This window comes from Pseudomonas sp. CGJS7 (assembly GCF_036961695.1).
Genome location: NZ_JBAMDI010000050.1, coordinates 1 through 57,671, shown reverse-complemented (window position 1 = coordinate 57,671; position 57,671 = coordinate 1). Strand labels below are relative to the sequence as shown.

The 57,671-nt window shown below is 66.5% G+C and carries 34 protein-coding genes and 1 pseudogene (1 of these 35 running past the window's edge); 15 read left to right on the top strand and 20 right to left on the bottom strand.

The genetic code is table 11. The features are described from left to right. The 8 genes from V7787_RS26710 to V7787_RS26675 form a co-directional block, all read right to left on the bottom strand. Positions 1 to 1,582, bottom strand: partial view of a S8 family serine peptidase gene (locus tag V7787_RS26710; protein WP_336090252.1) — the 5' portion only. It extends 245 nt beyond the left edge of the window; 1,582 of the gene's 1,827 nt are visible here — the first part of the coding sequence; its start codon is at positions 1,580 to 1,582; its stop codon lies beyond the left edge, outside the window. 96 nt (positions 1,583 to 1,678) lie between these two features. Continuing rightward, positions 1,679 to 2,215: a fimbrial protein gene (locus V7787_RS26705; protein WP_336090250.1), complete on the bottom strand. Its 537-nt coding sequence runs from the start codon at positions 2,213 to 2,215 to the stop codon at positions 1,679 to 1,681. Positions 2,216 to 2,907: 692 nt separating this feature from the next. Beyond that, positions 2,908 to 5,301 carry an efflux RND transporter permease subunit gene (locus V7787_RS26700; RefSeq protein ID WP_336090248.1) on the bottom strand — a complete coding sequence of 798 codons (2,394 nt, stop codon included), beginning with the start codon at positions 5,299 to 5,301 and terminating at the stop codon, positions 2,908 to 2,910. Positions 5,302 to 5,348: 47 nt separating this feature from the next. Then, positions 5,349 to 6,548 carry a hypothetical protein gene (locus V7787_RS26695; protein ID WP_336090246.1) on the bottom strand — a complete coding sequence of 400 codons (1,200 nt, stop codon included), beginning with the start codon at positions 6,546 to 6,548 and terminating at the stop codon, positions 5,349 to 5,351. Next, complete coding sequence (locus tag V7787_RS26690; protein ID WP_336090245.1) at positions 6,545 to 7,384, bottom strand: outer membrane lipoprotein-sorting protein; 840 nt, start codon at positions 7,382 to 7,384, stop codon at positions 6,545 to 6,547. The genes V7787_RS26695 and V7787_RS26690 overlap by 4 nt, the downstream gene beginning before the upstream one ends. A 91-nt stretch (positions 7,385 to 7,475) precedes the next feature. Further along, positions 7,476 to 8,786, bottom strand: a complete 1,311-nt coding sequence (locus V7787_RS26685; RefSeq protein WP_336090244.1) for an aminotransferase class I/II-fold pyridoxal phosphate-dependent enzyme — start codon at positions 8,784 to 8,786, stop codon at positions 7,476 to 7,478. A gap of 34 nt (positions 8,787 to 8,820) precedes the next feature. Continuing rightward, on the bottom strand, positions 8,821 to 14,967 hold the full coding sequence (locus tag V7787_RS26680; RefSeq protein ID WP_336090243.1) for an SDR family NAD(P)-dependent oxidoreductase: 6,147 nt from the start codon (positions 14,965 to 14,967) through the stop codon (positions 8,821 to 8,823). Between the two features lie 878 nt (positions 14,968 to 15,845). Continuing rightward, a complete protein-coding gene (locus tag V7787_RS26675) occupies positions 15,846 to 16,133 on the bottom strand; it encodes a hypothetical protein (protein ID WP_336090241.1) in 288 nt (95 codons plus the stop codon). Between the two features lie 109 nt (positions 16,134 to 16,242). Here V7787_RS26675 and V7787_RS26670 point away from each other — a divergent pair, with 109 nt between their 5' ends. Beyond that, positions 16,243 to 18,066, top strand: coding sequence for a M4 family metallopeptidase (locus V7787_RS26670; protein WP_336090240.1), 1,824 nt, complete (start codon positions 16,243 to 16,245; stop codon positions 18,064 to 18,066). A 421-nt stretch (positions 18,067 to 18,487) separates the two neighbouring features. Here the strand turns inward: V7787_RS26670 and V7787_RS26665 are convergent, their stop codons facing one another. From V7787_RS26665 to V7787_RS53150, 8 genes and pseudogenes are all read right to left on the bottom strand, one after another. Then, positions 18,488 to 18,874, bottom strand: a complete 387-nt coding sequence (locus V7787_RS26665; RefSeq protein WP_336090239.1) for a hypothetical protein — start codon at positions 18,872 to 18,874, stop codon at positions 18,488 to 18,490. Between the two features lie 32 nt (positions 18,875 to 18,906). Continuing rightward, the gene (locus tag V7787_RS26660) at positions 18,907 to 19,284 is read right to left on the bottom strand and encodes a hypothetical protein (RefSeq protein ID WP_336090237.1); all 378 of its coding nucleotides are present in this window, start codon (positions 19,282 to 19,284) and stop codon (positions 18,907 to 18,909) included. 598 nt (positions 19,285 to 19,882) lie between these two features. Continuing rightward, the gene (locus tag V7787_RS26655; RefSeq protein WP_336090235.1) at positions 19,883 to 20,353 is read right to left on the bottom strand and encodes a DUF4019 domain-containing protein; all 471 of its coding nucleotides are present in this window, start codon (positions 20,351 to 20,353) and stop codon (positions 19,883 to 19,885) included. Positions 20,354 to 20,428: 75 nt separating this feature from the next. Next, positions 20,429 to 21,262, bottom strand: coding sequence for an OmpA family protein (locus V7787_RS26650; protein ID WP_336090232.1), 834 nt, complete (start codon positions 21,260 to 21,262; stop codon positions 20,429 to 20,431). Between the two features lie 78 nt (positions 21,263 to 21,340). After that, a complete protein-coding gene (locus tag V7787_RS26645; RefSeq protein ID WP_336090229.1) occupies positions 21,341 to 23,056 on the bottom strand; it encodes a YadA family autotransporter adhesin in 1,716 nt (571 codons plus the stop codon). Positions 23,057 to 24,087: 1,031 nt separating this feature from the next. Beyond that, positions 24,088 to 24,510 carry a transposase gene (locus V7787_RS26640; RefSeq protein WP_336090226.1) on the bottom strand — a complete coding sequence of 141 codons (423 nt, stop codon included), beginning with the start codon at positions 24,508 to 24,510 and terminating at the stop codon, positions 24,088 to 24,090. 145 nt (positions 24,511 to 24,655) lie between these two features. Then, positions 24,656 to 32,722, bottom strand: a complete 8,067-nt coding sequence (locus V7787_RS26635; protein WP_336090276.1) for a hypothetical protein — start codon at positions 32,720 to 32,722, stop codon at positions 24,656 to 24,658. 48 nt (positions 32,723 to 32,770) lie between these two features. Continuing rightward, positions 32,771 to 33,307 (bottom strand): annotated as a pseudogene (locus tag V7787_RS53150) (ESPR-type extended signal peptide-containing protein); the annotation flags it as partial. A gap of 703 nt (positions 33,308 to 34,010) precedes the next feature. On the opposite strand from V7787_RS53150, the gene V7787_RS26630 reads away from it, so the two are divergent. Both V7787_RS26630 and V7787_RS26625 read left to right on the top strand, forming a co-directional pair. Then, a complete protein-coding gene (locus tag V7787_RS26630; protein ID WP_336090223.1) occupies positions 34,011 to 34,412 on the top strand; it encodes a hypothetical protein in 402 nt (133 codons plus the stop codon). 148 nt (positions 34,413 to 34,560) lie between these two features. Continuing rightward, on the top strand, positions 34,561 to 35,463 hold the full coding sequence (locus tag V7787_RS26625) for a hypothetical protein (RefSeq protein ID WP_336090221.1): 903 nt from the start codon (positions 34,561 to 34,563) through the stop codon (positions 35,461 to 35,463). A 26-nt stretch (positions 35,464 to 35,489) separates the two neighbouring features. On the opposite strand, the gene V7787_RS26620 is transcribed toward V7787_RS26625, so the two are convergent. Beyond that, the gene (locus V7787_RS26620; RefSeq protein WP_336090219.1) at positions 35,490 to 38,426 is read right to left on the bottom strand and encodes a winged helix-turn-helix domain-containing protein; all 2,937 of its coding nucleotides are present in this window, start codon (positions 38,424 to 38,426) and stop codon (positions 35,490 to 35,492) included. A gap of 962 nt (positions 38,427 to 39,388) precedes the next feature. On the opposite strand from V7787_RS26620, the gene V7787_RS26615 reads away from it, so the two are divergent. The 11 genes from V7787_RS26615 (at position 39,389) to V7787_RS26565 (ending at position 51,553) form a co-directional block, all read left to right on the top strand. Beyond that, complete coding sequence (locus V7787_RS26615) at positions 39,389 to 40,210, top strand: TetR/AcrR family transcriptional regulator (protein WP_336090217.1); 822 nt, start codon at positions 39,389 to 39,391, stop codon at positions 40,208 to 40,210. Between the two features lie 205 nt (positions 40,211 to 40,415). Continuing rightward, the gene (locus tag V7787_RS26610; protein WP_336090215.1) at positions 40,416 to 40,991 is read left to right on the top strand and encodes an RNA polymerase sigma factor; all 576 of its coding nucleotides are present in this window, start codon (positions 40,416 to 40,418) and stop codon (positions 40,989 to 40,991) included. A gap of 139 nt (positions 40,992 to 41,130) precedes the next feature. Beyond that, entirely contained in the window at positions 41,131 to 42,207 is a 1,077-nt protein-coding gene (locus tag V7787_RS26605) for a FecR family protein (RefSeq protein ID WP_336090212.1), read from the top strand. Positions 42,208 to 42,230: 23 nt separating this feature from the next. Next, positions 42,231 to 42,449 carry a hypothetical protein gene (locus tag V7787_RS26600; RefSeq protein ID WP_336090210.1) on the top strand — a complete coding sequence of 73 codons (219 nt, stop codon included), beginning with the start codon at positions 42,231 to 42,233 and terminating at the stop codon, positions 42,447 to 42,449. Positions 42,450 to 42,577: 128 nt separating this feature from the next. Next, positions 42,578 to 46,027: a TonB-dependent receptor domain-containing protein gene (locus V7787_RS26595; protein WP_336090208.1), complete on the top strand. Its 3,450-nt coding sequence runs from the start codon at positions 42,578 to 42,580 to the stop codon at positions 46,025 to 46,027. Positions 46,028 to 46,204: 177 nt separating this feature from the next. Next, a complete protein-coding gene (locus V7787_RS26590) occupies positions 46,205 to 46,780 on the top strand; it encodes a hypothetical protein (RefSeq protein WP_336090206.1) in 576 nt (191 codons plus the stop codon). A gap of 303 nt (positions 46,781 to 47,083) precedes the next feature. After that, the gene (locus tag V7787_RS26585) at positions 47,084 to 47,998 is read left to right on the top strand and encodes a hypothetical protein (protein WP_336090204.1); all 915 of its coding nucleotides are present in this window, start codon (positions 47,084 to 47,086) and stop codon (positions 47,996 to 47,998) included. A 340-nt stretch (positions 47,999 to 48,338) separates the two neighbouring features. Beyond that, the gene (locus V7787_RS26580; protein WP_336090201.1) at positions 48,339 to 49,100 is read left to right on the top strand and encodes a hypothetical protein; all 762 of its coding nucleotides are present in this window, start codon (positions 48,339 to 48,341) and stop codon (positions 49,098 to 49,100) included. 30 nt (positions 49,101 to 49,130) lie between these two features. Next, positions 49,131 to 50,096 carry a hypothetical protein gene (locus V7787_RS26575; protein ID WP_336090199.1) on the top strand — a complete coding sequence of 322 codons (966 nt, stop codon included), beginning with the start codon at positions 49,131 to 49,133 and terminating at the stop codon, positions 50,094 to 50,096. Between the two features lie 160 nt (positions 50,097 to 50,256). Beyond that, positions 50,257 to 51,069 (top strand): SDR family NAD(P)-dependent oxidoreductase, encoded by an 813-nt coding sequence (locus tag V7787_RS26570; RefSeq protein ID WP_336090198.1) that lies wholly within the window; start codon positions 50,257 to 50,259, stop codon positions 51,067 to 51,069. Between the two features lie 79 nt (positions 51,070 to 51,148). After that, on the top strand, positions 51,149 to 51,553 hold the full coding sequence (locus V7787_RS26565) for an MmcQ/YjbR family DNA-binding protein (RefSeq protein ID WP_336090196.1): 405 nt from the start codon (positions 51,149 to 51,151) through the stop codon (positions 51,551 to 51,553). 5 nt (positions 51,554 to 51,558) lie between these two features. Here the strand turns inward: V7787_RS26565 and V7787_RS26560 are convergent, their stop codons facing one another. Further along, positions 51,559 to 52,455 carry an NAD(P)-dependent oxidoreductase gene (locus tag V7787_RS26560; RefSeq protein ID WP_336090195.1) on the bottom strand — a complete coding sequence of 299 codons (897 nt, stop codon included), beginning with the start codon at positions 52,453 to 52,455 and terminating at the stop codon, positions 51,559 to 51,561. Positions 52,456 to 52,650: 195 nt separating this feature from the next. Here V7787_RS26560 and V7787_RS26555 point away from each other — a divergent pair, with 195 nt between their 5' ends. After that, complete coding sequence (locus tag V7787_RS26555; RefSeq protein WP_336090194.1) at positions 52,651 to 53,424, top strand: trans-aconitate 2-methyltransferase; 774 nt, start codon at positions 52,651 to 52,653, stop codon at positions 53,422 to 53,424. A 49-nt stretch (positions 53,425 to 53,473) separates the two neighbouring features. On the opposite strand, the gene V7787_RS26550 is transcribed toward V7787_RS26555, so the two are convergent. Together V7787_RS26550 and V7787_RS26545 are read right to left on the bottom strand one after the other, a co-directional pair. Further along, positions 53,474 to 56,548 (bottom strand): TonB-dependent receptor, encoded by a 3,075-nt coding sequence (locus V7787_RS26550; RefSeq protein WP_336090193.1) that lies wholly within the window; start codon positions 56,546 to 56,548, stop codon positions 53,474 to 53,476. Positions 56,549 to 56,938: 390 nt separating this feature from the next. Then, on the bottom strand, positions 56,939 to 57,671 hold a 733-nt coding region (locus tag V7787_RS26545), incomplete at its 5' end, for a FecR family protein (protein ID WP_336090190.1).

The following is a 57,671-nucleotide window of genomic DNA, read 5'->3' as shown; positions in this document are numbered from 1 at the left end:
AAGACTTTTGACCCACTGCGGGCGCCGCGACGACGTAGTCGGTTGTCAGACCGATCTGCACGCTTTCGACCCTGCCGATGCCTGCGACCGGCAGGCTCAGGCGCGCCGGCGCTGCAGCGTTGCCGATCGCCGAGGTCTGCGCCGCGGTGCGCTGCCAGCCGCTGTCGACCAGCGGCGCCAACGACTTGAAGCCGGTGGCCCGGGTTACCGCCGCGGTGGCGTCGACCAAGCCGTAGCCATACCAATTGCTGAAGAAGTAACCGGCGCCGTTGCGCGTCCAACCCGGTACCAGCACGGTGCCGTCGGCGGCGGTGGCCGCGGGCTGATCCGGATGCACGCGGCGCGCGGTCGTGGCCAGGATGTACTTGACGTCGCGATAGGTCAGCTTGGGATTGGCCTGCAGCATCAGCGCGACCACGCCGCTCACCGTCGGCGTCGCCGCGGAGGTGCCGTTCATTTGACCGGTGTAGTTGCAGGTAGCGTCGATCGCCGAGCCTGAGGTGGCCAGGCGATTGCTCGTCAGCGCGTTGGTGTTCATGCCGAGCGCGCAGCCAGCCAGGTCGGTGCTGACGATCGCCGGGTCGAACTGCTCAGGCCCCAGCAACGCATCGATGCGCGCCGCCGGAATTCCGCCGTCGAGCAAGGATTGCCGCTGGAAGCCCGACTCGCCGCCCAAGCCCGACACCCACAGCGCCGAGCCGGGCGTGGAGTAGCTGGCGCGACGCCCGGCCGCGTTTACCGCGGCGATGGTCATCACGTTGAACAGATTGTTGCGCGGGTCCAGGAATGCCTGCATGCAACCGACGTTGCGCTGCTTGGTCTCGTCGGTACAGGCCGCCGAATCCTTGTTGATCGAACTGAAGTCATTGCCGGCGGCTTTGATATAGATCGTACCCAGACCGTTGCGCGTGGCCGTCATCGGCCGCTCCCACGCGGCGACCTCGTTCTCCGAAAACGCCTCCGGCCATGCCGACATACCGCCCCAACTGTTGTTGGAGACCTGCACGTCCTTGGACTCCACGCCATCCCACCAGGCGTAGCGGACGTTGTCGTAGGTGGCCTCTGCGTGGCTCTCTTCGCCGGCCGCATTGACGTCCGTGGTGACCAGAAAGTTGAAGCCGCGCAGCTTGACGCCCGGCGCCACGCCGCGCACGCCGACGCCGTTCCAACCGACCGCGCCGATGATGCCGCTGACCGCGGTGCCGTGGCCGTCCTTACCGAAACTGTTGGGGCCGGTGTCGTGCTCGCCGCGAGTGGCGGTGACGAAGAAATTCTTGGATCCGTTCGGGACCACGTTGGCGGCCAGATCCGGATGATCGATCTCGAGCCCGTCGTCGAGCACTCCGATAACCACGTCCTTGCCGCGGATGTTGTAGTCGTGCAGGTCGTCGATGCCCAGGTCGACGGCGAAAGCGGGCCGGGTATCGGCCAGCACGCTCTGGCCGTAGTTCATCAGATGCCACTGATAGCGATACAGCGGATCGCCCAGTTGCGCCTGCGCCTGCGCCTGCGCGGCTCCAGACGATAGAACGGCCAGGGTGGCCAGGCACAACGCCGTCTTCCTGTTCCAATGTTGTCGCATACCGCAACTCCTCGGGTTGTTTCGAACATGCCGCGCCCGTCGCGGCTGGAGCGCAGCTCCAGCCGTCGTGGGTAGCGCACGGGTTGGAGGGGGGGATTACTGGTAGATCAGGGTGAAAGTGACGCTGCTGTTGGCCGCGCCGGCGGTGGCGGCGCCGGTGGCGACGTACTGCGCGTAGTAGCGCAACGCGGCGCCGCCGTTTTCCACCGCGACCGACTGGGTGTTCTGCAGTCCCAGCGGATTGCCGAGCAACACTTGCGAGTGATCGGCATTGAGCAGTTGCAACTCGACGTTGCCGGCGTTGCCGGTAGCGCCCTGCAAGCTCAGGTTGTTGCTGCTGGTGTTGACGGTCGGACCCGGCTCGAAGTAGGTCTGGACCTGGGCGGTGGTGGCATCGCAATCGGCGACGCGGATGACGAAGGGCGTGCGTCCGGCGGTCTGGCCAGCGCTGGCGAGCGCGGACACCGCGACCGCAGGCAATTTGACCCGGATGTCGGCGGGCGTGGGCCCGTTGGTGAGCACACAAGTCGGCGCGATCACCGATCCTTCAATGCGGACGGTGCCGTCGCTGGCCAACGCCGCCGCGGGCGCGATCGCCGACGACATCAAAATCAGAGCGAGAAAACGCTTCATTTCGACTTTTCCTCATAAGTGACGCCTGGAAACCATGCAAGAAAGCGCCCAATCGACGTCCACGCGACTACAGGCGCGGATCGACATCCGAACCGAAGCCGCGAGAGTGATTGAAAGTGCTTGCGCGACGCTTAGGTCGACTGACCGCTTGATGCATGGCACATGCCATAGATAAACGCACCGGGCATCACGCCCCCTACCAATGCGGCGACCTGTTGCGGTCAGCAACCCAAACGGAAACCAGGTAGGGATATTCAACTTCTTCGCGTTGTCGTCGCCGCGTTCTTTTTGAGAACGCCCCTGATCCAAAGCGCTGGGAGGCGATGGCCATCGGCATTGGGAAAACGACCGAAACAAGCGCCGCACATCGGACTCGGCCGCGCGCATTCCAAACGATACTGGACGAGGTTTTTCGCCGCCGGTTCAAGGCCGAAGGCCAAGCGGCCTGGTATGGACCAGGCGGTCGCTGCAAGCCAAGGCGCAGGAGCCAAACCATCGCGCCTGATAGTTTTTCTTGGCCGGCGCCCAGCGAACGACGGCGTTTACACGCTCACCTCCGCCCAAACGCACTGACCGCGGGACGTCCATGTCCCAACCACGCGATGGTTCCCACTGCATTGAGCGGCCGCAGCTTGGGCATCGGATCGAACGATGCCCAATGGCAGCGCAGCAAACAGCGCGCAAGCCTTTCGCTAAGCCCTTACAACCTCTGCCTCCGGCAATGCCGGCTCGCGCTTGCCGCCACCGAAGCTGAGCAAAATCGAAGGAATGAAAAGAAGGTCGAACAACACCGCGATCAAAATCGTCACCGAGGCCATCAAGCCCATCCAGGCGTTGATCTGGAATCCGGAGAACGCCAGGCAGGCGAAGCCGGCCGCCAGCGCCAGGGTCATCGCGATCATGCCCGGGCCGACGATCTCGAACGCACCGCGCACCGCCGCTTGCGCCGACAAGCCGTCCTCTCGCCGCAAGCGCGAGTAGGTGGTGAGCATGTGGATGGTGTCGTCGACCACCACGCCGAAGGTCACCGACGCCACCGTCGCCACCGCCATGCCCACTTCGCCGTTGACCAGCGCCCACGCGCCCAAGGTCGCCAGCGACGGCACGAAATTGGCGATGGTGCCGATGATGCTCAGGCCGAGCGAGCGGAACGCGATCAGGAAGATCAGCCACACCACCAGCACGCCGCTGAACACGCCCTTGAGCATTTCCTGGATGTTGCGGTTGCCGATGTGGGCGAACAGCAGCGAGGTGCCGGTGCCGCGCGCCGAGGCGGCGATCAGCGGGGTGTTCTGCTCGGCCCAGACCTGCGCGCGCGCCTGCAGGTCGGCCATCGCCGCGGTCGATATGTCGTCGAGATTGACCGACAGGCGGCTGGCGCGCTTGTCGGCGGTGAGCTGGTTCTTCAGATCGGTGCCGAACGGCAGCGACATTTCGTACAGCGCCAGATACTGGGCCGAGGTGTCGCGCGAATCGGGCAGCCTGTACTGCGATTGATCGCCGCCGTTCATGGCCCGGTTGATGGTCTTCATGATGTCGGGCAGGCCGTGCACGTGGGTCACGCCGGGCTGGGTGCGCAGCCATTGGGCGAAGCGGTCGACCTGCTGCAGGTAGTCGTCGCGGGCGATGCCGTCGGCTTCGCCGGAATCCAGCGAGAACTCCAGGGTGTAGAAGCCGCCGAGCTCCTGGTTGAGCCGGTCGGTGGCCTGACGGAAGCTGTAGCTGTCGTCGAAGTAGCGCACGTAGCGGTCGTCCAGGCGGTTGGTGAAGGCGAACGCGCTCAGCGTCGCCGCCACCGCGACCACCGCCACCAGCACCTGCCGCGGACGCTTCATCACCATGCCGGCGACGCGAATGCTCAGGGTCTCGGCCGGCAAGGCCTTGGCCGGGCCCTTCCACGGCAGCACGCACAGCAGCGCCGGCAGGAAGGTCACGGTCAGCGCCCAGGTCAGCACCGAACCCAGGGCGACGATGATGCCCAGGTGCGCGAACGGCGGCACCGCGCTGAACACCAGCGACAGGAAGCCGATCGAGGTGGTGATGGTGGTCAGGGTGACCGGCCACCAGCATTCGGTCAGCACCTCGCGCACCGCGTCGCGCCGGCTCAGGCCTTCGCGGCGCAGGCGCATCATGCCCGAGCACAGGTGGATGCAGTCGCAGCAGGCGATGGTCAGGATGATGTTGGGCGCGATCACGCTCGGCGAGGACAGCGGCACGCCGAGCAAGGCGGCGGTGCCCAGCGCGCTCACCGTGCCCAGCGCGATCACGCACAAGGTCGCCAGCGCGCCGGCGGCCGAACGCAGCACGAACACGATGATGCCCAGCAGCACCAGCACCATCGCCGGCAGCAGCACCGAACTGTCGAAGGTGCTGGCCTCGACGAAGGCGTGATCGAGCGCGATCGAGCCCGACAGGCCGATCTCAAGATCCGGGTGACGCTTGGCGAAGTCTTCGACCAATTGCTTGCCGGCGGTCATCGCCGTCATCGTCTGATCCGACACGGTCTTGGGATCGAAGCGGAAATTCACCGCCACCAACCCCAGACGCGCGTCGCTGGCCAGCATCCGCCCGACCAGCAGCGGTTCCTTCAAGGCCTCGCCTTTAAGCCGCGCGGCGTCCTGATCGGTGAGCCGGTCGCCCGAGCGCGCGAGCTGGTCGATTTCGATATCGTCGCCGACCGCCAGGGCGCGCTGGAAATTGGTCAGCGAGTCCACGCGTTTGACGTCGGGCAATTTCCACGCCGCGTCGGTGAGCTCGTTGATCGCGGCCAGGCGCTTGGCGGTGAACAGATCGCCCTCGCGCGCGCCGATCACGAACACCAAGGTGTCGTCGCGGCCGTAGGTGGCCTCGAACTTGTCCAGCGCCACCAGGTCCGGATTGGTTTCGGCGAAGAACACCCGGCTGTCGCTGCGGAAGGTCAGCTGGGCCATGCCGGCGCTGAGCGCGGCGGCGGCCAGCACCGAGGCCAGCAACACCCACCAGGGGTGACTGGTGACCCAGGCCGCGTAGGCATGCAACAACGCGCGCATGCGGCCGGCCGGCGGGCGCCGCGAAGGGTCGTGACTGGCTGCGGAGTGGCTGCTCATCCTTGCGATCTCGTAATGGGGTTGGGGTGGTCGGTCTTGATGCGCGGTCAGAAGTACCAGGCGAAACCGATCTTCAAATGGGTGTCGCGTTCGAAACCGCGCAAGGCTTGGTCGCGTTGCGCGTCGAAGGCCTTGATCAACGACAGCGACAGCACCGCATCGCCGAGCACGCGCCGCTGGGCGCGCACATCGAGCAGATTGGAATGGCGCTGCAAATCGTAGGTGCTGCGCAGTTCCAGCACGGTGTCGTGGGCGTCGTTGCAGGTGTAGCGCGCGCCGAGGAACACATCGCGCTGGAACGGGGTCAGCGGCGCGGCGGCGTTGCGGGTGTCGGCGTAGTACTCGGCGTACAGGGCCAGATCACCGGCGCCGCCGGCGAACTTGCTGAAGCCGGTTTCCATGCCGATGCCGCCGCCCCAGAAATCGTCGGTGCCGCCTTGCTGCCGGATCACTTCGGCCTTGAACACGCTGTCGCCGGCCACGTACTGCGCTTCCAGCCCGGTCTGGCCGATGCGTTCGTACACCGCGCGGAAGCCGCGCAGGCCTTCGCCGCCGAGCAGCGGCTGCAGCACCGGTTCGCGCGCGGGCCCGGCGTATTGCGAAAGCGCCAGATCCAGCGAACCGAGACGGAACTTCGCCCGCATCGCCAGACCCGGCGCCCAGCGCCCGCGCTCGAAGGTCTCCTCAAGGATCGGCGCCGGCAAGGCGCGCAGACGATCCTCGCCTTCGCCATAGCGGCGGCCGCGCGCATAGGTGGTGGCATAGAACGACAGCAGCGTGTTCTCAAGCTGCAAATTGGCGACCGCGCCGGGCTGGCCCAGTTTGACGTCGCCCTGGAAATCCTCGGCCAGATCGCGCTGGTTGATGATGTCGACCGGGTTCCAGGCCTCCAGCACACCCCAGGTTTCGGCCAGCACGCCGAGCTTCCATTCGGTCTTGCCGCTGTCCCAGCGCACCGTCGCCTGGCGCACGTCGCCGCGCGCCTCGTGCGAGCCGCGCGGCGCCAGACGCCCGAACAGATCCAGATCCAGCCGCGCGCCGCCCTCGGTTTGCCCCGATGCGTTGAGGCTCACGTAAGCCGACCCCTGGGTGCGCTCGCGATCCTGATCGGCCAGCGCCGGCGCATCGGCGTACACCCGCGCCTCGCCGCCGACCGAACCGCGCAGGCTCGCGGCCTGCGCGACGGACGTCAGCGACAGCATCGCCGCGCAGGCCAGCCAAACGGCCGGCGTCGGCGCCTGCCTCATCGCGACCAGGACTCCATGCGCGCGTCGGTCAAGTCGCCGGCCTTCAAACCGGTCTTGAAGCGGTACTTGTCCCAGGAAATTTCCGACACCGCCTTGTCGAGCAGATTGGTCATAACGATGCGGGTCGGGCGCCAGAACTTGCCGTCGAACTTCTGGTAACCGTGGAAGTCCAGGCGCTTGAGCTCACGCCCGCTCTTGTCGAAATAGACGATGCGCACCGGCTGCCAGATCCGCGGATCGATGGTCTCGACCAGCTTGGAATAGCCCGAGTACTCGTACTTGGGCAGATTGGCGATGGTGTGGCAGGTCGTCTTGGGCTCGCCGCAGGGTTCGTCGCGGACGAACTCGTAGTCGTAGTTGGCCAGTTCCCAGGTCGCGATGTCCTCGTAGGAGAACTCCGAACCAGCGAACGAGCCGGTCTTGTCGCGCGCGGCCAGACGCTTGACCCGCTTGGCCGCGGGCAGATAGATCCACTGGTCGTCGGGCGCACCGGCGTTGGTGAAGGTCAGCGAGACGAAGCCGGCCAGATCGCGCGGCTGCGAAAACACCACCAGACGCTTGTCGCCGCCGTCGCGCACTTCCAGCGTGTTCATCTCGAAACTGCGCTCGGCGGTGGCGCCGCCGGGACGGCGCAGGGTCATGCGGCCGTTGACCACGTAGTCGGCGAAGCCGGCGTCGTTGCGATCAACCGTGCCGGCGATTTCGCGACCGCGCTTGATCTGCTCGGAGACCGGCGCGGCCGCGGCGGGCTTGCCGGCGTCGGCGGCGAGCGCCGGCTGGGCCGAGGCCAAAACGGCGAGCGCGATCAGCGCGGCCGCGTTGAGCGTCCTTTTCATGTGGGTTCCTTTATCTAAGGGGAGACAAAATCGATTACCGAAATTCAAGCGGCCCGGCCGCAACGGGTCGGGCCGCACCGTTCGCGCACGCTCAGGCCGCATCGGCGGCGACATTCGCCGCGAGCAGGTCCAGGGTGTGCTCGAACATCGCCTCGTTGTGCTCGGCGCTGATGAAGCAACGCAGACGCGCGGCGTCGCGCGGCACCACCGGGTGCATCACCGCATGCGCGACCACTCCGTTCTCCAACAGCATCGACATCAGCTGCAGGGCGCTCTCGTCCTGAATCATCAACGGCACGATCGGCACGCCGGCCAGGCAGGTGCGCGCATCCAGGCCGCGTTCCAGGGCCATTTCGCGGAAACGCCGCGCGTTGTGTTGCAGGCGCACCACCCGCTCGGGCTCGGCCCGGGCCAGCCGCACCGCAGCCAGCGCGGCGGCGGTGTTGGCCGGGCTGATGCCGGTGCTGTAGAGCAACAGGCCGGGGCAGAAGTGATGCAGCAGTTCGATCAACTCGCGCTTGCCGGCCAGGAAGCCGCCGCAGCTGGCGAAGCTCTTGGACAAGGTGCCGACGATCAGATCGATTTCGCCGGTGTCGATACCGAAGTGCTCGCACACCCCGCGTCCGGTGGCGCCGACGGTGCCGCAGGAATGGGCCTCATCGACCATCAGCCAGGCGCCGTGCCGGTTCTTGATCTCGACCGCGCGCGGCAGGTCGATCAGATCGCCGTCCATGCTGTAGGCGCCCTCGACCAGGATCAGGGCGCGCCGGTACTGGCCGCGGTTCTCCTTAAGCAGACGGTCCAGCGCGTCCATGTCGTTGTGCGGGAACGCGATCCGCCGCGCGCCCGACATCACCGCGCCCATCACCCCGCTGTTGTGCATGTATTCGTCGTGCAGGATCAGATCGCGGCGGTCGAGCAGATAGCCCACCGCCGAGACGTTGGCGCTGTAACCGCCGACGCCGACGCTGACCGCCTCGAAGCCGGTGAACTCGGCCAGCTCGGCTTCCAGTTGCGCGTGCAGCTCGATCTCGCCGCCGACCATGCGCGCCGCGCCGGCGTGGCAGCCGTAGCGGTCGATCGCATCGTGCACGGCGTGCTTGACCCGCACGTCGTGCGACAGGCCCAGGTAGTTGTAGTTCGAATAGGTCACGTAATCCTGGCCGCCGATGCGCAGGCTGCCGGTGACCTCGCCGCTGCGCGGCAGGAAGTACGGATTACGCAGGCCGCTGCCTTCGTGGTACAGCGAGCGCAGGCGTTGCAGCAAGGCGTGTTCGGGGTAGTCGGCGACGCTCGGCGGCAGCAGGTTCTGCGCCGCCGGCGCGACCGGCGCGTTGTTGGCGATGCCCGAGCGGACTTTGCCGAGCAGCGCGTCCAGTGCGGCTTTGGAAGTAGTGGACATTGAGGTCGTCCTTGGCGGGTGGGAGGTCGGAAGGTCAGGCCGCTTGCAGCGCGGCGCCGGCGGCGGCGAATTTGCCGCGGATGTCGGCCAGGGCGCGATCGGCCAGCTTGGCGATGGTGGCCGCGCCGAGCAGTTCGATCACCGAGTAGCTGACGCCGAGTTTCTGATCGAGCCGGATCTGGATTTCGGTCGACATCAGCGAATCCACGCCGAACGAGTCGAACGATTGCTCCGGCTTGAGCCGGTCGGCGCTGGTCTTGAGCCCGGCCGCCACGACTTCGGCGATCAGCTCCTGCAGGATCGGCCGCGCTTCGCCGTCGTCCAGACCGGCCAGCGCGGTATGCAGCTGTTCGACCAGCGAGGCGTCGCCGGCTTGCGCGGCGCGGCTGGCCGCGACCAGTTCGACGAAGGCCGGCGAGGCGCCGCCGACGCTTTCGTAGGCGGCCCACTTCTCCCAGGCGATCTGTTCGGAAATCGCGATCTGCGCCAGTTGCTTGGTCAGCGCGCGGCCCAGGCCGCGCAAGGCGATCTGCACGTCCAGCGGGGTCAGACCGATCTGGCTCAGGTGCTGGCCGATGCGGGCATCGCCTTCGAGCATGCCGACACCGGCGATCGCGCCGAAGTTGACGCTCAACGCCGGCAGCCCTTGCGAGCGCCGCAGCTGCGCCAGACCGTCGAGGAAGCCGTTGGCCGCGCAGTAATTGGCCTGACGGCTGTTGCCGACCAGATTGGCGATCGAGGAGAACAGCACGAACTGCTCCAGCGGCGCGCCGACCTTTTGCGCCGCCTCGTGCAGCGCCCAGGCGCCGCCGGCCTTCGGCCGCAGCACGCGTTGCACGTGCACCGGGGTCATCTCGCCGAGCAGATAGTCTTCCAGCACACCGGCCGCGTGATAGATCCCCAGCAGCGGCGCCTTGGGCTTGTGCAGCTCGCGGACCAGTTGCAGCACCGCCTGCGGCACGGCGATGTTGATCGCGTGCGCGCTGGCTTCGGCGCCGAGCGCGCGCAGTTCTTCGATCAGTTCGGCCGCGCCCGGGGTGTCGGCGCCGCGGCGGCCGACCAGGGCGATGCGGCCGGCGCCGTTGCGCGCCAGCCAGCGCGCGACCTCGCGGCCCAGGCCGCCGAAGCCGCCGGTCAACAGGTAAGTACCGTCGCGGCGCAGTCGCGGCAGGTCGGAGGCATCGGCGTCGAACTCGCGCGCGTCCTCGGCGATTTCCAGGGTGGTCCAGTCGCTGCCGAATTCGGCCGCGGCGTCGCTGCCGACGCGCAGCAGGTCGGCGAAACCGATGCTCGTGTCCAGGCCAGGCGACGCTTCGCCCTCGGCCAGCACTTCGCGCAGCGTCCGGCGATACGAGTCGCTGGCGTGCAGGCTGTCGAGATCGTTGCGCAGGCGGACCAGACGGTCGCAGTGCTCGGGCAGGGCGAACGGCGCGGTGTCGTGACCGAGTTCGATCAGCTGCCCGCCCTTGGCCAGGGCGAAGAAGCCGACCTGGCGGCTCCACTGCGACAACGGCACGGCGATCAAATCGTAACCGCGGCAATGCGCCACGCGCTCCCAATCCGACAAGTCCGCGGCCACCCGCGCCACGTCGACGCCGACGGCGCTGAAACGGCGCGCCAGGGCATCGCCGAATGCGCCGTGCGCGATCAGCGCGCGCTGGCCCGGCTGCGGGCCGCAGGTCGCAACGATCGCCGCCGCGCGCGCTTCCACCGGCGCGATCAGCGCCGAACGTGTGTGCGGCTGGGTGACGGCTTCCAGCACGCTCTCGGCCTCGCTCACCACCAACGCGTTCGACAAGCGGCGCGGCACCAGGCCGGCGACGCGGTCGCCGACGGCGAAGCGCTTGGCCTCGCGCCCGGCGCGCACGACGGTGCCGATCACCCCGACCGGGTCGGATTCATGGCCCAGTTGCAGGCCCAGACGCTCCACCCGCAACTCGTAGGCGTCCTCGGCCAGCGCCGGCTGCGGCAGCAGCTGCGCGGTGTAAGCGAAGGCCTGAAGGCTCAGTTCCACCGCCGGCGAGTCGGCGCCGCCGGCCGGCAGGCGCTGCGGCCGTTGCAGCAGACCGCTTTGCAGCATCGCCGCCGCGTAGCGCGCATCGTCGCGCAAGGCGATTTCGTCGATGATTTGATCGGCCAGGGCTTCGTCGAAGACCTGTTGCGCCAGCGCATCGGCGGCGCCGGCGGCGATGTCGATGGTGGCTGCGTCCAGCGAGGCGTACTCGTTGCGGACCACGCGGATAAAACCGGCGACCGCGGTCTGCGCGGGGGCGACGCGTTCGTCCTCGCCCAGGCGTTGCGCGTCGCGGGTCACCACGCGGAGCGAGAGCTGCCGCGATTGCGCCGCGAGCGCCTGCACCGCCAGCAGCATCTCGGCGATTTCGTCTTCGCCGGTGACGTCCATGTCGGCGCCGCGGCCGGCCCAGGCCAGGCCGAGCACGTGCGAGACCTCGTGCAGGCGCGGATGTTCGGCCAGCTCGCTCCAGGCGCAGCGATCCACCGCCACCTCCTGCTGCGCGGCGATCTTTTCCAACGCCTGCGCCAGCGCATCCTTGGGATGAGCGACGATCAACAGGCGCTGGACCGCGGCGCGCGCGGCGACGCGTTCGCCGAGCGGATTCCAGACCCGCTGGTAGTCGCCGGCCGGGAAACCGTCGGCCTTGCCGCGGCCGTGCAGCGAACGGCAGACCAGCCCTTCGATCCGCGCCAGCGGCGTGCCGGCGCGGTCGCTGAGTTCGAAATCGCAAACGATCTGCGCCGCGCTGCGTTCGCTGATGCGCGTACGGCAGACGATGGTCTCCGGCAGCGGCGCATACACTTCCAGCGCTTTCAGCGACACCGGCAGATACGCGCCTTCGCTGGCGTGCATCAGGGTCAGCGCGGTCTGGAAGCAGCCGTCGAGCAGCGAGGGATGCAGGATGTAAGCCTCGGCGCCCTCGCCTGCGATCTGCGGCCGGGTCAGTTCGGCTTCGGCGACGCCGACGGCGCGGTCGCGGCGCAAGGCCACGATCGGACGGAACGCCGGGCCGTACTGCAAGGACAGCTCGCCGAGATCGGCGTACAGCGCCTGCGGGTCGATGGTTTCGACCGCTTCGCCTTGCGGCGCCTGGATCGTCGCCACCACCGAGCGGCCGCTGTACGGGTGGATCGACGCCTCGGTGTGCAACAGCGAGCTGCCCTGCTCGCCGGCATCGCGCGAATACAGGCCGGCGCGGTGGGTGGTCGGGTCGAAGCGCACGTCCAGACGCAGGGCGCGCTCGTGATCGAGGATCAGCGCCTGGTGGATCAGCACGTCGCGCACGCTAAGCCCGGCGCTGTCGGGCCAGCGGCGGCGGCCTTCTTCGCACAGCGCTTCCAGATAGCCGGCCGCGGGCATGATCGCCGAGCCGTCGACGACGTGGTCGAACAGATAGTTGAGCCGGCGCAGATTCAGATCGGCGCCGCCTTCGGCCGCGCTCAGCGGGGCCTGCTGCACGTCGAGGCGGTCGCGGATCTGCCACGAGGCCTCGCGCCACAGCGGCTGGCGCTGCCAGGGATAGGTCGGCAGTTGCAGCTGGCGGCCGCGCGGCGTGCGCGCTTGCCAATCGACGTCGCCGCCGTGGGCGTAGATCTCGCACAGGCTGCGGCGCAGCGCGGCGGTCTCGGGCTTGTTCATCCACAAGGTCGAGGCGATGCGGGTCTCGACCTTGCGCGCGGCGCTGATTTCTTCCAGCGAACGGCGCAGCACCGGGTGCGGGCCGACTTCGACGAACAAGGTGTAGCCGTCGTCGATCATCGCGCCGATCGCGTCGGCGAAGTAGACCGGGTTGCGCACGTTGTCGCACCAGTACTCGGCATCGAAACCGCGCTCGCTGCCGCCCTCGCCGATCAGGCCGCCGGTGACGGTCGAGTACAGCGCAACCTCGGGCCGGTTCGGCTGCAGGCTGGCCAGCTTCTCGCGGATTTCCGGCTTCAGCGGCTCCATCAGCGGGCTGTGGTACGGCACCTCGACATCCAGCGCGCGGGCGAAGATCTTGTTGGCTTCGGCGGCGACACGGATCGCTTCGAGCGCGGCGCGGTCGCCGGCCACGGTGACCGCGCGCGGCGAGTTGATCGCCGCCAGCGAGACCAGATCGCCGTGCGGCGCGATCGCCGCCTCTGCGTCCTGCGCCGACAAGCCCAGCGCCAGCATGCCGCCGGTGCCGGCGGTGGTGGCCTGGATGCGGCTGCGTTCGCGGCTGACCAGCAGCGCTTCTTCCAGCGACAACATGCCCGAAGCCCAGCTCGACGCGACCTCGCCGACCGAATGGCCGACCACGGCGTCGGCGACGATGCCCTCGGCCTTCAGCGCCTGGGTCAAACCGATCTGAATCATCAGATTCGCCGGCTGCGCGAACTCGGTGCGCTTGATCCGCGAATCGGCTTCCTCACGGGTCATTTCTTCCAGAATCGAGAACCCGGCGATGCGGGTGAACAAGGCGTCGGCCTGTTCCAGGGTGTCGCGGAACACCGCGTTATCGCGCAGCAGTTCGCGGCCCATCGCCCACCACTGCGGGCCCATGCCGGTGTAGACGAAGGCGATGCGCGGATCGGCGGCGAACGGACGCACGCCCTCCACGCCGGTCGCGCTGGAATCGTCCGCCACGAACTGGCGCAGCGCCATCGCCAGCTGATCGCGGTCTTCGCCCCACACCGCCAGACGGTGACTCATATGAGTACGGCGCACGCCGGCGGTGAACAGCACGTCCTCCAGCTCCGGCGCTTGCGGCGATTCCAGCACGTCCGCGAGTTGGCGCGCACGCGTGCGCAGCGCCTGCGGGTCGCGCGCCGACAGCGGCAGCAGCTTGATCGAGGTCGTATCCGTCGCGGCCTGACCCTGCGCGGCGTCCGCCTGCGCATAGGAGCCGAGGATGACGTGGGCGTTGGTGCCGCCGTAACCGAAGGAGTTGATCGCGATGCGGCGTTCGCCCTGGCCTTCGCCGAGCGCCAGCGTTTCGCGCGGCAAACGCACTTCCTTGGGAATTTCCGGATTGACCTGTTCCAGCCCGGCGACCGGCGGCACCAGCTTGTGCCGCAGCATCATCACCGACTTGATCACGCTGGCGACGCCGGCGGCGGCTTCCAGGTGGCCGATATTGGCCTTGACCGAACCGACCACGCAGTCGCCGTCGCGGCCGTAGACATCGGCGATCGCGCGGGTTTCGCGCGGGTCGCCGACCGGCGTGCCGGTGCCGTGGGCTTCGATGTAGTCCACCTCACTCGCGGCGCGGCCGCTTTGCGCCAGCACCTGCTCCATCAACGCGCGCTGCGCTTCCGGGTTGGGCACGGTGATGCCGCTGGTGCGGCCGTCCTGATTGACGCCGGCGCCGTCGACGATGGCGAAGATTTCATCGCCGTCGCGCAGTGCCGCTTCGAGATCCTTCAGCACCACCACGCCGCCGCCTTCGCCGCGGCCGTAACCGTCGGCGCGCGCGTCGAAGCTCTTGGAGCGGCCGTCCTTGGCCAGGAACCGGCCCTTGGACATGGCGATGGTGTATTCCGGGCGCAGGATGAAATTGGCGCCGCCGACCAACGCGGTTTCGCACTGCCCGGTCAGGATCGAAGTCACGCCCTGGGCGAACGCCACCAGCGACGACGAGCACGCGGTGTCGAGCGACAGACTCGGCCCGCAGAAATCGAACGCGTAGGAAACGCGGTTGGACAGCATGGTCAAGGTCGCGCCGGCCGCGCTGTGCGAGCCGATCGCATCGCGCGCGTTGCTGCCGAACTGGTTCAACAGATGATCGACGGTGAAACCGCCGACGAACACGCCGGTCTGCGAACCGGCCAAAGCCTCGACATCCAGACCGGCGTTCTCCATCGCTTCCCAGCTCAGCTCCAGCAGCAGCCGCTGCTGCGGATCGAGGAACTCGACCTCACGCGGCGAGAAGTGGAAAAAGTCGGCGTCGAAGCCGCGGTAGTCGTAGTCCTTGAGGAAGTGGCCGAAGCCGACATAGGCCTTGCCGGCGACATCGCGCTCGTTGAGGAATTTATCGACCGCCCAACGGTCCTCCGGCACCGGCCCGACATAGTTCTGCCCTTGCAGCAGATTGCGGAAGAAGCTTTCCGGGGTATTGGATTGCCCGGGAAAGCGGCACGCCGCGCCGATCACCGCGACCTTCGCCACGCGGCCGGAGGCCGCCGGATTCGCCTTGATGTCCATAACTGAGAACCGTCCATTTCCGAATAAGTGAGAAGAAAGCCCCCACGATCCGGCCCGATCCATTCACTCGCGCACTCCGACGTCTCCGCGGCGATTGCAGATCGCGCAGTGGGGCGTCGGCCGCGAATAAATCGACCGAGGGCGCGCTTGGGCGCCTGATTCCGATGGGTGGGGGTCGTGCTTTTTTAAACAGCTTCCGTTAGCGCAGTGCTCTTCCTTGTAGCGACGTGCGAATGGTCCCGCGCAAGCCGCAGCTCGCGTTTCGGGGCACAAAACAGTCAAACGCAAGTCGAATTAAATACCGGACTTCATCGATGTTGCTTGTGTGCAACACATCCTCTCTCATCCATGTAGTGGCGAGGCCTCCGATTCGCTCATCCCGATCCTGGGCGACGCATGCACGATTGGCGGCTCGTATCATCCACGAAAAAATTCATTCGTGTGACCGAAGCACAGTGTGGTTTTGATGATTATTCGTTATGACGATGACAAGCAAAATTAGTGCGCATTTCAGCAATGAGACTTCGTTTACAGTTGCCTACAAGGTTGAATACGCTTAACTGAGATGTTCATCGCAGCATGAATGATTCATAGGCTGCTCGATGATTATTTCTTGGCCAGGCGACCGACGCGGAAGCGGCAAATTCGCAGGGAAATCGAAGAATTCGCCTAAGTAGGGTGTTGTGATCGAACGCGACCGATGGATGTGCGGCCGCGCCTGGACGATTCATCGAGTTCATCGCGTTGCGACAGAAATAAGATCGACATGCAAACAAAACTCCACCGAATGGGCGCGCTGGTCTGATCGCTGACCGTGCGGTCCAGTACGCGTGATGGCCGGATGCCACGGGGATCTGAATTCGGCCGCTGCGCATCCTTCAAGACAATGGACCGGCGCGCGCGAGATTCTCCGCCTCGAGCTTTCGGTATTGGCCACGGCATTTTCGTCGCCCTGCGAGTCGCAACAGACGCGGAAAACAGCTATTTCGCACGCGCATCGCAAGCTTTTCGCAAACAGCGTTCAACGCATTTCGTTTTGTGACGCGCAACGAAATCGCCGACGCGATTGTGCGACGCGGTTCGCTGCTTTGCATGCCGTCGAGTCGTTGTGTCGCCCTAAAGTCGGCACCGCTGTTCGGCGCTAATCCATAAATCAGCATCGCCATGCCGAGCGGACTCCCGTGCAAACGGGACGGTCGCCCTGCCCCGTTGCATCGGAGCAACGATCGCGTAAAGCCACTTTCCTTCTTATCCGCTTCAAGGGGATCCAATCCAATGCAACTCAAGACCGCTCTGCTGAGCACGGCCGTGATCGCCGCGCTCGCCGGCCTGGCCACCCAGGTCGATTCCGGCGCCATCGCCTCGCGCGTGCAATCGCTCCAGGCTTCCGCCGTGGCCGATCCGGCCGCTGCTTCGGCCACCGCCTCCACCCGCTCGACCGCTCCCGCGTCTGCCCGTGCGATCGCCGCGCATCACGCCGTCGCCGGCGCCATCGCCAACGCACCGGGCGCACGTCCGGGCAGCGACCTGGTCGCCTCCTCCAACTCGCCGGAGCAAGCCGACACCTCCCCGGCCGCCAAGCGCGCGCGCGCCTTGCTGACCGGCGCCGCCGCGCGCGAAGTCCATCGCGTCGAAGCCGACGCCTTCGCCGCGCGCGATGTGATGATTGATCGCGACGGCACCGAGCACGTGCGCATGGAGCGCAGCTATCAGGGCTTGCCGGTGGTCGGCGGCGATTTCGTCGTCCACAGCCAGGACGGCGCGCTCACCTCGATCAGCCAGGGCGACAACATGCGCACCTTCGATCGCCCGGACATCCAGCCGCGCATCAGCGTCGCTCAAGCCGAAGTCGAAGCCGGCGCCGCGTTCGACGGCAAGGTCGCCTCGATCGACAACGCCGGACTGGTGGTGTTCGCACAGGGCACCGAGCCGACCTTGGCTTATCAGATGGAGCTGATGGGCGACCGCCGCGACAGTCAGCTGCCGGGGCATTTCACTTATTACGTCGACGCCAAGAACGGCAAGCTGCTGCACGCCGAAGACCGCATCCAGACCGCGGCCGCCAACGGCACCGGCAAGAGCTTGCTGCTCGGCAACGTCGGCATCGTCACCGACTCGGTCAGCGGCGGTTTCCAACTGCTCGACCCCACCCGCGGCAACGGCTCGACCCTCGACGCCAAGGGCTCCGACAACTACGTCTCGGCGTTCCCGGGCGCGGTGCAATTCAAGGACAGCGACAACGTCTGGGGCAATAATCTGTCCAGCGACCGCGCCACCGTCGCCACCGACGCACACTACGGCGTCGCGGTGACCTGGGATTACTTCAAGAACGTGCACGGCCGCAACGGCATCTTCAACGACGGCAAGGGCGTGCGCAGCTTCGTCCACGTCGGCACCGGCATGGACAACGCCTTTTGGTGGGGCGCGCAGAAGCTGATGGCTTACGGCGACGGCACCGACTTCCTGCCGCTGGTGGCCATCGACGTGGCCGGCCACGAAATGGCGCACGGCGTCACCGGCGCGACCGCCAAGCTGGGCTACTACAACATCAAGGACACCGGCGGCCTCAACGAGGGCGTCTCGGACATCTTCGGCACCTTGGTCGAGTACTACGCCAACAACGCCAGCGACGCAGGCGATTACCTGATCGGCGAGAAGCTGGTCAAGAACAACCCGTCGGGCACCAAGGCCCTGCGCGTGCTGTTCAAGCAGGATGCCGACGGCCGATCCAAGGTCTGCTATCCCAGCGGCGGCTTCACCGCCTCGCAGACCTATCAGAACGGCCCCTACGATCCGCACCTGACCTCCGGCGTGCTCAACCGCGTGTTCTACCTCGCCTCCGAAGGCGTGGTGGTGCCGAAGGGCTTCAGCTATACCAAGGCGCAGTTGGTCTGCAACAACGACACCGCCATCGCCGGCGTCGGCCGCGACAAGGTCGGCGCGATCGTGTACCGCGCGTTGACCCGCTATTTCGTCTCCAGCACCACCTATCCGCAGGCTCGCACCTGGACCTTGCAGGCGGCGGCGGATCTGTACGGCAACACGTCCAATGAGTACAAGACCCTGGCCCGTGCCTGGACCGCGGTCAAGGTGAACTGATCACAAGCTTCAAGCGATTGGAGCGCTGCGATAGAGAACGGCCCGCGCGAGCGGGCCGTTCTTTCGTGGTGCGGCCCGACGCCGATGGGTCCGGCGAGCGGACTATCTGACCGTCCGGCATTGGGATGATCGTCGCGACGATGTCGCCGCCGCATGCGCCGCGCTTGCCCAACCCGCGATTCGCGCTTCGCGCGCCGCCGACGCGCCGATAGCGCAACCAGATGCGGTAGGCGACGGCATCCTGGCGACGCCCGACGGTTTGACGTGCAAGCCTACATACACGGTAGACGCTAGAACCAACGACACCGCGGCAGCCGCGGCGCTATGGATCGCTTTGTCCGTTCTGCGCATGGTGGCTCCCCCGCCATCGATCGAGTTTGAGTCGCGACGTTCCGCAATGCGTGCGCGGCACTGCTCCGCATCAGGAATACATCCTCACGCGCTCGCGCGATTTTCCGCGCATCGCGCATTCGATAAACGGATGGGTGCTGCGGTCGCGAACCTCGCAGCGCCATACCGCGCCTGCGATCTTGAACGTGGAACGCTTGTCTGCGCCGCGGCCGCTCTCGCGAAGATATGCCTCGGCCACGGCGAGCGCGGCCGGACAAGCCAGCGCGCGCGGCCGGGCCGAGGCCGCTGCCACGCCCAATCCGTTCGAAGCCGGGCCGCATTCGATGAAACTGGCTTTCGCCGCGTCGGCGGGGACGCCGACAGCAAGGACGAACGCCATGCCTGCGAGTGTTGCCGCCTTGATCCAATGCGCTCTCACCATCGATGCGATCCTTTCAAAAAAGCTCAAATTGACCATCGGCGCCCACGCTTAGGGGTCGACTGTCGCGCCTAATCCGCGACCCGGAAATTCAGCGAGCCCAGATCGCGCAACTTGCAGCCGAGCATGCCGAGCCGAATTTCGTAACGAACGTAGGTCTTGGTCGGCTCGGGCTTGCGCGGATCGCGCTCATTGTTCGACAGATACTCGAACGCCGTCAGGCTTCCGAGCTCGCGCAAGGCATAGCCGGCTTGCCGGCTCTCTATGCGCAGGAAGTTCAAACTCAGCGCCGCGTTGAGAAACGGCGACACCGCCTCGTCGGCCGCCCGGTAGTAACTCAGCGATCCATGCCGCCGCCGCGCCAACAGACAGATCGCGGCCGTCGCCTGCGCGGCGCTGTCGAACGCCGTTGCGGGCGGTGCGCCCAGCCAATCGGCTTGCATCGACATCGCCCTGCGCGTGCCGCCTGCCCATCGTCTTTCGCCGGCGTCCGGCCGAACCGCGCTTATCTGATTGCGTAGGGAATCCCGCACCGAGATGACTCCATTCTTCTTTCTGGATCGCGTGACTTCGGCGCAGCCGCGACAACGAAGAACGATCGCTTGATGCTTGGTGATGCGAGCGAGCTTCGTCCGAGGCGGCGTCGCTATGAATCGACGATCTCAGGCTACATAAAAAGTGACGCGCATCGCATTTCCTCGCTTATGAAATTTCGCCCTGAAGTAAACAAATCACACCTGCGCGCGATTACTGTTTTCCGCCCGGATAGGCGAACGCTTCGCGCGACGCGAATGCGCGCTCATGCACCGCGCCTACGGCGATGGAAAAAAAGCCGGACGTCCCGTTGCGGGATTCGGTCCGGCGCAAAACAGCCGATGCGACTGCGCAAGCGTCGCATCGCCCAGGAGGAATCCGGACTTGCATACGCGAAGCACCGCGCAGGGGTACGCGGGCGAAGCAGGACAGCGCGGGGCGCGCATTCGCACACCCGGTTGGTCGGGCCTGCTTCGGCCGGGCGCCGATCGCCGCCGCCCGGCCGAACGGCGCTTATCTGACGGCGTAACCGACCAGCCGCCACACCCCGTCGGCGTCGAGCGTGAACGACACCAGTTCCTTGACCGGCGCGCCGTTGGCAGTAGCTAGTTCGAATTCCACGCTCGCGTACTGTCCCGCAGGCAGGCCCGCGCCGCCGCCGATTTCGCGATGGATGACGATCCAGGAACGGCCGACGGCCGGTCCGAGTTTTTTGCGCATCTCGCCGGTGCGCTTGACGAACTCTTTCTTCTTGATCTTGCTCTGCATCGACTTGGACGCGCTGGTCCACATATCGGCGAATTTGCCTTCATCCATAGACGCGGCGATCCGCATCGCAGCGTCGCGCAGCTGACTCGGATCGGTCTGGGCGTACTTGGGCGCGTAAGCGCCGGGGAACTGGGTGGCGGCGCTGCGATTGCTCGGCTGGGCGCCGGCATTCAGTGCCGTCGCCAAAAACAACAAACTCCATAGAATTTTCTTCATGGCATCCTTCCTGTCCGCCTAGCTCACAGGCCGCGCGCGCATTGCGCAGCGCGGCCTCCGGCCGGCGTCGGCAGCTCAGTTGTAGGAATCGACGGTCACTTCGACGCGGCGATCGGGTTGCAGGCAGGCGACCAACTGCTTGCGGCTCAGACCGTCGGCGCAATCGGATACCGGCTCGGAATCGCCGGCGCCGCGCGCGGTGACCGCGCTGGCCGCGATGCCCTCGTTGATCAGCGCCTGCCTGACCGTCTGCGCGCGCCGCGTCGACAGGGCCAGGTTTGCATCGCTGCTGCCGATGCGGTCGGCATGACCGACCACCCGAACCGTGGCGCGCGAGGCGCTTTTGATGCTCTCGGCCAGACCGCGCAGTTCGCCGCGGCCTTTGGGCAGCATGTCGGCCAAGCCGGATTTGCCGAAGGCGAACAGCGCCTCGCTGGACAAAGTGGTCGTGGTCGAGCGCATCACCGACGGCGGCGGCGGAGCGGCGATCGGCGCCGGCGCGCGCGGCACCGGCGGATTCAGCGCCGCGTCCGCGCAACCTTCGGGCGCCCAGTGCATGCTGCTGGTCGAGTAGTCGCGGTCGTAGAGCACCTTGTACTGGCAGGTGATCACTTGTCCGTCGACGCGGAACTTGAAGATGTAGTCCCACTCCCGCACGCCGAACACGCCTTCGCTGAAGTGAGGCGTCCCGAGCAGTTGGTAAACCTGCTTCTTGCTCAGGCCGGGCGCCATGTTGCGCACGTTGTCGACATTGGGAAACGCGCCTTCCTTGGTCGTCGCGCGATCGGGCGAGGGAAATTCGATGGTGGTCGGCTCGTAGGACTGGGCGTGCGCCGTGCCGGCGAGGATCGAGGACGCGGCCAGCGCGAACGGGATGGAGAATGCTAAGAGAGTTTCGCGAAATTTCATTATTTTCGTTCCGATGAAAGGTGTCGACCGATGCGGCCCGAGATCTCGCGCCGCGTCGGGTTCGCCGCTAGGGCGCGCTTACCACTGCAGACCGGCGCCGACCGTCACGCCCCAATCGCCCGTGGTGTTGCCGCTGCCTTGCATCTTGTAGACGTAGCGGCCGTTCTCGGAGATGGTGGACACGCCGACCGCCAAGCCGCTTTCGCCCTGATACGAGCTGCCGGCGATCGCCGCCATGCTGCGTCCCGGCAGGTAGGCTTGCGGCAAGCCGGCCATCGCCATCGCCGCGGCCGTGCCGCCGCGCGCATCGCGGTTGACGTTGTTCAAATCCGAACGCACATCGCCGATGCGCTTGTCGGTGTAGTCGTTGGCCTGGGTCAGGGTCTTGGCCATGCCGTCGTTCAACTGCTTGACGTTGACCGCGTCGGTGGGCGCGACGCCGGCGCGGACGTTGTGGATGGTGCTGCCGCCACCGTTCGGGTTCAGCGTGATCCGCTCGTAGCTGGTGGTGCCGTCGGGGTTCTTGTCGTAGCGCACGCCGCCGTCGCGGACCTGATTGAGCTGATTCATGTTCGCTCCGTCGGTGCCGGCCACGCCGTCGGCGACGTTGACGATCCGGCGCTCGTTGCCGACGCTGCCGACGGAAACCGTGTTCGGTTGATCGGCGATCGAACCGGCGCCGATGGCGACGGAGTTGGTGCCGGTCGCAGACGCATCGTTGCCCAGGGCGGTGCTGCGATCGCCCGAGGCGACCGAGCCCGCACCGCCCGCGGTCGAACCGGCGCCGGTCGCCGATGCCGGCGCAGTGTCGTCTTGGCTCACCTGAAACACGCCAGTGGAACCGTTGATGATGTTGGTCACGCTGTTGCTGACTTCGCCGACGCGCGAGTCGGTGTACTTCTTGGATTCGTCGATGGCGTAGGTGACCCGACCATCGGTGTACTTCTTCGACTCGTCGATGGCGTAGCTGACGCGGCCGTCGGTGTATTGCTTGGATTGGTCGATGGCGTAATTGACGCCGAAGCGCAGTTGGCTGACGTTGACCGCGTCGTCGTTGGCGACGCCGGCCGCCACCGAGCCGATGGTGCGGCCGCCGACATTGACCTGGCCGGTGGAATCGGAAGTGCCGACGTAGGCGGCGTTATAACCGGCTTGTGCGCCGACCGTGGTGGCGGTGTCGGCGCCGATAGCGACCGAATTGGCGTGGCTGGATTTGGCGGCGACACCCAGCGCGAGCGAACGGTCGCCGTTGGCCACGGCGGAGTTGCCGATGGCAGTGCCATAGCTTCCGCTCACGTTGGCCGAATGACCGACAGCGGTGCCGCCGTTGCCAGAAACCGAAGAGCGGCCGCCCACTGCGGTGCCGACAAAGGCAGCGGCGCTGGAAGAAACGCCGATCGCGGTACCTTCTCCAGCGGCTTGAGCGACGTTGGCTTGATTGCCGACCGCCGTTCCGCCCACGCCGTTGACGATGGTGTCGGTACCCAGCGCCGTCGAAGTGGTCGCGTTGGCATTGGCGCGGGTACCGAACGCCGCGGCGCTGCCGTAGTTCGCGCTCGCCGAGCTACCGCAGGCGAATGCGCCGTCGTCCTGCGAATGCGCCGGGCCACCGGAGGAGCCGGCGGCCATCGCGCAACTTGCGCCGGGATCGGCTGCCGACGCCTGCCCGATCATCAACAGCGACGCCAGCGACACCGCCAGAGCGCTCCAATGGGTGCGCGACGGTTCAGCGTCGGAGCGATCGTTCGCGCACAGTCGGCCTTCCGCGCCAAATGCGCGATACATAGTCTTCATTGTTTAGTCCCTTATTTTTCGCAGGTTTACTGCTTTCGAAAATTGACTTCGTGCTTACAAGCGAAGCTGGATAAAACGAGCGGCACTGCCGATGCTTTTCTGCGGACAATCGACGGCGCCGGCGAGGAACAAACCCCGCGCTGAGACGACCCTATCTATCTGCGCCTGGTCGACCGCGGTACGACGGCGGCAACGGAAACACGATGTTCCGATCGATTGGTTCTTATCCGGGCGAGCTGCCTTCGTCCGAGATGTCATCGGTATCAATCGACAACCTCAGACTACAAAAAATGTGATCTACCGCACGTTTTCTCTTATGAAATTTCGACCTGTAGTAAACAAGTCACACATATGCGCGATCGCGATTTCTCCTCGAGGTTGTCGAAGATTCGGTGCGGCGCGACGCAACGGATAGCCGACCAAACGGCGCGTTCGGGCTCGACAGCCCGGAGCCACGGATGCAAACGACGCCATCGTTTCAAGGTCGCGAACAACCAACGATCGATGCGATCGCTAGCTCGTGCGAATCGCTTGCAGAATTTTTTTCGCGCTGCTCGACGGCGACAAGGCGCTCGCGTCGCGATGAGCGCGATCTGGCGGTCGTCGCCGATTCGATGGCGGTGCGCGCCGTCGGCGTCGCCGTTACCGACCACGGTGGAAATACGCTGCGCGGGCTAGTACGCATGGAACTCGGCCCGCGGCAAACCCATCGCAGATGCTCGCGATCGCGTTTTTGGTCCGAGCAAGCAAACACTCCGCGCGAGGAGAATGCGCGCGTACGCTTCATGCGAGCGTCGGCTGAACGAAAAAGCGCCGGACGTCCCGTTGCGGGAATCGGCCCGGCGCACAACAGCCGATGCGACTGCGCAAGCGTCGCACCGTCCAGCGGGGAGTCCGGACCTGCATACGCGAAGCTCCGCGCAGGGGAACGCGGGCAAAGGGGGTACAGCGTGGACTGCGCGTTCGCATGCCCGGCTCTATGGGCCGCGTTCGACGGGTCCGAATCGGAAAGTACGATCGGCTCGCTTCGTTCAAACGGTCGTCATGCCGGGCCAGCGCACGGCGATTTCCTCGTAGAACTCGCCGCCGCCGTGATCGCCCGAGCCTGAGCGCCCCTTGCGGCTGCGCCAATGGTTGTTGGCGCGGTAGCGTTCGACCCGATCGCGCAAGCGGCGCGCCATCGCGCTCTCCAATCCCAGTGCGAGCTCCACCGCGATCCAATGCTCGTCCTGGACCCAACGCAGAAAGCGCACGTAGATCGCTCGCCAAGAACCGTAACTGCATGGAATGCTGGTCCAGGGCGCGTTGTTGTCGACCACCCACAGCACCGCTTCGATGAAGCCGCGGTAGTCGCCGGTGTTGTTGATGATCCGGGCCTGGTATTGGCTCGGAAGATAAGACGCGACGGTCCGCCACTGCTCGTCGCCGAGCATGTGTGGTCGCGATTCGATCATGTGCGGGCTCATTGCAAATATCCCGTTGACGGTTCGTTTAGACAGAAAGAAGACGCGGCCGATTCGGCCGCGTCGCATGGGTTGGGAATCGAAACCGCCGGCGTGCCGCGCCTTCTCGCGCGGCACGCCGGACAGTTACGCTCGATCAGTCGCCGAGCACGCCGCTGACGCCGACGTAGGCGCCGATGCCGTCGCGGTTGCTCGACGCGCCGCCTTCCACGCTCCAACGTCCGCTCTCGGCGGTGCGGCGCAGGCTGATGCCGAACGCGGCCTCGCTCTTGTACGCGCCGAAACCGGCGTAGTACGTCGTGCGGCCGGCCACGTAGGGCGCGGGCTTGATCGCGATCGCGGTGGCGATGCCCGATTGCATGTCGCGCTCCACCCGGCGCACGTCGCCGCTGAGCTTCCACACATCGTTGCGGACCGCCGCGACCTGGCCATCGGTGTAGCTGTTGGCCTGGACCACCGCGTCGGCGACGCCGGCTTGCAGCTGGCCGACGTTGACCGCGTCGGTCGGCGCCTTGCCGGCGGCGACGTTGTGCAGGGTCACCGCGCCGGTGCCGTTCGGGTTGAAGGTCAAGCTGTTGGTGTTGACGCTGCCGTCGGGGTTCTTGTCGTACTGCGTCCCACCATTGGTGTAACCCTTCAACTGAGCGACGGTGACCGCGTCGGTGTCGGCGGTGCCGACGGCGACGTTGGTGATCCGGCGTTCGTTGCCGGTGGAACCCACCGAGACCGTGCCGGCCTGATTGGCCACCGAACCGTTGCCCAACGCGACCGAATTTCCGGCGGTCGCATAAGCGCCGTTGCCCAACGCCGTGCTGCCGCTGCCCGAAGCCACCGCACCCGCGCCGCCGGCGGCGGCGTTGGCGCCCGTCGCGGTCGGCGCGGCGGTGTTGTCCTGGCTGACCTGGAACAAACCCGCCGAACCGTTCTTGACGCTGTTGACGTCGCCTTCGACCGTGGTGATGCGGTTGTCGTACTGAACGACGTTGCCGGCCACCTGGTTGATGCGGTTGTCGGTGTAGGTCTTGGCCTGATCGACCGCGCTTCCCACACTCGCCTGCAACTGCGCCACGTTGACACCGTCGTCGCCCGCCAGACCGGCGGCGACGCCGCCGAGGGTGCGGCCACCGACCTGCACTTGCCCGGTCGAGTTGCTGCTGCCGACATAGGCCGCGTTGTAACCGCTCTGGGCACCGGCCGTGGTCGCTGAACCAGCACCGATCGCGACCGAGTTGGCGTGACCGGCGATCGACTCGCGGCCCACTGCAATGGCGTTCTCGGCCGAGGCGGTGGCGTTATAGCCCACCGCGGTCGAACCCACGCCCTGAGCGTGCGCATCGGCTTGGGCCAGACCGGTTTCGTTGCTGCGCGCATAACGCAGACCGCTGCCGTTCTGGGCGACGTAGGCCACATCGCTCTTGCCGGCAACGGCGAACAGCTGCGCGCCGTTGACCGCGTCGGTCGAAGTCGCCGAGACCGCACCTTGCGCCACGTTGCTCAGCTTGCTGCCGCCAGTGACGCCGCCATCGTTGCTGACGGGTCCGGCCAAGGTCGCCTTGCTGAAGTCGACTTCGCCCGGATCGACCGCGCCGTTGCCGTTGCTGTCGGTCCAGTCGTACTTCAGCGCACGCTGTTCGACTTGCACCGCGCCGCCCGAGATCGCCTTGAGCTGAGCGACGTTGACCGCGTCGGTATCGTTGGCGCCGGCGGCGACGCCGGTGACGCGGCGGGTGCCGACGTTGACCTCGCCGGTGGCGGTGCCACCGACCAGGTACGCCGCATTGCCCAGCGACGCGCCGTTAGCGACCGAACCTGCGCCGAGCGCCACGCTGCCAGCGTGGCTGGCCTGAGCGTTGCGGCCGATCGCGACCGCGTCCGCCGCCGAGCTGACCGCGTTGTAGCCGATCGCGGTGGAGCCGGCGACTTGGGCGTGCGCATCGTCCTGGGCCAGGCCGGTGTCGTTGGTGCGGGCATAACGGTTGCCGCTGCCGTTCTGCTGCACGTAGACCGGATCGGCCGGTCCGACTTGGTTTTGCAGGTTGGTGATGGCGCCTTCGTTGTTGGTGACGCGGTTGTCGAGATTGGTGACGTTGCCCTCGGTTGTGGTGACGCGATTGCCGAGGCCAGTGACGTCGCCCTCCGTCTTGGTCAAGCGGTTGCCCAGACCCGTGACATCGCCCTCGGTCTTGGTCACGCGGGTGTCGAGACCGGCCACGTTCTGGTTGGTCTGGAACAACTGCGAGCCGTTGACCGCATCGGTGCTCGCTGCACTCAGATCGGCCGGAGCTACGTTGACGATCTTGTTCGGACCAGCGCCGTTGCGGTTGGCGGTGTACGCGTTGGCACCCGCATCCCACTTCAATGCGTCCTGGCCCAGCGACGACATCTGCCCTTCGACATTACCCACGCGGGTGTCGAGCTTGGCGACGTCACCCTCAGTCTTGGTTGCGCGATCGCCAAGGCCAGTGACATCGCCCTCCGTCTTGGTCACACGGTTGCCCAGACCCGTGACATCGCCTTCGGTCTTGGTCACCCGGGTGTCGAGACCGGCCACGTTCTGGTTGGTCTGGAACAACTGCGAACCGTTAACCGCGTCGGTGCTGGCCGCACTCAGGTCGGCCGGAGCCACGTTGACGATCTTGCTCGGACCGGCACCCAGGTGGTTGGCGGTGTAGGCGCCGGCGCCGGCGTTGGCGGTCGGATCCCACAACAGCGAATCCTGTCCGAGCGAAGACACTTTGCTCTCCACCGCCTTCAACTGGCTGATGTTGACCGCGTCGGTGTCGCCCGCACCTGCAGCGAGGTTGGTCAAACGACGTTCGCTGCCCGAAGCACCGACCGAGACTTCGCCCACCGGCGCCATACCGGCCACCGCATGGGTCGACGCCACCGGCACATACGCCGGGTTGCCGAGGTTGGCACCGCTAGCGACCGAGTTCGCCCCGAGCGCGACGCTGCCGGCATGGCTGGCCTGGGCGTTGCGACCCAGCGCGACCGCATCGGCGGCCGAACTGACGGCGTTGTGACCGACCGCGGTGGAACCGGCGACCTGCGCGTGCGCATCGTCCTGAGCCAAGCCCGTGTCGTTAGTGCGCGCATAACGGGTACCGCTGCCGTTCTGTTGCACGTAGGCCGGATCGGCCGGGCCGACTTGCTTCTGCAGGTTGGTGATGGCGCCTTCGTTATTGGTCACGCGGTTGTCGAGGTTGGTGACGTTGCCCTCGGTCGTGGCGACGCGATTGCCGAGGCCGGTGACGTCGCCCTCCGTCTTGGTCAAGCGGTTGCCCAGACCCGTGACATCGCCCTCGGTCTTGGTCAGGCGGGTGTCGAGACCGGCCACGTTCTGGTTGGTCTGGAACAACTGCGAACCGTTAACCGCATCGGTGCTCGCTGCGCTCAGATCGGCCGGAGCGACGTTGACGATCTTGTTCGAACCGGCGCCGTTGCGATTGGCGTTGTAAGCATTCGCCGCCGCATCCCACTTCAATGCATCCTGACCCAGCGTCGTCATCTGCCCTTCGACGTTGTCCACGCGGGTGTCGAGATTGGTGACCTTGCCTTCGGCCGTGGTGACGCGGTCGCCAAGGCCCGTGACATCGCCCTCGGTCTTGCCCACGCGGGTATCGAGACCGGACACTTTCTCATTGGTCTGGAACAACTGCGAACCGCTGACCGCATCGGTACTCGCCGCGCTCAAATCCGCCGGAGCCACATTAACGATCTTGTTCGGACCGGCGCCATTGTGGTTGGCTGTGTATGCGTTCGCGGCCGCATCCCACTTCAATGCGTCCCGACCCAGCGACGACATCTGACCTTCGACGTTACCCACTCGGGTGTCCAGAGCGGTGACCTTGCCCTCGGTTGCGGTCGCGCGGTTGCCGAGATCGGTGATGCCGGCTTCATTGGTAGCGGTGCGATTGCCCAGATCGGTGACCTTGCCCTCTGCCGTGGTCACGCGGTCGCCAAGGCCAGTGACATCACCCTCCGCCTTGGTCACGCGGTTGCCGAGGCCGGTGACATCGCCTTCAGCCTTAGTCACCCGGGTGTCGAGACCTGCCAGGTTCTGGTTGGTCTGGAACAACTGCGAACCGTTGACCGCATCGGTGCTGGCCGCGCCCAGATCGGCCGGAGCCACATTGACGATCTTGCTCGCACCGGCGCCCAGGTGGTTGGCGTTGTAAGCGCCCACACCGTCGTTCGCGGTCGGATCCCACAACAGCGAATCCTGGCCTATCGACGACACCTTGCTTTCCACCGCCTTTAACTGGCTGATGTTGACCGCATCGGTCTCGCCCGCACCTGCCGCGACGTTGGTCAAGCGACGTTCGCTGTTGGTGCCGCCGACCGAGACTTCGCCCACCGGCGCCGTACCGGCCACCGCATGAGTCGACGCCACCGGCACATACGCCGCGTTGCCGAGGCTGGCGCCGTTAGCCACCGAGTTCGCCCCAAGCGCGACGCTGCCGGCATGGCTGGCCTGAGCGTTGCGGCCCAGCGCGACCGCATCGGCCGCCGAGCTGACGGCGTTGTAGCCGACGGCGGTGGAACCGGCGACTTGCGCGTGCGCATCGTCCTGAGCCAGACCGGTGTCGTTGGTGCGCGCATAACGAATACCGCCGCCGTTCTGTTGCGCGTAGGCCGGATCGGTCGGGCCGACTTGCTTCTGCAGGTTGCTGATGGCGCCTTCGTTGTTGGTGACGCGGTTGCCGAGATCGGCGATGCCGGCTTCGTTGGTGGTGACACGGTTACCGAGGCCAGCGACATCGCCCTCGGTCTTGGTCACGCGGGTGTCGAGACCGGCCACGTTCTGGTTGGTCTGGAACAGCTGCGAACCGTTGACCGCGTCGGTGCTGGCTGCGCTCAAATCGGCCGGAGCCACATTGACGATCTTGTTCGGGCCGGCACCGTTATGGTTGGCCGTATACGCGTTCGCGGCCGCATCCCACTTCAACGCGTCCCGACCCAGCGTCGTCATTTGCCCTTCGACGTTGTCCACGCGGGTGTCGAGGCCGGTGACATCGCCCTCGGTCTTGCTCACACGATTGCCAAGGCCCGTGACATCGCCCTCGGTTTTGGTCATGCGGTTGCCGAGGCCCGTGACATCGCCTTCGGCCTTGGTCACGCGGGTGTCGAGACCGGCCACGTTCTGGTTGGTCTGGAACAGCTGCGAACCGTTGACCGCGTCGGTGCTGGCTGCGCTCAAATCGGCCGGAGCCACATTGACGATCTTGTTCGGGCCGGCACCGTTATGGTTGGCCGTATACGCGTTCGCGGCCGCATCCCACTTCAACGCGTCGCGACCCAGCGTCGTCATCTGTCCTTCGACGTTGCCCACGCGGGCGCCGAGGCCAGCGACATCACTCTCAGTCTTGGTCGCACGGTTGCCGAGGCCCGTGACATCGCCTTCGGTCTTGGTCACACGAGTATCGAGACCGGCCACATTCTGGTTGGTCTGGAACAGCTGCGAACCATTGACCGCGTCGGTGCTGGCTGCGCTCAAACCGGCCGGAGCCACATTGACGATCTTGTTCGGGCCGGCACCGTTATGGTTGGCCGTGTACGCGTTCGCGGCCGCATCCCACTTCAACGCGTCCTGGCCCAGCGTCGTCATTTGCCCTTCGACGTTGTCCACGCGGTTGTCGAGACCCGTGACATCACCCTCGGTCTTGGTCAAACGATTGCCGAGACCCGTGACATCGCCTTCGGTCTTGGTCACGCGGGTTCCGAGACCGGAGACGTTCTGGTTGGTCTGGAACAACTGCGAGCCGTTAACCGCATCGGTGCTCGCTGCGCTCAGATTCGCCGGAGCCACGTTGACGATCTTGTTCGGGCCGGCGCCCAGGTGATTGGCGCTGTACGCACCCGCACCGCCGTTCGCGGTCGGATCCCACAACAGCGAATCCTGGCCGAGCGAGCTGATCTTGCTGTCCACCGCCTTGAGCTGGCTGATGTTGGCCGCATCGGTATCGCCCGCGCCCGCCGCGACATTGGTCAGACGACGTTCGCTGCCCGAAGCGCCGACCGAAACTTCGCCCATCGGCACCGCACCGGCCACCGCGTAGGTCGACGCCACCGGCACATACGCCGCATTGCCGAGGTTGGCGCCGTTAGCCACCGACTCCGAACCCAAGGCGACACTGCCGTCATGGCTGGCCACGCTGTTTGTACCGATCGCCGTCGCATCCGCGGCGGTTGCGTTGGCCGAGCTGCCCATCGCGAGCGAACCCACGCCCGCGGCATTGGTGGCAGCGCCCAGCGCCGTGGCGCGGTCGGCGACCGCCTTCGAACCCGAGCCCACGGCCATCGACGTAACGCCGTTCGCCCGGCTTTCATCGCCCAGGGCCAGCGAGTATTTCCCGGTGGCTTGCGCGTTGTCGCCCAGAGCGATGGCGTATTCCTCGCCCGCCTTCGTACCCGAGCCGATCGCCAAACCGCTGAGCTTGTCGGCCAGTGCGTTTTCGCCGATCGCGATGGCTTCGTCGGCCGCCGCGCGGGCGTTGTAGCCGACCGCGGTGGAGTTGGCGCCGGTGGCGAAAGCATCCGACTGCGCGTTGGTTCCCGCGTTGGTGCGCACGTAGCGCACGCCGTGGCCGTTGGTGTCCTGGTAAGCCTGATCGGTCGGACCGACCGCGGTGCTGAGCGCGGCGATATCGCCTTCGTTCTTGGTCACGCGGGTGCCGAGCGCGACCGCATCTTGGTTGGTCTTGAACAACTGCGAGCCGTTGACCGCATCGGTGCTGGCCGCGCTCAGATCGGCCGGGGCCACGTTGACGATCTTGTTCGGGCCGGCGCCGTTGTGGTTGGCGTTGTAAGCGCCAGCGCCGCCGTTCGCGGCCGGATCCCACTTCAATGCGTCCTGGCCCAGCGTCGCTACCTGCCCTTCGACGATGCCCACGCGATTGTCGAGGTTGGTGACCTTGCCCTCGGCCGTGGTCACGCGGTTGCCGAGACCGGTGACATCACCCTCGGTCTTGGTCACGCGGTTGCCGAGGCCCGTGACATCGCCTTCGGTCTTGGTCGCACGGTTGCCGAGGCCGGTGACATCGCCCTCGGTCTTGGTCACCCGGGTGTCGAGACCGGACACGTTCTGGTTGGTCTGGAACAACTGCGATCCATTGACCGCTTCGGTCGAAGCCGCGGACACAGCGCCCGCGGCGACATTGGCCAACGTGGTCGCGCCGGCGCCGCCCGGATTGAGGGTGACGCGATTGCGGTTCAACTCGCCCGGGTCGATCGCGCCGTTGGCGTTGGCGTCGTTCCAGTCGTACTTCACCGCGGTCTGGTCGAGCGTGCTGTTGGAACCGGTGAGGGTTTCGACCGCCCGATTGGTGGCGAACAACTGGCTGCCGTTGACCGCGTCGGTGCTGGCGGCGCTGAGGCGGCCAGCGGCGACGTTGGTGACGGTGCGTTCGGCGCCCGCGGCGCCGACGCTGACCGTGCTGGTCGGCGCGGCACCGGCGAAGTTGTAGGTGGTACCGCGGATGACGGTGCTGGCGGTACCGACCGCCGCCGCCGTGGTCGCGCCGCTGCCCAAGGCGACGCTGCGCGCGATGCTGGCCGAAGCGCCATCGCCCAAAGCCACCGCGCCCGCGACGCTGGCGGCGCTGGCATTACCGATCGCCACGGCGCCTCGCCCCGAGGTGGAACTGGCGTTGCCGAGCGCGACCGCGCCTTGACCCGAAGCGGTATTGGCGTTGCCGACCGCGAGTGCGCCCTGCCCGTTGGCGTTGGTGTCCGCGCCCACCGCCACCGCGCCGGTGCCGGTGGCGGTGTTGGGGTCGCCGATGGCGACCGCGCCGTTGCCGGTGGCGGTTTGGCCGCGGCCGATGGCGACTGCGCCGCCGGCGGCGGTAGAGGAATTGGCCGTGGTCGACGACGAGCCGATCGCGACGTTTCGGCCGATCGCGCCGGAGTTCACGTTGTCGCCCTGGGCGATGCCGTACGCGCCGTTGACGGTGGCGTAGCGACCGAGCGCGACACCCGAGGTAGCCCCCGCCGCCACTGAGGAATATGCGCCCAGCGCGACCGCACCCTCCGCCCCGGCGGTGGTGTTGTTACCGATGGCGATGCCGCCCAGGGCAACCGCTGTCGCCGTCGCCCGCCCACCCATCGCGATGCTGAGATCGCCGATGCTCTGCGCACCGCGGGTGGCGTGGGCTCCGATCGCGATCGAGCCCGACCCGTCCGCGCGGGTCGCATCCGCCACGCTCAAAGGATTGTTGCCATCGGTTCCCACCCCCCCCGCGCTACCTAACGCAACGCTGTTGCTCCCTGTCGCGACACTGCCGAAGCCGATGGCGGTCGCGCCGACGCCACTGGCATTGGTATCCAAACCCAGTGCGGTCGCCCACAGCTCATTGGCTTTGGCTTGGAACCCAAAGACAGACGCCCCGCGCGCCATTGCGTTGCTGAAGGTGCCGAAAGCGGTTCCTCCCCACCGGCTTGTCCCTGTGGTGGGAGTACCGACCTTCGCGCTGCAGCCAGCGACTAGATTGTAAGCACCAACAGAAGCGCTAGTCGTCTCATAGTCCTTGGCCGCGGCATTCGCAACGCCCGGATTATTTCTACCAACGACGACGTTGCCAACAGATTGCGCACAATCAGTGGTGCTATTAATTTCGCCCGCATGCGCGCCAAAGGCAGCTAAAAAAGTGGCAGGCGCAATCGCGAGCACGAGCGCGGGGGCGACCGAAGCTTTCCGCGATCGCTTCTTTCCACCCTTGGCCAGCTCGGACGCGACCACCCAAGTCCCGAGGCGCTTGCTCCACACCTTGCAGAAAATAAAATTCATCGGTTGTTCCCTAATCGCCGTATCGTTAAAAATCGATTTCGAAGTAATGAATACCGATCTCTGACCGATATTCGCCCGCGGTTAACCCGCCCTTTGAAAGGCGAACCGTGTAGTGGAGGGTTTTGAATGCCGACGCCGCGCCGGTGGATTAACCGGTTCGGCGCGTCCGCGACCGGATTCGAGGAATCCCCTTCGAATCGGCGGACGCCCGGCCCATCGGCCGCGTCGCTGTCCCTATGGCGGCCAGATTAGGAACCGCGGGCGGGCGCCGCATCTGAGCGATCTCAATTTTTTTCGATTGTTTCCGCAGCTTTACGGCGGCCGTCGGCGGCTGGTCTGAAGCCGCTCCGGCGGTCTCTCTTCGGGGACTGAGGCGAACGTAAGTGCGTATCAAGACACACAATATTTGTGATGTTCATCAAATTACATCTACGCCAAATGTCACTCAAAAAGGAGATGGGAGGCGTCTTTTGGCGCCCTGAGAGAAAAATTGAGATTTCTCTGCAAGCGGCCGACAGCGAAATCGCAGCTACTGAGAGCCGATGCCGTCGCCTCTCGCCCGAGGCCGGCCGAGCCAGCCGGCTCGCACCCGATCCGCCGTCCCTCGCCCCTTCCGGCCGGAACATCGCGCTCCTTCCAGGCAGTCCCAGACGGCATGCGGCCGGCCCCGAGGCATGGCCGCCCCCAACGACTTGAGAACGTCATGACCGAAACCGACTTCGAACGCTTCCTAGATACCCTGCGGATACCCGGAACCCTGCACATTTCCCCGAAACGGGTGGTCGCGGTTCTGGGAATCCGGGCCAAGCAACTGGCCGCGATTTCCAATCCGCAGGGTAATGTGGTCATACGCAACGATCACGGCACCGCGAGAATGCAAGTGGTGCTGCGCGATCTGGTGCGCATTTTATCGGCGGTACGCGCCAATCACGAAGCGCCCGAGCAAATGCTGTATTGGCTGATGAATTATCCGATTCCGCAGTTCTATTACCGCACCGCATTCGAAATGTACGCCGACGCCCGGACCGAGGAGGTGATCGCGGCGCTTTCGATCTTTCCGGCCAAAACGGCGAGCTCCGCCCACCGATATTCCAGCGCCACCTAGCACCGCCTCGCGGCCGGCGCGGCGAATATTCCCACCTCGATCCGAATCGCCGCATGCGCGCGACACGATGCATGTGTGACTGCGTTGCGGTGAATTCAACGCCGGCTTCTTAGCCTTGGTACGCGGCCGAACGATCGATCCGACTTTGATGGACGCGGGCTCGCCGCAGACCGGTGCGTCCGCCCCCTTCAGAGGTTCAACGATGAAAACCGCAGCCCTTATCGCCGCAAGCGCGCTGGCCTTGGCGATCGCCTTCGGCGCCGGCGCCAAGAATTCCGACGCCGCGCGCCGGAACACCGAAGTCAGCATGGTCGTACGCGGACACGCGCGCCTGAATCCCGACGGCGACATCCAAAGCATCGCCATCGAGCGAGAGCAAAAGGTGCCCGCACCGGTGGTCGCTCTGATTCGCGATTCGGTGACGCAATGGCGGATCGAACCGACCCAGCAAGACGGCGAGGCAACCACCGGCCCGCTGAAGCTCACCGCGCGCGTGGTAGGCCGGATGCAAGACGACCGCAATGTCGCGCTGAAGCTCAAGAGCGTGCATTTCGGCGAAGACCGCACCGACGTGGCTCCCAAGCCCGGCACGATGCGCAAACCTAGCTATCCCGCCGCGCTCGCCGGGACCAACGCCGCGGGCACCGCTTACGTCCTGGCGCGGTTGAATGCGAACGGCGAGGTGGACGAAGCGATGGTCGAGCAAGTCAATCTGAACGTGGTCGCCAGCGAAAAGAGGATGCAGGAAATCCGCGATGCCTTCGCCGCATCGGCGGTCGGCGCGATCAAGAAATGGAAGTTCATCGTAAGCGAGCAGTACCGCGCCGCGGACGCATCGCCGGTGACGGTACGCATTCCGGTCGGGTACGAAACCCCGCAGTTGCGTCTGCCGGGCTACGGGCAGTGGGAGGCTTATCTTCCCGGGCCGCGCGCGCGCGCGCCGTGGCTATCCCAGGACGCACGCTCGGCCGACGCCGACGTGGTTGCCGACGGCGATTTTCAGGTGGTCGGCAAAGAGCCCAGGCTGTTGAGCGCTCGTAGCGGCGAGTGATTCGGCCAGCGCCTGCGAGCGCTGGCTCAATGCGCTGCTTTAGTCTCGGCCGCGACCTGGACCCTGGGCGCGAGGTTCAACCAGGCCGCGTCGACTCCGCGCATGCCGGTGCGCGCCAGCAGCGCCTGGCGTTGCGCCTGGCTGCAATCCTCGCTCAGGGTGCCGGCTAGGAATAAGCCGTGGATTTCCAGCTCGAAGACGACATCGCCGTGCCGACGGGCCTGGCTGTGCAACGCACTGGCCAGGCTTCGCGCGCGCGCGTGGTCGCCGCTGCCCAGCGCGTCGGCGGCGGCCAGAAAATCGAGCCGGCGCACGATCAGCCAAGTGTCGGGGGCAAGCAGCGCGCGCGCGCGCGAGACCAACGCCCGGCTGCGCACCCAGTCGCCTTGCGCGGCGGCGTTTTCGGCTTGACCGGTAAGCGCCAAGGCGGCGATCAGGCCATAGCCGGCCGCCTCGGCCTGCGGCAACACTTGCTGGTAAATACGCTCGGACCGGTCGAGTTCGCCCAACACTGTCGCCAGTGAGGCGATACCCGCCGCCTCCACCCACGTGCTCGACCCCGCTATCACCAGGCGCTGTTCGGCCCGCGCCAACAGCGCCTTGGCCTCGGCGCGGTCGCCGTTGACCCGTTCGGTTTGGAGCCGACCGATCAGCGCTATTCGCTGCAGCTCATCGCGCTTGCCCTGCTCGCATTGATTCAAAGCGTCTAGCGCTTCGGCCGACCGTCCCATCGACAACAAGACTTCTTGAAGCGAGCATTTCACATTGATCCGCTGATCCGAATCGGCGCGCGCCGACGGTACCGCGGCCAAGCGCTGTTCAAGCCGGGTCAGCACCTGGATCGAGCCCGCATAGTCTCCGCGCATCGTGTGCACGGCCGACTCGTATTGCTGGGCTTGGATCGGCGCACAGCCCTGCTGATTGAGCCGCTTCACGGTTTCGATACGCGCTTGGGTGGCGCTCAAATCGCCTCGCAAGAAATCGTCGTAGACCAAGTTGAGCTCGACGCAGGCCAAAGAACGCAGATCGCCGGCGGCCGTGGCGACCGCACCGGCTTGTCGCAGCCATGAGCGAGAGCCGGCTATGTCGCCGCTGTTCCGGTCTTGCAAGGCGCGGGTGTTCAATATGCCGATTTCCAGGCGCCTGTAGCCGCCCGCGCTGGCCCGCGCGAGCAGCGCGTCCATCATCGCCCGATGCTCGGCGTTGGCGGGTGTCCCGGCGGCGATTTGCGCGCGCACGCGCGCTTGCAAGGCGCCGGTGGTATTGCCTGCCTTCTCGAACAGCTCCGCGGCGCGCTCGAATGCCGGCGACGCGCCGCGGTTGGGGGATAGCGCGGCATCGGCGCGCCCGATCCACATCAGCGCTTCGGCCTGCTCCAGCGTCCAACCTACCCCGCGCGCCAGCGACAGCGCCTGCTCGGCGGCCGCGCGCATACCCGTCGGCTCGGCCAACGCCGCATTGGCCTCGGCCAGCAGCAGACGTTTGCCGATGCGCCGGCCGATCGAGTCGCTGCCATCGACGGCGTCGGCCAGCAGCGGTATCGCGCCCTGGATGTCGCCGGAATTCAGCAGTTGCCGCGCGTACTCCATTCGCAACGCCGCATTGCCCGGATCGCGGCGGCGCAGAACCTCATACGCCTTCAGCGCCTCGCCCTCGCGCGAGGGATCCATCGACAGCGCCTGAGCGCGCATCAGTTCCAACGCCGGCGGCGGCGAATTGGCCAGCAGCTCGCGCGCCTGCTGCATATGCGCGACCGCCGATTTGGCCTGGGCCAGTTGGCTCTGCGCCTGCGCCAGTTGCAGATGCATCAAGCCGAAACCCGGCGCGCGGGCGAGCACATTCTGCCCTTGCGCTGTCACTGTCATCCAATCGCGCCGTTCCAAGGCTTGCGCCGCTTGCATATAGCCGCGCGCGGCCTCGGCATTGGCGCCCAACGCCGGCCACGGGCCGCGAACGTCGGGACGCAAGGCGGTCACGATCTGGCGCGACAACGCATCGACCAGACCCGGCATGTCCGCTTCGCGGCCCTCGACTTGCAGCTGCCGTTCCTCGCCGTCCTCGCGCAGGCGCGCATGCAGTTGGAGCTTGGCCGGGTCGCGCGAGGACGGCACCGACGACAGCAACACCACCCGCGCCGACGCCGGCACGTTGCCGGCGGCCAGATCGCTTTCGCTCAGCAGCACGGTGCCGGGCAAGCTGCCCAGCTTCCATGCCAGCCACTGCTCAAGCAGCTTCGCCGGCCAGCGCGCGCTGAGGTTCTGGTCTTCCACCACCACCAGCGCCACGGTCCGGTTGGCGCCATCGGCATGACGGCCGAACAGCCCTGCCGAGACGACCGCGATCGCCGCGACCGCGGCTGTCGCGGCGATCGCGAGCCACCACTTGCGCCTGCGCCGGGGAGCGGCGGTCCGCTCGTTGGGTATGAACTCATGCGTCGCGGCGGGTGCGTCGCCGGCTTGCACGGTCAACTCGCCATGAGACTGCTCGGCGGCGGCGGGCTCGAACGGTGAGGCCTGGTTGGAGAGCGGCGCGAATCGCCCGGCCGGTTCCGGCGGCGACGCGGGATCGGCCCGCACCGGGTTCGCCACCGTCTCGCCGAGACTCTGGCCTGCCAACGGCGATTGTTTATGCCATTGCAACGGCTCCGGCATTTCGAAGGCGTAGCCGCGCTTGGCCCGGGTACGCACCCAGTTCTTGCGCGGTTCGCCCAAGGCCTTGCGCAGCAACCAGATGCTCTGCGAGAGGTTGGCGTCTTCGACGATCATTCCCGCCCACAGGCGGTCGAACAATTCGCTGCGCGTATGCACCCGCTCGGGTTCGGCGAGAAACAACAGCAGCAAATCGAACACCCGTTGCGGCAGCTCGGTTTCGGCTTCGGGATGGATCGTGCGACGCGAGCGCAAATCGACGATCAGATCGGCCACTTGCAAATAGCGCGTATCGGCGGGCCACGGCATAGTCATTTCAGTGCACCTTGCGGGTGTGGCGTACGGCGCACGACTTGCGAGTACTTGACGGTAGCAGTGCTTGGAACATATTCAACTGTATGAATGTTGCGGCCGATGTGTGCGTACGGCTAGCGTATTGGCTTGAAAATCACGAAAAAAGAGCATTCGTACTCAGTATCGATGGGATGCCGGCCACCCAGCCGGCTACACGGCGCTGACCGATTCAGGCGCGTGCGGGCCGCGCTTTCCCGTCACGGCCGGATGGAATCGACCGCTACCAATCCCGATGCTCGGTAGCCGACCCCGCTAGGCGGCGATGCGCGCGCTATGAGTTCTCTCGCCATTGGCGATGAAAGCGATGCGCCTGGACGGTTCAGTCTGCGACGTTGCCGCCGACTCGGGCAGTGTCGCCTTGCGTTGCCGCCATGCAAGCGTCAGGGCGGCGCGATTCGACCTCGCCGATGGCGACCTTGCAGGCGACGGCCGCGGAAGCGGCGCCGGTGTCCGCCACCTCAAAATCCACATCGACTGAACTCCATTTATGCAGCGAAAATGGTACAGGGCTTGCTCGCGCGAATCTGTGCTTCGGTTTGGGCGCGGTTTAGCTTGGTGGCAGCGATCCGCACGACCGGCATTGCTGATTTGTTGCGACGGTGTTCGCCATTCCCGTGGCCGAAACACCGCTGCCGCGCGAATTCATCCGCGTATCCAAGTGTCCCGCCCCGACCGCGCCAGGCGCCGCGCGTCGCAGGCCCGGACCACTGCGCTCGGTCCAAAACCGGCCCCAACCACGCCGCTCAGCGGCGCCAGCGAAATAAATATCAAAACCGGTCACAAATATTGCGCCGCAGCGTGCATCGCCAATTGAGACGTGATTAGGCTAACGCCCGTTTCAATTCGGGTTTCAAACCATGAATTGGAGCAATCCCTCAGCCGCCCGCGCGACGGACCTGCGCGGTCAACCGTGGATACCTGCCGTGAATCATCACAGCGCTCATCCAGGCACCCACCCGGGCTCGACCCGGGGGCGGCTGCTTGAGGCGGCCGAGCTGTTGTTCATCAAGCACGGTTACGAGGGCATGTCGCTGCGCCAGATCACCAGCCACGCCAAGGTCAATCTGGCGGCGGTGAACTATCACTTCGGCAGCAAGGAGGCGCTGGTCCAGGAGCTGTTGTCGGCGCGGTTCGACCGGCTCAATCAGGAACGGCTGGCGTTGTTGTCGGTGTGCGAGCAGCGCTACGGCGAGTCGGCGCTGGACGCGTCGGCGGTGTTCGGGGTGTTGTTCGTGCCGGCGGTGCGGCTGAGCCGCGACAGCGCCGGCGGGGTCGCGTTCATGCGTCTGCTGGGCCGGGTCTACAGCGATCCATCGCAGTTCATCCGCGACTATCTGCACGAGCACTATCAGCCGATTTATGCGCGTTTCTTCGAGGCTTTCGCCCGCGCGCTGCCGCATTTGTCGCGCAACGAGTTGGGCATGCGCCTGCATTTCGCGCTCAAGGCCCTGGCCGGAGTGTTGGCCAGCGAGGACATGGACGAGTTGATCTCGACCATGTGCCTGGGCGAGCCGGTCAGCGATTGCCTGATGCTGGCGCGCTTGATCGCCTTCGTCTCGCCGATGCTGACCGCGCCGTTCGACAACGGCGAGCAGATTCTGGCGGTGGATCGGGTGATGTCGCTGGCGGCCAGCGCGGCGCAGGCGGCGGATTCGAAGTTGTTGGCCGAGGGCGAGTCGCCCTCGCCGCGCAAGTCGCGCGGCAGCGCGCCGATGTGGACCGGCAAGAACGTGGTGGAAGCATGAACACTCGCGGACGGCGCTTGGCGTTGGGGGACGCCGGCGCTCGGCTCGCGGCGGGGCCCGGCGCGGTATCGCCGCGCGGTCCCGTGGCAACGCAGCGCTCTCCCGGCGGCGGCATCGGGACGCTCGTAGGCGTCCCGGCGCGATAAACGCCACTTCGCCGGCCCCCGCGGCCAGCGCCATTCCATAGTGGTTTGGGGAACAGACAATGACCGATCCGGCGACATGGCCGCCCGAGTCCGCATCGCTAGCCGAGTACGGAGAGGACTGCGTCAACCAGTGGAATAACGTATCGCTGCGTTATCGCACTCCGCTGCGCGGCTTTTTCTCCAAGCGGGTCAAGGACGCGGCCGAGGTCGAGGATCTGACCCAGGAGGTGTTTCTGCACCTGATCCGGCGCGCCCGCGGCGGGCCGATCGAGCATGTCGAACAGTACGTGTTCCAGGTCGCGGCCAACACCTTGCGCGACTGGGGCCGGCGCCGGCGGGCCCGCAATCAGGACGCCCACGAATCTTTCGACGCACAAACCCACCAACCCGCTACGGATATTTCGCCCGAGCGCGTCTTACTGGGTAAGGAAGAGATCAAATTGGTCAACGACGTGCTGCGCGGACTGCCGGAACGGACCCGCGACGTGTTCGTGCTGCGGGCGTTGGAGAAGAAGAAATACGCGGAAATAGCGCTCATGATGGGTATATCGATACGCGCGACCGAGAAACACATGGCCAAGGCGCTGGCCCAGTTGGGCAGCGTCGTGGACCCGGCGGGGAAACGCGAGGGATGAGGCCGCCCGGTTACAGGGGGGCGGTTGCGATCTGTGCGCCGGTGCGCGGTTTCATTGCGCGTTCGGACACGGACCGGAACGCGGGGACGGATGCAACGTGGCGGTACGCCGGCCGGGTCTTGCTGAGAGGTCACACCAGATGAAATGCAAAATCTCGCCACTGAGGCCGGACACGGCGGAGCTCGCGCCGCACAGCGTGGAGGAAACCGCCGCGCTGTGGAGCGAGCGGCTGCGCGATGACGACGATCCGCGCACCCAGGCCGCGTTCGAGGCGTGGCTGGACCAGGCGCCGGAGCACACCGATGCCTTCGAGCGGGTGGAAGCCGCGCAGGCGCTGGTGTTCTCGCTGGCCGACAGTTCGGAAATGCAGGCGCTGCGCCGCGAAACCATGCAGCGGATGCTGCGCACGCGGCGCCGTTCGCTGATGTTGCGCGGCGGCGCCATCGCCGCGTCGCTGCTGGTGGCCACGGTGATCGGGGTGCTGCTGATCAATCCGCGCGGCTCGTGGCAAACGCCGGGCGAGGCGACGGTCGCGGACGCCGGCACGGTCTATCAAACCGGAGTCGGGCAACGCTCGGTGGTGACCCTGGACGACGGTTCGGTGGTCACCCTCAACACCGACAGCCGCATTTCCACTCATTACCAAGTCGGTCTGCGCGGGGTGACCCTGGAACGCGGGCAGGCCTTGTTCAAGGTGGCCAAGGACCGCAACCGTCCGTTCGTGGTCAGCGCCGCGGGGCGCCAAGTCACCGCGTTGGGCACCGAGTTCGATGTGTATCTGTCCAAGCGCGCGTTCGAGGTGACTTTGCTGGAAGGCCGGGTCACGGTGACCCGCGAAAGCGCGCCGGCTTCGCGCGGCATCGGCGCCGCGCCGGCGTTGGCGGAGCTGCAACCGGGCCAGCAGTTCGTGGCTTTGGCCAAGACCCAGCCGCAAGTGCGCGCGGCCGATGTGAAGCGCGTGGTCAGTTGGCGCCATGGTCAGATCGTGTTCGAGAACGAACGGTTGGAAGACGCCATCGTCGAAATGAACCGTTATTCGCGCCAGCAGATCGTGCTCAGCGACGAGCGTCTGGCCTCGCTGAAGATCAGCGGCGCGTTCAACACCGGCGACACCGGCACCTTCGTCGATGCGCTCACCGCGTACTTCCCGATCGAGCACAGCGCGCCGCAAGACGGCACCATCGTGTTGAAGCCGGCCGCGCCGTTGCGGGGTTGATCGGCGCAGGCCTCGCGCGGCCGATGCCCGCCGCATCGGCGCGCCGCGCCCGCGAGCGCGAACGATTGCGCTCGCGGCGCCTCGACAGTTGCAAGCGAATCGATTCCGCCGACGCAGCGGCACGCGCGCGAATGCGCCCGCTCGCCGCTGCGTTCGCGCGCCATGCCATCGCGCCGACACGCGCGCGCCGGATCGTTGGATCGATCGCGCCGGCGGCGATTGGTGCTGCACCGCAAAACTAAACTCGCGAGTTCAACAACCGACGCATGCATCGCGACATCGCATCGGCAGGTTCGGGTTTTCGAATCGGCCGCGTCTGTACTTACACAGGTCGCAGCCAAAGACGACCCGAAACCGGAGGGGAGAGCGAATGCATTTGCAAGACGACAAGCGGCCGCCCAAGCACACGATCCAGCAGCGCGTGATCAAGCCATGTGTGTTGTTCCTGGCCTTGCTGCCGTGCCTGGCGGCGTTGAGCCTCACCGCCCAGGCCGCGCAGGCCGCCGAGGGCACGGGCGCGACCGCCCGATTCGATATTCCGCAGCAAAAGCTCGGCACCGCGTTGTCCGAGTACGCGCGTCAAAGCGGCACCCAGTTGCTCTATTCGCCGGAACTGGCCGCGGGCAAGACCGCGCCGGCCGTACGCGGCGACAAGACCCCGCGGCAAGCGCTCGATGAGCTGCTCGCCGGCACCGGCCTGAACTATTCCACCAGCGCCTCCGGCGCGATCCTGATCGGCGACGCCGGCAGCGGCGGCGCCAGCGCCGGCGAGAGCGCGCAAGGCGGGGAGAAGCAGGGAAACGTGCAAGAGGTCGCCGAAACGCAGCCGACGGCGACCTCCCAAGAAACTCCGGCGGAGCCCACGGCGCCCGCAACGACGACAAACCCCGCTAAACGTTCCAGCGCCACCACCTTGGACACCATCGTGGTCACCGCGCAAAAGAAAGTCGAAAACATCCAGAAGGTGCCGATCTCGATCAGCGCCTTCGGCGGCAAGGACCTGGGCGACCGCAAGATCGAAACCGGCGGCGATCTGGTCACCGCCACGCCCAACGTCACCTTCTCCAAGACCAATTTCGCCAGCTACAACTTCCAGATCCGCGGCATCGGCACGCAGGCGCTGTCGGTGACCACCGACCCGGCCGTGGCGGTGAGCTTCAACAGCACGCCGCTGATCCGCAACCGGTTGTTCGAACAGGAATACCTGGACGTGGAACGGGTGGAGGTGCTGCGCGGCCCGCAAGGCACGCTGTACGGCCGCAACGCCACCGCCGGCGTGGTCAACATGATTCCGAACCTGGCCAACCCGGAAGCCTTCGAGGCCGACGTCAAGGGCGAAATCGGCAATTACGACACGCGCCGGGTCAGCGGCATGGTCAACGTGCCGCTCAGCGATACCTTCGCTTTCCGCCTGGCCGGCCAGTACACCAAGCGCGACGGCTACGACGAAAACACCGTCACCGGCAAGGACGTCAACGACCGCGATCTGCTGTCGGTGCGCACCTCGCTGGCGTTCAAGCCGACCGACAAGTTCAGCGCCAGTCTGGTCTGGGAGCATTTCCAGGAAGACGACAACCGCGCGCGCACCGGCAAGCAGCTGTGCCACAACGATCCGGGCCCGGTCACGATCGGTTCGACCACCGTCTCGGCGATCGACCGCAATTACATGAGCCAGGGCTGCAAGGACGGTTCGCTCTACGACGACGGCGCCTACGGCGTGCCCAACGGCGGCAGCATTCCCTTCATCCTCGGCGCGCAGTCGGCGCCGATCGGCTTTCTGTACGACGCCGACGGCAACTACGTCGACCTGGTCAACATCGTGCCGCGCGGCCTGGACCCGTACGGCGGCCTGACCCAGTCGCGCGATCTGCGCAAGATCGCCACCGACTACGACCCCAAGTTCAAGGCCACCAACGACGTCTTCCAGCTCAATCTGGACGCCGACATCAGCGACCACCTCAAGCTGGTGTCGCAGACGCTGTACACCCGCGATCAGTACTACTCGACCCAGGATTACGGCCGCTTCCAGTCGAAGAAGATCTTCCCCGACACCTCCAAGGGCGTGCAGGTGTTCGACCTGGACGGCAATCTGGTTCCGGCCTACAACGCCTTCCCGGGCGGGGTGTACTGCGATCCGCAACTGGGTTGCTCGGACCGCATGCTGATGGCGGATCTGGTCGATTCCGACAGCAAGCAGTGGTCGCAGGAATTCCGCCTGCAGTCTTCGTTCGACGGCCCGTTCAATTTCAGCGTCGGCGCCAACTACCTGGAATACAAGGTCGACGAAAGCTATTACGTGTTCAGCAATCTGATCACCGCCCTGGCCGATCTGTACTTCAACGGCACCGGCCCGGGCAATACGCCGGCCAAGTGCCCGGCCGGCAGCGCGACCCGTTTCGATACCAACCTGGGCGTCAACGTGCCCTGCGTCTACATCGATCCCAATCCGATCGGATCGATCGACGGCCAAGGCCATAACTACTTCCGCAGCCGCAACGTCGCCCAGACCAAGTCGGCGGCGATCTTCGGCGAAGGCTACTGGAAGCTCAGCGACACCTTGCGCCTGACCGCGGGCGTGCGTTTCACCAACGACCGCAAGATCACCACGCCCTACCCCAGCCAGACCCTGCTCAGCGATTCCACCGGCACCGCCGGCCTGCCGTTGTTCTTCGGCGGCTACGTCGGCTACGGCTATCCCTCGCTGCCCAAGATCACCCAGACCTGGAACGAGCCGACCGGCCGTTTGGTGCTGGACTGGTCGCCGGATCTGTCGTGGACCGACAGCACCATGTTCTACGCCTCGGCCTCGCGCGGCTACAAGGCCGGCGGCACCAACTCGCCCGGCATCGCCGCCAACCCGAAGGCGCTGACCTTCGAGCAGCGCAATCCCGAGTTCAAGCCCGAGTTCGTCAATGCCTTCGAAATGGGCATGAAGAACGTCATGGCCGGCGGCAAGTTCATCTTGAACGGCACCTTGTTCTACAACGACTACAAGGACTACCAGGTCTCGCAGATCCAGGACCGGGCGACGTTCAACGAGAACTTCGACGCCAAGACCTGGGGCGCGGAACTCGAAGCGGTGTGGCGTCCGACCGAGGCGTTCCAGCTCAGCGGCAACGTCGGCCTGTTGCGCACCCGGATCGGTTCGAACCAGTACTCCATCGACGTGATGGACCGCACCGGCGGCAATCCGGACTGGGTGGTGGTCAAGCCGTGGCTGCAGTTGGCCTCCAACTGCATCGCGCCGAAGAAGTACGTCGAAGCGGTGTTGCAAGGCAGCTATCCGCTCGACCCGCCGTTCAACAACGCCGCCAACATCCTCAACAGCTTCTGCGCGACCAACCTGCCGTTGGCCGGCGGCGGCTTCGGCCCCGGCGGCATCTACGACGGTTCCTACGGCTTCACTTACGACCCGGCCAAGGACGCGCCCAACGGCGGCGCCGGTTTCGCCAAGAACGTCGGCGGCAACGAGTTGCCCAACGCGCCGCACATCACCGTCAGCCTGAGCCCGCAGTACACCTTCATGACCGGCAACGGCGACTTCACCCTGCGCGCGGACCTGTACTACCAGGGTCCGAGCTGGGCGCGCATCTATCAGGACCGGATCGACCGCCTCAGCGATTGGGGCAACGTCAACGTGTCGCTGACCTGGTCGAAGATGGAAAGCGATCTGTCGGTGCAGCTGTACGTGAAGAACGCGCTCGGCGGAAAGGCCATCACCGGCACCTTCGTCAACAGCGACGACACCGGCCTGGGCAGCAATGTGTTCATCCAGGACCCGCGCATCATCGGTTTGTCGGTGCGCAAGGGATTTTTCTGAGTAAGCCCTCGCAGCCGGCCGCGTCCGCGCGGCCGCTGCGAGCAACAGACGCCGGGCGGCCGCGGTGGTTCGCGCCGTGACCGCCAGGCAGCGCAGCCACGGCGCCGCTTCATCCGTGACAGCACGTTTGGACACGCCCGTGTCCGTACACCTCGACGCATCACAGGAGAACAAGCAATGTCGAAGTTCAAGACGTCCCTTCTCACCCTCGTCTCGGCCATGGCCGTATTCGGCGCCAGCTCGGCTTCGGCGGCTTCCTACGAGATCTGGAACGGTTCGGCGTGGGTCAACAGCGGCACCTCGCATTTCACCGGTCCGACCACCGCCGTGTATTCGGGCATCCAGGCCCCGTGCAACGCCGACTTCACCGTGGTGCTGTCCGGCGGCGCGGCCAGCGTGACCGCCGCCAGCTTCAGCGGTTCGTCCACCTGCGCCGGCATCACCGCCTCCAACCTGCCGTGGCCGCTGTCGGCGCCGAGCGCATACAGCGGTCCGAACCCGGTCTTCTCCGGCTCGCCGACCCTGACCCCGGCGCTGTGGAGCGTGACCATCAGCGGCGTGCGCATCAACATCCCCGCGCCGCTCAACGCCAACTGCCCCAGCGCTTCGGGTTCGGGCTCGGTGCCCGGCGTGCTCGACGCCAACAGCTACTTCGTGTTCAAGGCCACCCTGGGCCCGTGCTCGGTGCAGACCCGCACCAACCAGGCGCCCAACGCGTTGGTGGCCAGCCCGGCGGTACGCGTGGTTCCGTAACTCTCGCTCGCGCTCGGCCGGCGACGCCCTCGCCCGGCCGAGCGTTCGCGTAGTGCGCATGCGCGGCGTAGGGACACGCCGATTCGCGCATGCGCCGCCAAGCGCCTCGAGCGTCGCGGCGGCCGTCGGCAGCGGATGGGTGCGTGTCCCGTCCGATGACCGCGAACCCCGCGCAACCCCCGCTCGAACACTGGGACCGTCTCCCATCGCGCTGACGCCGCGCCGAGGTCGCCGCCGTCCGGGCGACCTCGGCCGTCGCTCCGCGACGCGTACCGGCCAACCTAAATCAATGGAGGATTCACTATGCGTAAGACGTCGCTTTCTTTCGCTGTGGCGACGGCGGTGTTGCTAGTCGGCCAGCTCGGCTCGGCCACGGCCGGCACGCCTTCGGGCCCGTACGCGATGTTCCGGTTCTGCCCGTACACCAATCCGTCGGTCACCGCCTGCGTCATCAACCGCACCACCTCCGGCTCGCTGACCATCGGCAGCACCAGCATGCCGATCGACAAGCCGATCGTGCTGCAGGGCGGGATCGAGAACATCGGCCCCTCGCCGCTGTACGCCGCGGTCGGCGCGCCGACCCTGTCGGCGCCCTCGGCCAAGGTGCCCGGCGGTTTGCTCGGCATCGTCAATCCCGCGCCGAACTGGCCCGGCCCGTTGTGGACCGCGTTCTGGGCGATCGTCGGCGCGGTCAACGACGTCAACGCCACCATCGAACCGGTGCAGGCCGCGCAGACCAACTTCGGCAATGCCTTGTTCCCGCCGACCGACGGCAGCGATCCGACCGCGGCGCGATTGGCCGTGCGCGTGCGCCTGGACAATCCGTTCCTGGGCGGCAGCTGCTACATCGGTTCGGTGCAGGACCCGATCGTGCTGAAGCTGCAGACCGGCACCACCGCGCCGCCGGCGCCGAATCTGCCGATCGCCGGCAATCCCGGCGTGGTCACCAACGTGTGGACCGATGAGCCGAACTTCATCGGCTACCTGCAGGTCGACGGCAACACCCTGGTCGACAACTCCTTCGCCGTGCCCGCGGCCAAGGGCTGCGGCAACATCGCCCTGGGCTTGCCGATCCTCACCCCGATCCTCGACGCCCTGGTCTCCGGCGCGGTCAATCTGAAAGTGGGTCTGCCCGCCGCCGCGGGCAAGAACACCGCGATCATGAGCGGCAACTCCTCGATCTCCGCGTCGGAGTACGTACTGGCCAGCGAACAATAAGGAAGTTGGCTACGATGGGTCGAATCGACTGCATTACGGAGTTGGCCAGCATGTACGGCGATTCGATCCCGGATGCGAAGCGGTTTTCGCTGACCGCTTCGCAGCTGTCGCGTTGATGCGCGGCCGCACGCTCTTCGCGGTCGCCGTCGCGCTGTTGGCGGCCGGCGCGGTGTATTACGCCGGCCTGGTTCAAGGCCGTTCCTCCGCCGGCGCTCCATCGCCGGAACCGCTCGCCGCCGATGGAGCCGCGGCGAGGGAGAGAAGCCTGGAACAGGGAACGCACTCACGGACGAAGCCCGGCGCGGGCGCGGCAGGGACGCTGCCCGCGCGGGGCACCGCCTTGAAGGACGTGTTCGCCGATCTGCAAAAGCGCGCCGACGCCGGCGACGTCGCCGCCGCGACCCGGCTGTACCGCGATGTCGGCCTGTGCCGGCGCTTTGAGCGCCTGGATCGCGACAACGCCAAGTTGTCCGACGAATTGCTGGCCCAGCCGGTCGACGCGATGACTGCCGAGCAATTGAAGAATTACCGCGCCCAACTCGACGGCGTGGAGTCGCGGCGGCTCAACATGCAATCGATCCGCACGCTGTGCGACGGCGCCGGACAAGACGCGCTCGACAGCCTGCTGCCCAACCTGCAACGCGCCGCGCAACTGGGCGAACCGTTCGCGCGCGCCTGCTACCTGGAACGCGGGCCGAATTACGACCCGGGTCATCTGCTCGACCATCCCGAACGTTTGAGTTCGTACCGGCGCGATGCGCGGGCGATGATCCAGGCCGGCATCGACAGCGGCGATTGGCGGGTGATCGACGTGCTGCGCAACGCCTACCGGCCCGGCGCATCGAACCTGCTCTCGGCCGCGGTCGGCGGCGATGCGGAACAGCGCTATCGCTATCTCAAGCTGTACCGGCTCGGCGCATCGGCCGAGCGCGACGGCGGCGAGATCGAGCGCGATCTGCAACGCGCCGCGGCCAAACTCAGCGCCGCGCAGATCGCCCAGGCCGACGCCTGGGCGGACCAGACCTTCGATCGCCAGTTCCAAGCCAAACCGATCGACGCGGACGGCCCGTTGTGGGACCCGTGCGTGTTTCCCTACGACTGAGACCAACGGCGGCCGCCACTGCGGGACGATATGCGAAGCAAAAGCACCTTGTTGATGGCGGTCTGCGCGCTGGCCCTGGCGATCGGCGCCTACTTTCTCGGCCGCGCCGATCAGGCGCGCGCGCCGGTGCCGATGCATGTGGCGGTGGCCGGCGCCGAGGCCGCCGACGCGGTCGCCGACGCGGCCCCGATCGGCGCCAGCCCGCCCAGCGACAAGCGCGGAATGCTGCCGCCGCCCAACACCGCGCTCAAGAGCAGCTACGCCGAACTGCAGGCGCGCGCCAACGGCGGCGACAAGGATGCGGCCAGCCGCTTGCTGCGCGATCTGGACAGCTGCCGCGGCCTGCGCGGTTCGCAATGGAACAACGACGGCGCCAGCAACGAACTCACCGCGCGCTCCACCGACGGCATGAACGCCGCGCAGCTGCGCACGTACCAGATGCAGCTCGATGCGATGCAGCTGCGCCAACAGCGCTTGCGCGACCGGCAAACGCTGTGCGCGGGCGTCGACGACAAACTGCTCGACACCTTGCTGCCCAACCTCGCCCAGGCCGCGCGCCTGGGCGATGCGCAGGCGCGCGCCTGCTACCTCGAACGCGGGCCGCTGTACGACTCGCGCAGTCTGGTCCGCCATCCGGAATCCTTGCAGGCGTACCGCAACGCGACCTCGGCTTTGATCGACAGCGGCCTGGCCGCCGGCGATTGGCGCGTGGTCGATCTGCTGCAACAGGCTTACCGGCCGGGTTCGCAGAATCTGCTCGCCGGCCTGATCGGCAACGACCCGGTCCAGCACTACCGCTATCTCAAGCTGTACCGGCTCGGCGCCGAAGCGCATCGCGTCGATCAGCTCGACCAGCAACTGACCGCGGCCGCGGCCAACCTCAGCGCGGCGCAAGTCGCGCAGGCCGACGACTGGGCCCAGAGCGCGTTGCGCGATCACTTCAAGGACGCCTCCACCCAGACCACGCCGCAAGGTTGGGACGCCTGCGACTTCTGAGCCGGCGACGCGATTGGCTCCTTCGCGGTGCCAATCGTCCGATGCGTCGGATCTTAATTTAACCAACTGGTTGACAACAAGACGCCGCAAGGCTTATCTAGGCCTCCACGAGGCTCGGCCGGCGATCGCAGCCGAGCGCCATCGCGACTTCGGAGGCGGCATGAACCGGGCACGGGAAGACGGGCAACTGGCGGGCAAGATCGCGCTGATCCACGGCGGCGGCGGCGCCATCGGCGGCGCGGTGGCGCGCGCGTTCGCGGGCGAAGGCGCGCAGGTGTTTCTGGCCGGGCGCACCCAATCCAAACTCGACGCAGTCAGCGCCGACATCCTCGCCGCCGGCGGCCGCGCCGACAGCGCCGTCGTCGATGCGCTCGATGCGGCCGCGATCGATGCGCACGCCGCGCGCGTCGCCGCCCAGGCCGGCGGCATCGACATCGTCTTCAACGCGGTCGGTTTCGTGCATGTGCAGGACGTGCCGTTCGCCGAGTTGTCGCTGGCCGAGTTCGAACATCCGGTGCACAGCTACATCCGCAGCCACTACCTCACCGCCCAGGCCGCGGCGCGGCATATGCGCAGCGGCGGCACGGTGCTGTCGCTGACCACGCCGGTCGCGCGCATGACCGGTCCCGGCTATCTGGGCCATTGCGTGGCCTGCGCCGGGATCGAAGCGATGTCGCGCCATCTGGCCGGCGAACTGGCGCCGCGCGGCATCCGCACGGTGTGCATGCGCTCGCACGCGATTCCCGAAGCGCTCGCCGCCGGCTCGCATGCGCGCGAAGTGTTCCAACCCATCGCCGACAAAGCCGGCGTCAGCGTGGAAAGCATGCTCGAAGGCGCGGCCGAGAGCACCTTGCTCAAACGCCTGCCGCGCCTGGACGACATCGCCGGCAGCGCGGTCTACGCGGTCTCGGGCCGGGCCGCGGCGATGACCGGCGGCATCCTCAACCTCACCGCGGGGTTCCTGGTCGACTGAAGCGCCGGCATTGCATCGGCGGCGTCCGCGCTCCACGATGCCTCGCGACAGCGTTCGCCTCAGCGCCGGGAGTGTTGCGATGGCCGAGCATCCGCCGATTCCCGCTTCGATCCTGTCGCGGCTCAACGCCATCTGCCTGGGCCTGCCCGAAGTGGTCGAAGAATCGGCCTGGACCGGCACGCGATGGGTGGTGGCGAAGAAGAACTTCGCCCATGCGGTGATGATCCACGACGGCTGGCCGCCGGCCTACGCCGAAGCCGCCGGCAACGCCGGGCCGCTGCTGGTGCTGACCTTTCGCCTGCCGGCGGCGCGACTGACCGCACCGAAATTTTCGCGGCCGCCGTTCTTCCGGCCGGTGTGGTTCGCCAACATCGTCGGGCTGGCGCTGGACGCGCGCAGCGATTGGGATGAGATCGCCGATCTGATTACCGAAAGCTACTGCGCGCTGGCGCCGAAGAAGCTCAGCGCGTTGGTCGATCGCTGACCGACTCAGCCACCGGATTCGGTACGCGCCTGGATCGCATGCACCACCGCGGCCATGTCCGACTCGCCATGGCCTTGTTGCAGCGTTTCGCCGAACAAGGCATGGCAGACGTCCAGCAGCGGCGAGGCGATGCCGGCGGTGCGCGCGGCTTGGGCGATCAGACGATTGTTCTTGAGTACATCGGCGATCGACGCCTGGACCGAGTAGTCGCCCTCCACCAGCTTGGCCAACTTGATCCGCGACACCGCGCTGGCCATCGGACCGGCGTCGAGCACGGCCTGCAGCTGATGCAGGTCCAGGCCATGGCGCTCGGCGAAATGCACCGACTCGGCCAGGCCGGTGACCATCGAAATCAGAAACAGATTCACCGACAACTTCATCCACAGCGCATTGGGCACCGCGCCGCAGACGAAGGTCTGCGCGCACATCGGCGCCAGCAACGGCCGCACCCGTTCCACCGCCGCGGTATCGCCGGCGAGCATCGCCACCAGCGCGCCGTTCTCGGCCGGAACGCGCGAACCGGAGACCGGCGCCTCGACGTACGCGCCGCCGGCGGCGCGGATATCGGCCTCCAGCGCGCGCGAGTACTCGGCCGAGGTGGTGCCCATGTGCACGAAGACCCGGTCGCGCACCTCGACCGCGAAACTCGCGCCGTCGCGGCCGAGCACGCTGTCGATCGCCGCTTCGTTGGCGAGCATCGCGATCACCACCCGCGCGCGCCGGAACACCTCGCCTGGATCGGCGGCAACGCTGGCGCCGGCGTCGGCGAGCGTCCGCAATGCCTGCGGCGAACGGTTCCACACGATCGGCGCCAGCCCCGCGCGCGCCAGTTTCAAGGCCATGGGCTGGCCCATCACCCCCAAACCGATGAAGCCGATGCTGTTGTCGCCCGCCTGATCCATCTCGCCTCTCCGAATGCGCGCCGACGCTGAAGCCCTTGCGCCTAGTCTAGTCGTGCCCAGTACGGGGCACCGTGGCCGGCCGCGCACCGATGCCGCGGCCTCGCCGCTACGGCCACGCCCGGCAAACCGATGCAGACGCGGCGGCCACGGCGGCGGCGTATATTTCGGCCATCGCTATCGAACTGGAGCGCGCCCGTGTGGGATCCCGGCAAATACCTCGATTTCGCCGACCTGCGCGGTCGGCCGTTCTTCGATCTGACCGCGCGCATCGGCAGTAAACAGCCGCGGCGGGTGGTCGATCTGGGCTGCGGGCCCGGCAATCTCACCCTCAGTCTGGCCCAGCGTTGGCCCGATGCGGCGCTGGAAGCCAGCGACAACTCGCCGGAGATGGTCGCCGCCGCGCGCGCGGCGGGGATCGCCGCGGAGCTGATCGACGTGCGCGAGTGGACGCCCAAGCCCGATACCGACGTGCTCGTGTCCAACGCGGTGCTGCAATGGGTGCCCGAGCACCGCCAGTTGCTCGAACGCTGGGCGCGCGAGCTGCCGCCGGGCGCGTGGATCGCGATCCAGGTGCCGGGCAATTTCGATGCGCCCTCGCATGTGCTGACCCGCGAGTTGGCCGCCAGCCCGCGCTGGGCCGAGCGTTTGCGCGAGGTCGGCCTGCGCGAGGACGACGCGGTCGATACGCCGACCCAATACGCCGAGCGCATGGCCGCGCAAGGCTGCGCGGTCGATGCCTGGGAAACCACTTACACCCAGCGCTTGAGCGGCGCGAACGCGGTGCTGGAGTGGATCACCGGGACCGCGCTGCGTCCGGTCAAGGCGGCGTTGGACGAACCGGAGTGGCAGCAGTTCCGCCAGGACCTGGCGCCGCTGCTGGACCGCGCCTATCCGCCGCGCGGCGACGGCACCACCTGGTTCGAGTTCCGCCGGATCTTCGTGGTGGCGCGCACCGCCGGCGCGCAATAGACCGCGCAAAAACCTCTCCACCGCGTCCTTGCGGCGGAGAGCCAAACGCTTACAACGCGGCGCCGCCGAACTTGTGCGTGTACTGCACGTGGATCTGGCGGCCAACGGTGTCGAACCAGGACACGTCGTAATAGGGATAGGTGCTGTAACTGGCGTCGCGCGGCGGCAGTTTGTCGAACAGGTTGGTCACCGACAGCGCCAGCTGGGCGTGATCGGTGAAGCGATATTGCAGCGACAGGTTGTAGCGATAGGTCGCGCCGATCCACGGGCTGCCGCCTTCGTCGGGATCGTAGGATTGGTTGTAGGAGTCGTAGTTGGGCAGCTTGCCCAGGCGCTCGCCGTGCAAGGTCGCGGTCCAGCGGTCCTTGTCCCAACTCACGCTGGCGCTGGCCTTGCTGCGCGGAATGTCGAAGCCGCTGTTGACCGCGAACTGATCCTCGACGCGGTCGCCGCTGTATTGCTGGCTTTCGTGTTCGCGCACCCAGCTGTAGCTGCCGTTGAAGCGAAACGTGCCGAGCGCGGTTTCCAGGCGGTAGCGCGCGTTGAAGTCGATGCCGTTGGTGCGCTCGCGGGCGACGTTGATCGGATTGACCAGGGCGCTGTACAGGTTGCCGTTTTCGTCGCGGCCCACCCGCGCCAGCGCATCGAGGCAGGTCGGCGAAGCCGGATCGACCGCGCTGCCGTCCGGACGCCGGCCGAGGCGGCAGTTGGCTTCGTCCTGCAACAGACCGTCGATGCGCAGATCCTGGACTTGGTCGCGCAGATCGATGTTGAAGTAGTCCAGCGAGAAATCCAGATTCGCCAGCGGCGAGAAGACCACGCCCGCGGTCCAGGCGGTGCTGGTTTCCGGCCCGAGCTTGCGGTTGCCGCTGCGGGTGACGATCACGTTTTCGTCGGAGTACGAGCAATCGCCCAGGTCGGTGTCCGGCTCCTCGCCGCGGCAGCGGTAGTAGTCCACACCCTTGGTTTCGGAGTTGCCGACGCCGGCGTAGAGGTAATGCAAGTCCGGCGCGCGGAACGCGGTGCCGTAGGAGCCGCGCACCAGCAAGCTGTCCAGCGGGCGCCATTCCAGGCCGGCGCTGTAGGTGAACTTGTCGATGCTCTGGCCGCTGTAACGGTATTGGTCGTAACGGCCGGCGACGCTGAGGTTCAGGCGCTCGAACAACGGCATACGCAACTCGCCCGCGGCGGCCCAGCGGTCGCGGCTGCCGTGGCCGTCGGAGTCGCGCCAGCTGTAGTAGTAGTACTGGGTGGCCAGCGGATCGGGGCGCAGGTTGTAACTCTGACTTCCGGCTTCCAGGGTGCCGGAAAAACCAGCTGCGCCGGCCGGCAGCGAAAACAGTTCGGTATTGGTGAAGGTCGCCGACAAGGTGTCGGTGCGCGACTTGGGTTGGTAGGTCGTGCGCGCGGCGATGGAATCGTATTCGGCGCGGGTCAGTTGCCGGTACAAGCGCGCAGGGTCGGCGTTATAGATCGGCAAGCCGTCGTCGTTCACGCCCAACTGCGGGCCGAGAAACAGGTCGTTGGCCTTGGCGGCCACGATCTGCGGCCAACTGATCGTGGATTGGTACTGCGAATGGCTCAGCGCGGTTTCCCAATCCCAGCTCGCGCCCAGCTGCCCCTTGAACCCGGTGGTGACGCTGAAAGTCCGCTGCCGATTGCGGATGGTGCCCTTGTCCAGCCCGCCCATTTCTTCCGGGGTGAACTGGCGCTGCCAGAACTCAACCTGATCGGTGGCCTGGTTGAAGAAATAGCCTTGCTCGTTGCCGTCGGCCGCCTGGTGGCTCCAACTGGCGACGTCGCGAAACATCGCCAGTTCGTGATAGCCCAGTTGCAGGTCGGCGAACCATTCGGCGCCGTTGTCGAAGCGATAAGCGAGCGAGGCGTAGGAGTTCACGCCTTCGCGCTCGCTGATCATGGTGCCGTAGCCGATCGCGGTTTCGCTGCCGCAGTAGAAACCGTCGCCGCCGTCCACGCCCCAGCGCGGCCGCGAGGCGCGGTGGGTGCTGCCGCCGTTGAGCGCGCTCAGCGCATCGCAGGCGCTGCCCGGATCGAGGTATTCGTCGTCCCCGTTGGTACGCAGAAACCCGCGCCGCGCCGCCTGGGTCGAGGCGGTGGGCGCGTCGCGGGTGGAGTCCTGGCGCGCGCGCTCATAAGCCCACAACGGATTCTGCGATTGCAGCTCCAGGCCGTACACCGCGCTGAAGCGGTCGTTGCTGTAGCCGCTGGACACGCTCAGATTGAACGACTCGCCGCCGCCGCGGGTGGTGTCGCCCATGCGGAAATCCACGGTGGTGCCGTCGGCGCGCTTTTTCAAAATGAAATTGACCACGCCGGAGATCGCGTCGGAGCCGTAGATCGCCGAGGCGCTGCCGGTGAGGATTTCGATCCGCTCGACCATCCCCAAGGGAATATTGGAGATGTCGGTGAAGTTGCTGCGGCCTTTGAACGGCATCGGAAAATCGGCGATGCGGCGGCCGTTGACCAACACCAGGGTGTGATTGGGGCCGAGCCCGCGCAGGTCGACCTGCTGCGCGCCGGGCGAGAAATCCGCGCCGCTGGCCGATTGCTGGCTCTGGGTTTCGCCGCCGTTCTGGGTCATCGCGCGCAGCACGTCGGGCACGCTGGTGAAGCCGTTGGCCTTGATCTCCTGCGCGGTCATCACCGTCACCGGCGCCGGGCCTTCGATCTGCGCGCGCGGAATGCGCGAGCCGGTGACCTGGATGCTTTGCAGATCCACCGCGACCGTGGTGGCTTCGCCGTCGTCGACGTCGAGGTTGGCGCCGCGCGGCATCGGCCGCGGCGGCGCCGGGCGCGCCGGCGGCGCGCTGTCCTTGACGATGGCGATCGCGCCGGAGGCGTCGCGGCGCGCGACATAACCGCTGCCGCGCAACAACCGGTCCAGCGCATCGGCCGGCGCCATCGTGCCGCGCACCCCCTGCGTGCGCAGCCCTCTGAGCCGATCGGCCGAGTACACGAACTGCACCCCGGACTGACGCGCCAGGGTATCCAGGGCGACGGTCAGATCGCCGGCCGGAACGTCCACCCGCCCGCCTTGCGCTTGCGCGGACAACGCGGCCCCGCACGCCAGAGTCAACAACAACACCCGCAGACGTTTCACCATCGGCTCTCCCCTCCCCCACCGGCGCTCGATGGCGCCGCCGAATAATTCAGACGAACGAAAACGGGAAATCCCGCATGCGCTCGGTTTGCGCCGATACCCGGGCACACGGCGTCGCGGCCGCGGCACGCCGTAACGGTGCGGGCCATGCCCCTGGGATGTCTGGAATACAAGCCGCAAACGAGACTCAGATCGCGACGAAGACCTCACTTCCCCCGTCATTCCGGCGACAGCCGAACTCCACCGACCCGTCATTCCGGCGAAAGCCGGAATCCATTTTGATCTTGCTGTTGCTCGATACTCCAGACGGGAACAGCAACAGCAACGTCAAAATGGATTCCGGCTTTCGCCGGAATGACGGTGGGCGGGGAACGCTCCAGCGCTTTTATCTGCTCAGCGGCTATGCAACACGATCCGATCCTGCTGCCGCTCCGCCCGCACCGGCAAGGCCTGCTCCAGCAAACCGACGAAGACATCGGCATTGGACCAACGGAAATTGCCGCCGACCCGCAACTGACCCGCGGCGGCATCGCCGATCACCAGCTTGCGCGCGTTGTAGCGGTTGAACTCGGCCGCCGCCGCGGCCAACGGGGTATCGCGGAACACCACATAGCCGTTGCGCCAATCGACATAGCGCTCGGCCTCTTCGACCGACACGCTGCGCACCAGCACGCCGTTGGGCCCGGCCAGGGCGATGCTGCCGGCCGGCAGCAAGGTGGTCGGCTGGTGCTGGCCGCCGATCGGTTCCGATTCCAGCCGCACGGTGCCCTCGGTGACCACCACGCGCAACTCGGCGCCGTCGCGGCGCACCGAGAAATGAGTGCCGACCGCGATCACCCGGCGCCCGCCGGCCGCCACCGCGAACGGGCGGCGCGGGTCCTTGGCCACGTCGAAGAAGGCTTCGCCCTGGCCCAGTTCGATTTGGCGCTGCGCGCGCGACAACGCCACTTCGATGCGGCTGTCGCTGCTGAGGGTGACGCGCGAACCGTCGGCCATCGGCACGGTGTCGGTGGCGCCCATCGCGGTGCGGTAGGACGCGCGTTCGACCACGCCGTATTGCCACCAGCCCCAACCCGCCGAGACCGCCAGCAGCAACACCGCGGCGACGGCGAGATAACGCGCGACG

What these genes read in the sequence shown, in the direction of transcription:
- V7787_RS26705 (WP_336090250.1), bottom strand. Translation starts at nt 2,215, where the DNA reads ATGAAGCGTTTTCTCGCTCTGATTTTGATGTCGTCGGCGATCGCGCCC.
- V7787_RS26700 (WP_336090248.1), bottom strand. Translation starts at nt 5,301, where the DNA reads ATGAGCAGCCACTCCGCAGCCAGTCACGACCCTTCGCGGCGCCCGCCG.
- V7787_RS26695 (WP_336090246.1), bottom strand. Translation starts at nt 6,548, where the DNA reads ATGAGGCAGGCGCCGACGCCGGCCGTTTGGCTGGCCTGCGCGGCGATG.
- V7787_RS26690 (WP_336090245.1), bottom strand. Translation starts at nt 7,384, where the DNA reads ATGAAAAGGACGCTCAACGCGGCCGCGCTGATCGCGCTCGCCGTTTTG.
- V7787_RS26685 (WP_336090244.1), bottom strand. Translation starts at nt 8,786, where the DNA reads ATGTCCACTACTTCCAAAGCCGCACTGGACGCGCTGCTCGGCAAAGTC.
- V7787_RS26680 (WP_336090243.1), bottom strand. Translation starts at nt 14,967, where the DNA reads ATGGACATCAAGGCGAATCCGGCGGCCTCCGGCCGCGTGGCGAAGGTC.
- V7787_RS26675 (WP_336090241.1), bottom strand. Translation starts at nt 16,133, where the DNA reads ATGGCGATGCTGATTTATGGATTAGCGCCGAACAGCGGTGCCGACTTT.
- V7787_RS26670 (WP_336090240.1), top strand. Translation starts at nt 16,243, where the DNA reads ATGCAACTCAAGACCGCTCTGCTGAGCACGGCCGTGATCGCCGCGCTC.
- V7787_RS26665 (WP_336090239.1), bottom strand. Translation starts at nt 18,874, where the DNA reads ATGGTCAATTTGAGCTTTTTTGAAAGGATCGCATCGATGGTGAGAGCG.
- V7787_RS26660 (WP_336090237.1), bottom strand. Translation starts at nt 19,284, where the DNA reads ATGTCGATGCAAGCCGATTGGCTGGGCGCACCGCCCGCAACGGCGTTC.
- V7787_RS26655 (WP_336090235.1), bottom strand. Translation starts at nt 20,353, where the DNA reads ATGAAGAAAATTCTATGGAGTTTGTTGTTTTTGGCGACGGCACTGAAT.
- V7787_RS26650 (WP_336090232.1), bottom strand. Translation starts at nt 21,262, where the DNA reads ATGAAATTTCGCGAAACTCTCTTAGCATTCTCCATCCCGTTCGCGCTG.
- V7787_RS26645 (WP_336090229.1), bottom strand. Translation starts at nt 23,056, where the DNA reads ATGAAGACTATGTATCGCGCATTTGGCGCGGAAGGCCGACTGTGCGCG.
- V7787_RS26640 (WP_336090226.1), bottom strand. Translation starts at nt 24,510, where the DNA reads ATGATCGAATCGCGACCACACATGCTCGGCGACGAGCAGTGGCGGACC.
- V7787_RS26630 (WP_336090223.1), top strand. Translation starts at nt 34,011, where the DNA reads ATGACCGAAACCGACTTCGAACGCTTCCTAGATACCCTGCGGATACCC.
- V7787_RS26625 (WP_336090221.1), top strand. Translation starts at nt 34,561, where the DNA reads ATGGACGCGGGCTCGCCGCAGACCGGTGCGTCCGCCCCCTTCAGAGGT.
- V7787_RS26620 (WP_336090219.1), bottom strand. Translation starts at nt 38,426, where the DNA reads ATGACTATGCCGTGGCCCGCCGATACGCGCTATTTGCAAGTGGCCGAT.
- V7787_RS26610 (WP_336090215.1), top strand. Translation starts at nt 40,416, where the DNA reads ATGACCGATCCGGCGACATGGCCGCCCGAGTCCGCATCGCTAGCCGAG.
- V7787_RS26605 (WP_336090212.1), top strand. Translation starts at nt 41,131, where the DNA reads ATGAAATGCAAAATCTCGCCACTGAGGCCGGACACGGCGGAGCTCGCG.
- V7787_RS26600 (WP_336090210.1), top strand. Translation starts at nt 42,231, where the DNA reads ATGCCCGCCGCATCGGCGCGCCGCGCCCGCGAGCGCGAACGATTGCGC.
- V7787_RS26595 (WP_336090208.1), top strand. Translation starts at nt 42,578, where the DNA reads ATGCATTTGCAAGACGACAAGCGGCCGCCCAAGCACACGATCCAGCAG.
- V7787_RS26590 (WP_336090206.1), top strand. Translation starts at nt 46,205, where the DNA reads ATGTCGAAGTTCAAGACGTCCCTTCTCACCCTCGTCTCGGCCATGGCC.
- V7787_RS26585 (WP_336090204.1), top strand. Translation starts at nt 47,084, where the DNA reads ATGCGTAAGACGTCGCTTTCTTTCGCTGTGGCGACGGCGGTGTTGCTA.
- V7787_RS26575 (WP_336090199.1), top strand. Translation starts at nt 49,131, where the DNA reads ATGCGAAGCAAAAGCACCTTGTTGATGGCGGTCTGCGCGCTGGCCCTG.
- V7787_RS26570 (WP_336090198.1), top strand. Translation starts at nt 50,257, where the DNA reads ATGAACCGGGCACGGGAAGACGGGCAACTGGCGGGCAAGATCGCGCTG.
- V7787_RS26565 (WP_336090196.1), top strand. Translation starts at nt 51,149, where the DNA reads ATGGCCGAGCATCCGCCGATTCCCGCTTCGATCCTGTCGCGGCTCAAC.
- V7787_RS26560 (WP_336090195.1), bottom strand. Translation starts at nt 52,455, where the DNA reads ATGGATCAGGCGGGCGACAACAGCATCGGCTTCATCGGTTTGGGGGTG.
- V7787_RS26550 (WP_336090193.1), bottom strand. Translation starts at nt 56,548, where the DNA reads ATGGTGAAACGTCTGCGGGTGTTGTTGTTGACTCTGGCGTGCGGGGCC.